The sequence below is a fragment of the Carnimonas nigrificans ATCC BAA-78 genome (genome assembly GCF_000526695.1).
Taxonomy (GTDB): domain Bacteria; phylum Pseudomonadota; class Gammaproteobacteria; order Pseudomonadales; family Halomonadaceae; genus Carnimonas; species Carnimonas nigrificans.
The window spans coordinates 346029-403699 of record NZ_JAGO01000011.1 but is presented as its reverse complement, the minus strand read 5'-3'; the positions used below and the strand labels follow the sequence as shown (position 1 = coordinate 403699).

At 57.0% G+C, this 57671-nt stretch carries 45 protein-coding genes and 4 tRNA genes (2 of these 49 cut by a window edge); 30 read left to right on the top strand and 19 right to left on the bottom strand.

Going from position 1 to position 57671, the window contains the following annotated elements; translation table 11 throughout:
- The 7 genes from L881_RS0105535 to eutB form a co-directional block, all read left to right on the top strand.
- On the top strand, positions 1-866 hold the 3' portion of the coding sequence (locus L881_RS0105535; RefSeq protein ID WP_025732710.1) for a metallophosphoesterase family protein. Its footprint begins 259 nt before the window's first position; the window shows 866 of its 1125 coding nt (coding positions 260-1125); its start codon lies beyond the left edge, outside the window; the stop codon is at positions 864-866.
- On the top strand, positions 863-3520 hold the full coding sequence (locus L881_RS0105530) for an AAA family ATPase (protein ID WP_025732709.1): 2658 nt from the start codon (positions 863-865) through the stop codon (positions 3518-3520). The genes L881_RS0105535 and L881_RS0105530 overlap by 4 nt, the downstream gene beginning before the upstream one ends.
- 420 nt (positions 3521-3940) lie before the next feature.
- Positions 3941-5293: an ethanolamine permease gene (eat, locus tag L881_RS12880; protein ID WP_034578639.1), complete on the top strand. Its 1353-nt coding sequence runs from the start codon at positions 3941-3943 to the stop codon at positions 5291-5293.
- An 82-nt stretch (positions 5294-5375) separates the two neighbouring features.
- A complete protein-coding gene (locus tag L881_RS0105520; RefSeq protein ID WP_025732708.1) occupies positions 5376-6785 on the top strand; it encodes an ethanolamine ammonia-lyase subunit EutB in 1410 nt (469 codons plus the stop codon).
- Between the two features lie 94 nt (positions 6786-6879).
- Complete coding sequence (gene eutC / locus L881_RS0105515; protein ID WP_025732707.1) at positions 6880-7695, top strand: ethanolamine ammonia-lyase subunit EutC; 816 nt, start codon at positions 6880-6882, stop codon at positions 7693-7695.
- 274 nt (positions 7696-7969) lie between these two features.
- Positions 7970-8746 (top strand): acid phosphatase, encoded by a 777-nt coding sequence (locus L881_RS0105510; RefSeq protein WP_211238893.1) that lies wholly within the window; start codon positions 7970-7972, stop codon positions 8744-8746.
- A 103-nt stretch (positions 8747-8849) separates the two neighbouring features.
- Positions 8850-9005, top strand: a complete 156-nt coding sequence (gene eutB / locus L881_RS14105) for an ethanolamine ammonia-lyase subunit EutB (RefSeq protein WP_156926508.1) — start codon at positions 8850-8852, stop codon at positions 9003-9005.
- Positions 9006-9179: 174 nt separating this feature from the next.
- Here the strand turns inward: eutB and L881_RS0105505 are convergent.
- Both L881_RS0105505 and L881_RS0105500 read right to left on the bottom strand, forming a co-directional pair.
- A tRNA-Gly gene (locus L881_RS0105505) sits at positions 9180-9254 on the bottom strand.
- A gap of 13 nt (positions 9255-9267) precedes the next feature.
- Positions 9268-9343, bottom strand: a tRNA-Glu gene (locus L881_RS0105500).
- A 363-nt stretch (positions 9344-9706) separates the two neighbouring features.
- Between L881_RS0105500 and L881_RS0105495 the strand changes: the two genes are divergently transcribed.
- The 5 genes from L881_RS0105495 to L881_RS0105475 all read left to right on the top strand — a co-directional run bounded on the left by L881_RS0105495 (position 9707) and on the right by L881_RS0105475 (position 15849).
- The gene (locus L881_RS0105495; protein ID WP_025732705.1) at positions 9707-11026 is read left to right on the top strand and encodes an ABC transporter substrate-binding protein; all 1320 of its coding nucleotides are present in this window, start codon (positions 9707-9709) and stop codon (positions 11024-11026) included.
- A 283-nt stretch (positions 11027-11309) separates the two neighbouring features.
- The gene (locus L881_RS0105490; protein ID WP_245587936.1) at positions 11310-12155 is read left to right on the top strand and encodes a carbohydrate ABC transporter permease; all 846 of its coding nucleotides are present in this window, start codon (positions 11310-11312) and stop codon (positions 12153-12155) included.
- Positions 12152-13000: a carbohydrate ABC transporter permease gene (locus tag L881_RS0105485; RefSeq protein WP_025732703.1), complete on the top strand. Its 849-nt coding sequence runs from the start codon at positions 12152-12154 to the stop codon at positions 12998-13000. The genes L881_RS0105490 and L881_RS0105485 overlap by 4 nt, the downstream gene beginning before the upstream one ends.
- 59 nt (positions 13001-13059) lie before the next feature.
- Positions 13060-14196, top strand: a complete 1137-nt coding sequence (locus tag L881_RS0105480) for an ABC transporter ATP-binding protein (RefSeq protein ID WP_025732702.1) — start codon at positions 13060-13062, stop codon at positions 14194-14196.
- A gap of 135 nt (positions 14197-14331) precedes the next feature.
- Positions 14332-15849 carry a mannitol dehydrogenase family protein gene (locus tag L881_RS0105475; RefSeq protein ID WP_051464799.1) on the top strand — a complete coding sequence of 506 codons (1518 nt, stop codon included), beginning with the start codon at positions 14332-14334 and terminating at the stop codon, positions 15847-15849.
- A 183-nt stretch (positions 15850-16032) separates the two neighbouring features.
- Here the strand turns inward: L881_RS0105475 and L881_RS0105470 are convergent, their stop codons facing one another.
- From L881_RS0105470 to L881_RS0105460, 3 genes are all read right to left on the bottom strand, one after another.
- On the bottom strand, positions 16033-16908 hold the full coding sequence (locus L881_RS0105470; protein WP_025732700.1) for an arginase family protein: 876 nt from the start codon (positions 16906-16908) through the stop codon (positions 16033-16035).
- 194 nt (positions 16909-17102) lie between these two features.
- Positions 17103-17405, bottom strand: a complete 303-nt coding sequence (locus L881_RS0105465) for an AzlD family protein (protein WP_025732699.1) — start codon at positions 17403-17405, stop codon at positions 17103-17105.
- Positions 17398-18153, bottom strand: coding sequence for an AzlC family ABC transporter permease (locus tag L881_RS0105460; protein WP_025732698.1), 756 nt, complete (start codon positions 18151-18153; stop codon positions 17398-17400). Before L881_RS0105460 ends, L881_RS0105465 begins: the two co-directional genes overlap by 8 nt.
- A gap of 117 nt (positions 18154-18270) precedes the next feature.
- On the opposite strand from L881_RS0105460, the gene L881_RS12875 reads away from it, so the two are divergent.
- Positions 18271-18684 (top strand): Lrp/AsnC family transcriptional regulator, encoded by a 414-nt coding sequence (locus L881_RS12875; RefSeq protein ID WP_245587929.1) that lies wholly within the window; start codon positions 18271-18273, stop codon positions 18682-18684.
- Between the two features lie 212 nt (positions 18685-18896).
- Here the strand turns inward: L881_RS12875 and L881_RS0105450 are convergent.
- A tRNA-Gly gene (locus L881_RS0105450) sits at positions 18897-18971 on the bottom strand.
- Positions 18972-19001: 30 nt separating this feature from the next.
- Positions 19002-19077, bottom strand: a tRNA-Glu gene (locus L881_RS0105445).
- A 429-nt stretch (positions 19078-19506) separates the two neighbouring features.
- Between L881_RS0105445 and msrB the strand changes: the two genes are divergently transcribed.
- Entirely contained in the window at positions 19507-19932 is a 426-nt protein-coding gene (gene msrB / locus L881_RS0105440; protein ID WP_025732697.1) for a peptide-methionine (R)-S-oxide reductase MsrB, read from the top strand.
- 72 nt (positions 19933-20004) lie between these two features.
- Positions 20005-21015 carry a ribosome biogenesis GTPase YlqF gene (gene ylqF, locus L881_RS0105435; protein ID WP_025732696.1) on the top strand — a complete coding sequence of 337 codons (1011 nt, stop codon included), beginning with the start codon at positions 20005-20007 and terminating at the stop codon, positions 21013-21015.
- A 40-nt stretch (positions 21016-21055) separates the two neighbouring features.
- On the opposite strand, the gene L881_RS0105430 is transcribed toward ylqF, so the two are convergent.
- Positions 21056-22225, bottom strand: a complete 1170-nt coding sequence (locus tag L881_RS0105430) for an anhydro-N-acetylmuramic acid kinase (protein WP_025732695.1) — start codon at positions 22223-22225, stop codon at positions 21056-21058.
- 146 nt (positions 22226-22371) lie between these two features.
- Between L881_RS0105430 and L881_RS0105425 the strand changes: the two genes are divergently transcribed.
- The 3 genes from L881_RS0105425 to L881_RS0105415 all read left to right on the top strand — a co-directional run bounded on the left by L881_RS0105425 (position 22372) and on the right by L881_RS0105415 (position 25194).
- On the top strand, positions 22372-23583 hold the full coding sequence (locus L881_RS0105425) for a pyridoxal phosphate-dependent aminotransferase (RefSeq protein WP_034578637.1): 1212 nt from the start codon (positions 22372-22374) through the stop codon (positions 23581-23583).
- Between the two features lie 234 nt (positions 23584-23817).
- A complete protein-coding gene (htpX, locus tag L881_RS0105420) occupies positions 23818-24729 on the top strand; it encodes a protease HtpX (RefSeq protein ID WP_025732693.1) in 912 nt (303 codons plus the stop codon).
- A gap of 183 nt (positions 24730-24912) precedes the next feature.
- Positions 24913-25194, top strand: coding sequence for a hypothetical protein (locus L881_RS0105415; RefSeq protein WP_025732692.1), 282 nt, complete (start codon positions 24913-24915; stop codon positions 25192-25194).
- Positions 25195-25397: 203 nt separating this feature from the next.
- Here the strand turns inward: L881_RS0105415 and rlmKL are convergent, their stop codons facing one another.
- Positions 25398-27581 carry a bifunctional 23S rRNA (guanine(2069)-N(7))-methyltransferase RlmK/23S rRNA (guanine(2445)-N(2))-methyltransferase RlmL gene (gene rlmKL, locus L881_RS0105410; protein WP_025732691.1) on the bottom strand — a complete coding sequence of 728 codons (2184 nt, stop codon included), beginning with the start codon at positions 27579-27581 and terminating at the stop codon, positions 25398-25400.
- Positions 27582-28045: 464 nt separating this feature from the next.
- On the opposite strand from rlmKL, the gene rmf reads away from it, so the two are divergent.
- The gene (rmf, locus tag L881_RS0105405) at positions 28046-28270 is read left to right on the top strand and encodes a ribosome modulation factor (RefSeq protein ID WP_025732690.1); all 225 of its coding nucleotides are present in this window, start codon (positions 28046-28048) and stop codon (positions 28268-28270) included.
- A 583-nt stretch (positions 28271-28853) separates the two neighbouring features.
- Here the strand turns inward: rmf and L881_RS0105400 are convergent.
- From L881_RS0105400 to L881_RS0105365, 7 genes are all read right to left on the bottom strand, one after another.
- Positions 28854-29852, bottom strand: coding sequence for a quinone-dependent dihydroorotate dehydrogenase (locus L881_RS0105400; RefSeq protein WP_025732688.1), 999 nt, complete (start codon positions 29850-29852; stop codon positions 28854-28856).
- 84 nt (positions 29853-29936) lie between these two features.
- Positions 29937-30845 carry an MOSC domain-containing protein gene (locus tag L881_RS0105395; RefSeq protein ID WP_025732687.1) on the bottom strand — a complete coding sequence of 303 codons (909 nt, stop codon included), beginning with the start codon at positions 30843-30845 and terminating at the stop codon, positions 29937-29939.
- A gap of 12 nt (positions 30846-30857) precedes the next feature.
- Complete coding sequence (trmA, locus tag L881_RS0105390; protein ID WP_025732686.1) at positions 30858-31976, bottom strand: tRNA (uridine(54)-C5)-methyltransferase TrmA; 1119 nt, start codon at positions 31974-31976, stop codon at positions 30858-30860.
- 312 nt (positions 31977-32288) lie between these two features.
- Positions 32289-33128: a glutamate racemase gene (gene murI / locus L881_RS0105385; protein ID WP_051464798.1), complete on the bottom strand. Its 840-nt coding sequence runs from the start codon at positions 33126-33128 to the stop codon at positions 32289-32291.
- A gap of 147 nt (positions 33129-33275) precedes the next feature.
- On the bottom strand, positions 33276-34613 hold the full coding sequence (locus tag L881_RS0105380) for a replication-associated recombination protein A (protein ID WP_025732684.1): 1338 nt from the start codon (positions 34611-34613) through the stop codon (positions 33276-33278).
- Between the two features lie 69 nt (positions 34614-34682).
- Positions 34683-35318, bottom strand: coding sequence for an outer membrane lipoprotein periplasmic chaperone LolA (lolA, locus tag L881_RS0105375; RefSeq protein ID WP_245587928.1), 636 nt, complete (start codon positions 35316-35318; stop codon positions 34683-34685).
- 359 nt (positions 35319-35677) lie between these two features.
- On the bottom strand, positions 35678-39304 hold the full coding sequence (locus L881_RS0105365; RefSeq protein WP_084055401.1) for a DNA translocase FtsK: 3627 nt from the start codon (positions 39302-39304) through the stop codon (positions 35678-35680).
- A gap of 513 nt (positions 39305-39817) precedes the next feature.
- On the opposite strand from L881_RS0105365, the gene aat reads away from it, so the two are divergent.
- The 3 genes from aat (at position 39818) to infA (ending at position 41791) form a co-directional block, all read left to right on the top strand.
- Entirely contained in the window at positions 39818-40537 is a 720-nt protein-coding gene (aat, locus tag L881_RS0105360; RefSeq protein WP_025732680.1) for a leucyl/phenylalanyl-tRNA--protein transferase, read from the top strand.
- Between the two features lie 63 nt (positions 40538-40600).
- The gene (locus L881_RS0105355; RefSeq protein WP_025732679.1) at positions 40601-41323 is read left to right on the top strand and encodes an arginyltransferase; all 723 of its coding nucleotides are present in this window, start codon (positions 40601-40603) and stop codon (positions 41321-41323) included.
- A 249-nt stretch (positions 41324-41572) separates the two neighbouring features.
- Positions 41573-41791: a translation initiation factor IF-1 gene (gene infA / locus L881_RS0105350; protein WP_025732678.1), complete on the top strand. Its 219-nt coding sequence runs from the start codon at positions 41573-41575 to the stop codon at positions 41789-41791.
- 199 nt (positions 41792-41990) lie between these two features.
- On the opposite strand, the gene clpA is transcribed toward infA, so the two are convergent.
- The 3 genes from clpA to L881_RS0105335 all read right to left on the bottom strand — a co-directional run bounded on the left by clpA (position 41991) and on the right by L881_RS0105335 (position 47428).
- Positions 41991-44270: an ATP-dependent Clp protease ATP-binding subunit ClpA gene (clpA, locus tag L881_RS0105345; protein ID WP_025732677.1), complete on the bottom strand. Its 2280-nt coding sequence runs from the start codon at positions 44268-44270 to the stop codon at positions 41991-41993.
- Positions 44271-44299: 29 nt separating this feature from the next.
- Positions 44300-44698, bottom strand: a complete 399-nt coding sequence (gene clpS / locus L881_RS0105340; RefSeq protein ID WP_025732676.1) for an ATP-dependent Clp protease adapter ClpS — start codon at positions 44696-44698, stop codon at positions 44300-44302.
- Between the two features lie 495 nt (positions 44699-45193).
- A complete protein-coding gene (locus L881_RS0105335; protein ID WP_025732675.1) occupies positions 45194-47428 on the bottom strand; it encodes an NADP-dependent isocitrate dehydrogenase in 2235 nt (744 codons plus the stop codon).
- 401 nt (positions 47429-47829) lie between these two features.
- Here L881_RS0105335 and L881_RS0105330 point away from each other — a divergent pair, with 401 nt between their 5' ends.
- The 8 genes from L881_RS0105330 to ydiJ form a co-directional block, all read left to right on the top strand.
- Entirely contained in the window at positions 47830-48438 is a 609-nt protein-coding gene (locus tag L881_RS0105330) for a pseudouridine synthase (RefSeq protein ID WP_025732674.1), read from the top strand.
- 220 nt (positions 48439-48658) lie between these two features.
- Entirely contained in the window at positions 48659-49822 is a 1164-nt protein-coding gene (gene mnmA / locus L881_RS0105320) for a tRNA 2-thiouridine(34) synthase MnmA (protein ID WP_025732673.1), read from the top strand.
- Positions 49819-50439, top strand: a complete 621-nt coding sequence (gene hflD, locus L881_RS0105315) for a high frequency lysogenization protein HflD (RefSeq protein ID WP_025732672.1) — start codon at positions 49819-49821, stop codon at positions 50437-50439. The genes mnmA and hflD overlap by 4 nt, the downstream gene beginning before the upstream one ends.
- A 187-nt stretch (positions 50440-50626) precedes the next feature.
- A complete protein-coding gene (purB, locus tag L881_RS0105305) occupies positions 50627-52012 on the top strand; it encodes an adenylosuccinate lyase (RefSeq protein ID WP_025732671.1) in 1386 nt (461 codons plus the stop codon).
- Entirely contained in the window at positions 52012-53184 is a 1173-nt protein-coding gene (locus L881_RS0105300; protein WP_025732670.1) for a cupin domain-containing protein, read from the top strand. Before purB ends, L881_RS0105300 begins: the two co-directional genes overlap by 1 nt.
- Before the next feature lie 133 nt (positions 53185-53317).
- Positions 53318-53782 carry an outer membrane lipoprotein gene (locus tag L881_RS0105295; protein ID WP_025732668.1) on the top strand — a complete coding sequence of 155 codons (465 nt, stop codon included), beginning with the start codon at positions 53318-53320 and terminating at the stop codon, positions 53780-53782.
- Positions 53783-54387: 605 nt separating this feature from the next.
- Positions 54388-54966, top strand: coding sequence for an OmpW/AlkL family protein (locus L881_RS0105290; RefSeq protein WP_025732667.1), 579 nt, complete (start codon positions 54388-54390; stop codon positions 54964-54966).
- 221 nt (positions 54967-55187) lie between these two features.
- Positions 55188-57671 carry the 5' portion of a D-2-hydroxyglutarate dehydrogenase YdiJ gene (gene ydiJ, locus L881_RS0105280; RefSeq protein ID WP_025732666.1) on the top strand. 648 nt of this gene lie beyond the right edge of the window, so 2484 of the gene's 3132 nt are visible here — the first part of the coding sequence; the start codon lies at positions 55188-55190; the stop codon falls past the right edge of the window.

Here is a 57671-nt window from a genome sequence, read left to right as displayed (position 1 = left end):
ATCACGATGCAGCGCTGGCAGAATCGGTATGGAGTCGCGCGGAACGGCTCGGCGCTGTTCCTGACAACGTTGCGCTGTGTCTGACACCGCAGCCACTTGTTCTCGACGCGCTCAAACTCACCCTGCTGCCCGCCCCGCTCACCCAGCGTCATACCTATCAGGATCTGACCGCCTGGTTCGATCACGCCGACTCCCCCGCCCAGCACTACCGTATTGGCCTTGCCCACGGCAGTGTGCAGGGCGTGCTGGACGATAGCATTGATTCAGCCAACCCCATTGCGTCCGAGCGCGTCAGTAGTGCACACCTCGACTATCTCGCGCTGGGTGACTGGCACGGTGTGAAGGAGATCAATCCGCGCTGCTGGTATGCCGGCACCCCCGAGCCTGACCGCTTTCGCAGCAATGATTCAGGCCACGCGCTGTTGGTCAGCCTTGAGGCACCACAGGCGACTCCCAGCGTGGAGATAGTCGATACGGGCAGCTACCGCTGGCACCAGCAGCATTACGCACTACGTGTCGATTCTGACGTGGATGCCCTGGAGCAGTGGCTCGCCTCACTGAACGATCACGATGTGGTGGAATTAAGTCTGGAAGGTACTCTCGACCTTGCGCTGCACCATCGCCTTGAGCGCTCGCTGAATCAGGCGCAAGGCCGAGTGCGCTCGCTACGGTTGGAGCTGCACCGGCTCAGGATAGCGCCTAGCGAGGAGGATCTTGCCCAACTCGCTGCCGATGGCTATGTCGGTGAGGTGATCGACGAGCTGAAGAATGAGCAGCACGGCGAACATGGCGATACCGCTCGCGACGCGCTGATTCTGCTGGCGGATCTGCTTGGTCAACGCCGCGATGAGGAGGCCAGCCAATGAAATTGCTATCGTTGCGCGTCACCGAATTCAGGAAATTTAGCGAGCCGGTGCTCATCGAGCACTTCGACGCTGGCATCAACCTCTTCACCGGCCCCAATGAGGCAGGCAAAAGCACCCTGGCCGATGCCATTCGCACTGCCTTCTTCGAACGCCATCGCGCCAGCCTGCCGCAGCTTTGCCCCTGGAGCGATAGCAGTGCGGCTCCTGAAATTCAGCTTGAGTTCGAACACCACGGCCATCACTACCGCCTTGCCAAGCGTTTTCTCAAGCGCAAGCGCTGTGACTTGAGCATTGATCACCAGCGTTTTGAAGGCGAGGAAGCTGAACAGCAGCTCAAGCAGTTGATGGGCTTCCAGCACTCTTCGCGTGGTGCCAGCGACGAGCGCGACTGGGGCATTCCCGGGCTTTTATGGATCGAGCAGGGCAGCGCGCAGCGTATTGCCGATCCTGTTAGCCACGCTGCCGGACGCTTGCAGGAAGTGCTTGAGCGTATGGTGGGCGAACTTGCCACCGGCACAGGCAGTGACACCCTGATCGCGGAGCTAAAACAGCAGCGTTATCAACTGCTGACCGAACGTACCGGCAAACCGCGCGGCGATTACGACAAGGCCCTCAACCGCTGCCAGGCGCTTGAGCAGCAGTTGGCCGAGCTTGACCAGGCAATCACTCACTATCAGGCGCGAGTGGACGAATTGGCGCGTCTGAAACAGGAACAGCAGGATGAAGAGCAGCAAGGCGCGCTGATCCAGATCGCGCAACAGTTGGAAGCCGCTCGCACTGCCCTCACCGAGTGGCAAGCCAAACAGCAGCAGCTCAGTAGTGAGCAGCACGCTATCGCCACGCTGGATCGTCAGTTGGCACTGCTTAAGCAAAGCCTCGATGACTTCACGCGCCAGCAGCAACAGCATGAAAGCTACCGCGCGGCACTGTCTACCAGTCAACAAACGCTTGATGAAGTGAAGTCGCGCCTGACTCACGCCCACACCCGCAGTACTGCTGCCGGTGAGCAGCGCCGCCAGCACCAGCGGCTGCTTGACCAGGCACGCCTGCGCGTCGATGGCTTCCAGCGCCAGCAACAACTGACGCAGCTTGAGCAGCAGCACCGTACCAGTGAACAGCAGCTCACTCGCGCCAGGCAGTTGGCCCACGATATTCAGGAGATCAGGCAGCGCAAGCGTGAACTCAGCCTCGACCGCGCGGCGGTGACTGCTCTTCATGAGCAGCAGGCAGCGCTCAATGATATCGAGATCGAGCAACGGGTAGCGGCCACTCACCTGCACTACCAGCTTGATGCCGACCAGCAGCTTCACCTTGGCGAGCATGTCCTGAGCGGCACGGGCGATACCCAGCTTATCGACATAACGCGGCTTGTCATTCCCGAGGTGGGCATCCTCACCATCACGCCGGGCGGTGCCGGGCTGGCGCAGCTTAGCGAGCGCGCCGAGGCCATTGCCCAGCATATTCGGCAACAGCTCACGCAACTGGGCGTAACGTCGCTCCATGAAGCGGATCAGCGGCTTGCCAAACTCGCCCAGCTCGACAATGAACTACAGCTGGCTGAGGCGCGCTATAGCGATAGCGCACCGCAAGGCATCGACGCATTGCAGCAGCAGCTTGCCGCTCTGGAGAGTGATATTGCCCAGCAGCGCAAGGCGCTTGAGCATGGCCCAGCCCAGGATAGCAACGCCCCCCTGCCTGATCTTGACGCTCTGATACAGCATCAGCACGAACTTGCACAGCACAGCGAGCAGGCTGAGCAGCAGTGGCATCAGCTCCAGCTCGATGCAGGCCGTGCCGAGGTGGAGCATCAGCGCAACAGCGAACAGCTCAGCCGCCTGGTTACCGCTCTCGAAGCGCCGGAACGCAAGCAGCGCCTGGCAACACTGCGCAATGAATACAACGAACTTGAACATGCTCGTCAACAGCACCAACAGCGCCACGCTACCTTGCAAGAGAGCCTGGCATCAGCACCGTTGACACTGCTTGAGCAGGATGTCGAGCGGCTCTCCCGCAGTCTCGACAAAAGCCGCCAGCGCGAAACCCAGCGGCGCGACAGCATCACTCGTCTGGAAGGCGAGCTTTCCAGTCAGGGCGCCCAGGGGTTTGAGGAGCAGCGCGCCGAACTGGCCTCCGAACATGCCCGACAGCAGCAGCGCGTCAGCGAATTTTCACGGCGCGCCAAGGCGCTGCAACTGCTGCTCGAACGGCTGGAAAGCAAGCGCCAGCGGTTGGTGCAAAAGCTTCAAGCACCGCTTCAGGAAAAGCTCAACCACTATCTGGGGATTCTCTTCCAGGGTGCATCGCTGACGCTTAATGAGCAGCTTGTACCTACCTTGCTGGAACGTCGCAGCGCTACGGGTACTCACAGTGAGCAGAATGAACTGGAAGCGCTCAGTTTCGGGGCACGCGAACAGCTCGGTGTGGTATGCCGCCTGGCCTACGCCGATCTGTTAAAAGAGAATGGCCACCCCACTCTGATTATGCTCGACGATGCGCTCGTGCACAGCGACACCGAACGCCTTGGGCGCATGAAGCGCGTACTGTTCGACGCCGCCACCCGCCATCAACTGCTGATTTTCAGCTGTCACCCCGACGCCTGGCGCGACCTCGGCGTTGATGAACAGCGAATTGATACGCTGATTCAAGGTAAATAAGGTAAATAAAGCCGTGTTATGAAGGATAATGCGCAGCCCTGGTGAACTACTGGGGCCGTACCTTGTTTACGCTCTCTCTAGTAATCAGAGAATAGCGAGCACTACCACGGTGCTTCCCATGCACCGTTTCGATACATTGGCACAGTCCAGCTTCGTCCCCTGAAAGCCCCGCCTGTTCACCTTCATTTATATCCCTTTGATTTTACGCCAATTTATTTACCTGGCACGCCGCCTGCTTTAAGCGTTCCCTAATCCATTGAACATGGTAGTGCAATGATAGAGGGAGCTGCCTTCCTATTGGGCACAGCATTCAGGTGATCCAAGGACGTGCTTCTGCATTCCTCTTCCTGTGCACCTCAGCCCCATGCGGCTCTGGATAACGTTCAACCGTTAACAACAACAATCGTGAGACTCTTCTGCATGCCAAGCACCCACGCGACGCCTCGCTTAACGCCCACCCTCGGCACCTTGCAGCTCTGGGGTATCGCCGTCGGGCTAGTCATTTCAGGGGAATATTTCGGCTGGAGCTACGGTTGGGGTGTGGCAGGCACGCTCGGCTTTTTGGTTACAACGCTCTTTATCTCCGTGATGTATAGCTGCTTCATTTTCAGCTATACCGAACTGACGACCGCGATACCTCATGCTGGCGGGCCTTTTGCCTATACCCGCCGCGCGTTCGGTGAAATGGGCGGGCTGATCGCCGGTATCGCCACCCTGATCGAGTTCGTGTTTGCTCCGCCTGCCATCGCGATGGCAATTGGCGCTTATCTGAACGTTCAGTTCCCCGAACTTAACCCCAAATACGCGGCCATCGGTGCCTACGTCATCTTCATGACGCTGAACATCATTGGCGTGCGCATTGCCGCTACCTTCGAGCTGATCGTGACCATTTTGGCTGTTATCGAACTGCTGATCTTTATGGGCGTGGTATCGCCGGGCGTCAGCCTCAGCAATTTTGTGGCCCACGGCTGGGCGGGGCAGCACACCTTCTCACCAGCAGCGCTGTCAGGCATGTTCGCAGCCATCCCCTTCGCCATCTGGTTTTTTCTGGCTATCGAAGGTGCCGCCATGGCCGCCGAAGAGGTCAAAAACCCGCGTACCACCATTCCTCGCGCCTATATCTCCGGCATTTTGACCTTAATGGCCCTGGGGTTGGGCGTCATGTTTTTCGCTGGCAGTGTCGGCGATTGGCGCACTCTTTCAAATATCAACGATCCGCTTCCCGCTGCCATGCACATGGTAATCGGCGATCATTCCATCTGGATGCATATGCTGGTGTGGATCGGGCTGTTCGGTCTGATAGCCAGCTTTCACGGCATTATTCTGGGCTATTCACGTCAGTTCTTCGCACTGGCGCGCGCTGGCTACCTTCCTGCCAGTCTAGCCAGGCTATCACGCTTCAACACACCTCATCGCGCTACCCTGCTGGGCGGGGTTATTGGCATGGCGGCCATTCTGTGCGATGGCCTGATTGATGGCATCAACCTGACCGCCACCATGATTACTCTGGCAGTATTTGGTGCCATCGTGATGTACCTATGTAGCATGTTGAGCCTGTTCAAGCTGCGCAAAAATGCGCCCATGCTGGAGCGCCACTACAAGGCACCGGGTTACCCCGTAGTGCCCGCGATTGCCGTGGCCTGCTCGATCATCAGCCTGCTGGCCATGATCTGGTTCAACCCCGCCATTACCGTGGTCTTCATCGTATTGATGGCTATGGGCTACGGCTATTTCAGAGTGTCAGGAAGACGCGGTAATACCCTTGATGTGTAAATGGCAGCTATTCTGTCAATAAAGCCATCAATGCAGCAGACAGCACAGTCATCAATACGCTTCGCCTGAATATGGAGATCGCATGGCCAGCTACTACTACGATACCGGCTCAACGCGCTATCGCTTTGCCAATCTGGCAGAGCTGATGGCGAAGGCATCTCCTGCACGCTCCGGCGATGAACTGGCGGGCCTTGCCGCTCATAGTGCCGCCCAGCGCGTGGCTGCACAATTGGCGCTGGCTGAGGTGCCGCTGGCGACCTTTCTCGAAGATCTGCTGATTCCCTATGAAGCCGATGAAGTCACCCGGCTGATCGTTGATCGCCATGATCGCGCTGCCTTCGCGCCGGTCGCCTCCATGACAGTGGGAGAGTTTCGCAACTGGCTGCTGTCGCCCCATGCCAATGAGGTAAGCCTGGCAGCCCTCGCCCCAGGGCTAACCCCCGAGATGGTGGCGGCGGTCTCCAAGCTGATGCGCATTCAGGATCTGGTGCTGGTAGCACGCAAGTGCCGGGTCGTGACCCGCTTTCGCAATACGCTGGGCTTGAAGGGCCGGCTGGCGACCCGTCTACAGCCCAACCACCCTACCGATGACCCAACCGGTATTGCCGCCAGCATGCTCGATGGGCTGCTGTACGGCAGCGGCGATGCCGTTATTGGCATCAATCCCGCAACCGACAACACCACTGCGGTGGTCACCTTGCTCAAGATGCTGGACGAGATTATCGAGCGTTACCAGATTCCCACCCAGAGCTGCGTACTGACCCATGTGACCACCGCCATCGAAGCCATCGAACGAGGCGCGCCCACCGACCTGGTATTTCAATCCATTGCCGGCACCGAGGCTGCCAACAAAGGATTCGGTATTAACCTTGAGCTGCTACGCCAAGGGCAGCAAGCGGCGCTCTCCCTTGAGCGTGGCACGGTGGGCGATCAGGTCATGTACTTTGAAACCGGTCAGGGCAGTGCGCTGTCGGCCAACGCGCATCATGGAATCGACCAGCAGACCCTTGAAGCGCGCGCCCACGGCGTAGCCCGAGAATTCAGCCCGCTACTGGTGAACACGGTGGTGGGCTTTATCGGGCCTGAATATCTCTATGACGGCAAACAGATTATTCGGGCGGGGCTGGAAGATCATTTCTGCGGCAAGCTATTAGGCGTTCCGATGGGCTGTGATATCTGTTACACCAACCATGCGGAAGCCGATCAAAACGATATGGATATGCTGCTCACGCTGCTGGGGGCGGCGGGCTGTACCTACATCATGGGCATTCCCGGTGCCGATGACATCATGCTGAATTACCAGACAACCTCCTTCCATGATGCGCTTTATCTAAGAGAAGTACTGGATTTGCGCCCTGCTCCCGAATTTGAACAGTGGCTGTCAGAGAGCGGTATCTATGTACATGGCGAAGGTATCAAGGTAGCCGAGCAGCTACCGCCACGTTTTCGCAATGTCATCGAGGAAGCCCGCAAGTTTGCGCTGCCCGGTTAAAACAATGAATGCGGCACACCGCCTACAGCGACCTTCTTCCCACAGCATCCAAGCATGATATTGCTGACATCCCCTGATCCATGGAGCGCAGCAAATGGCGAATACACCTTCCCCTGCCGATCACTCTCCCGCCGAACATGACCACTCAGTGGTCACCAACAGTTGGCGTAGTCTGCGTAACCATACTGATGCACGCATCGGACTGGGGCGCAGTGGTAACAGTCTACCCACACAGGCGATGCTGGCCTTTCAGTTGGATCATGCTCAGGCCAGAGATGCGGTACATCTGGCACTAGATACCGAGATGTTGATGGCTGGCCTTGAACAACGCTTCCCGCTGGCACTGCGCCTGCATAGCCAGGCACAGGATCGCAGCGAATATCTGCGGCGCCCCGACCTTGGCCGCCTGCTCGATATTCCATCCACCCAGCAGCTCGCTGCACTGGAGACTCAACACTGCGATATATCCATCAGTATCGTGGATGGACTATCGGCGCGCGCGATTCATGAGCAGGCGCTGCCTTTTCTGGACGCGCTATTGCCCCACCTTCATCGCGCAGAGATGACCCTTGGCCCGGTAGCGCTCGTGGAACAAGGGCGCGTCGCCATTGGCGATCCAATTGGTGAAGCCTTAAATGCCCGCATGAGCATTGTGTTGATTGGAGAGCGCCCGGGGCTTAGCTCTCCTGATAGCCTGGGTATCTACTTTACATGGAAACCGCGCAGCGGCTGCCTCGATAGCGCCCGCAACTGCATCTCCAACGTGCGCCCCCGAGGACAAAGTTTTGCCAGCGCCGCCCAACGGCTGGCCTACCTGATCAAGGGCGCGCTTGAAATAGAGGCATCGGGCATCGCCCTCAAGGACAACAGCGACGCCACCTTGGAGATTAGTGATGGTCAGTATAGGTAAGACCATCGAAAGATTCCCCACGCTTCCTGCTGGCCGCACTGGCTCTAAAGCTGCACCAATATGTGCTGCTCCACATCATGTGGGTTTGTGCGCTGTGACGAAGACCAACGTTTCTACCCTGATGGCCCAGAGGCGGCATTTGATTCCTTTCTTGCCTTCCGACTAAAAGAGGAGAGACTGCACGGGCCAATCTGTTTTATACAGGGAAGTTGTTAACCTTATGACTGATAGGGTTATTTGGCGCGTTTTATTCGACAGTTTCAGGTAAGAAAATATGAATAACTCTTCTCTCACGACTATGACGAAGTATGCCCTGCCGTTCTGTGCTCTTTTGCTGTCATCCTCAGCCATGGCACTGCAAAAGGAGCCCAGCGAAGATGTCAGCCAGTCCGCCTCTACCATTTACCACACTGCGGATCAGGCGGTGAGCAGCCAGGCATATTTACCGCCACCTCCAAAGGAAGACAGCGCCGAGTTTGCTGCCGACAAGGCAGCCTACCAGCAGGGATATAAGCTGAAAGGCACAGAGCGCTGGAAACAGGCTGCTACCGATGCCGATCTTCACCCCGCCAATATCGCCCAGATATTCTCAGTGCCGATGGGCATTACCATCTCGCCCCAGACAACGCCCACACTGTACAAGATGTTAGGCAATATACTCGTTGCCTCAGGTGATTACGCCACCAAGTCGGCCAAAGAACATTACATGCGTAAGCGCCCCTTCATGTATTTTAATCGCCACATGTGTCAGCCCCTCGCCGAAGAAAACGAGCTACGCAAGAATGGCTCCTATCCTTCCGGGCACACCGCTTACGGTTGGACGCTTGCATTAATGCTTGCTGAAATCGACCCGGCACATGCATCGGATATTTTCAAACGTGGCTACGAGTTCGGCCAGAGTCGAGTGATCTGTGGGGCGCACTGGCAGAGCGATGTACATGCAGGCAGAGTAGTTGGCGCAGCAGAATATTCTTATCTGCATACCATTCCCCAGTTCCAGGCAGATTTACGCAAGGCGGCTACAGAAGTGCAACAGCAGTTGAAAAAGTAAGCCCATCTCTCGTCGGAATAAGCCAGGATAGAAGCGCGTTAGACGATGTTTAGCATCGTTATCTGATACTTCCCGACATGCACCCGTGGCATAAAGCCCACTCCTGACGAATACAGTGGTGGGCTTTATTGGTATCGAATATTTCTATAATGGCGCATACATCATTCAGGCAAGGCTGGGCGATCACTCTTATAGCAAAGGGGGCTACAGCAGGCTGACGTTATCATCATCCGAAAGCCTTGCAACACGAGCAGGATAGTCTGATCGGAAAGAATGAGACGGCGATTGTGCAATTCACAATGCAGGAGTTGTCAGAGACCGCTCCGATGGGAAGACAGGGAGCAAAACATTGGGAAGCGAGAAATAAAAAAAGGGCCGCAAGGCCCTTTTTTCAACGATTTAGAGATCTCAACGAAATCTATAAATCACAAATTGGAGCGGGAAAGGAGATTCGAACTCCCGACCCTCGCCTTGGCAAGGCGATGCTCTACCACTGAGCTATTCCCGCACTATCAAGAAGTTGGCGTCCCATAGGGGGTTCGAACCCCTGTTACCGCCGTGAAAGGGCGGTGTCCTGGACCACTAGACGAATGGGACGTAGCCGGTTGACTTTAAAACGTTGCTAACCGCTTGGTTATACAGTGTTTTTCTTGTCGACCTCTTCAAGACGGACAGAATTATGGACCAACTCTTCGCGCATGGCAAGAGGAAAAATAGAATTTTTGTCTCGCATAACCTTTCCCCTCTCCTACCGCGCCAAACCTAGGTGCAGAAAAGGCACGCAAGCGCCCTCCTTCGCAGCGCAATCAGTAGCCCTGCGTTATCTTCGAAGCCCTTCTGCTCGATGCGTTATACAAATGTCGATGATACCAATGAGCAGAGGCAATCCCTCCCCTAATCGGTAATTATCCGAGGGTGCTGTTATTTAAAAACGTTCTGTTCACTGGTGAGGAACAACCGATGCGACGATCCTGGCAATGGTATAGCGGGTTACTCTTATTAGCGGGCAGTAGCGCAGCGTTGGCTCAACAGCAAACGCAAATTACGATAGCAAGCGTTAATAATCCTGACATGGTGACCATGCAGGGGCTTACCCGTGAGTTCGAAAAAAGCCACCCCGGCATTAAGGTCAACTGGGTCATGCTCCCTGAAAACGAGGTGCGTCAGCGCATTACCACTGATGTCGCCAGCGGTGCGGGGCAATATGACGTTATCACCATCAGCAATTTCGAAGCCCCCATGTGGGCCAAGAACGAATGGATAGTCCCGTTTGATAATCTGCCTGAAGATTATGACACCGCTGACCTGCTGAAAAATCCGAAGGAAGGTGTCAGCTATCAGAACAAGCTGTATGCCCTTCCCTTCTATGGCGAATCTTCCGTCACCTATTACCGCAAGGATCTGTTCAAGAAAGCGGGGCTGGAAATGCCCGAGCGCCCCACCTGGGAGCAGATGGATCAGTTTGCGGCCAAGCTTAACGATTCCAAAAACAACGTCTACGGCATCTGCCTGCGCGGGCTGCCAGGCTGGGGTGAAAACATGTCGGTCTTCTCGACCATGGTCAATGCCTATGGCGGCCGCTGGTTCGATGAGAGCTGGGAGCCTCAGCTTACCTCGCCCGAGTGGAAAACCGCTGCCAATGCCTATGTCAAACTGCTGAAAGACTACGGCCCTCCCGGTGCAACTTCCAACGGCTTTACTGAAACTGCCACCCTGTTCTCGGGCGGCCACTGCGCCATGTGGGTCGATGCAACCGTGGCGGCCAGCGTGCTCTCTGACCCCAAAACCTCCAAGGTGTCCGATAGCGTCGGTATTGCTCAGGCACCGAAGCAGGTAACGGATCACGGTGCCAACTGGCTCTATACCTGGGCACTGGCGGTACCCAAGAACTCAAAGAACCAGGAAGCAGCGCAAACCTTCGCCGAGTGGGCAACCTCCAAGGGATATATCGACCTTGTCGGTCAGAACAAGGGCTGGATCAACGTACCTCCCGGTACACGTCAATCCACCTACGACAATCCTGAGTACAAGAAAGCGGCCAGTTTCTCGCCCATGGTGCTACAGGCCATTGAATCCGCTGATCCCAACCATCCCACGCTAAAACCAGTGCCCTATACAGGCATCCAGATGGTGGTGATTCCCCAGTTCCAGGCCATCGGCACGCGGGTCGGTCAAATCATGGCAGGCGCGCTCTCCGGCCAGAGCACTGTGGATCAGGGCTTGCAGCAGGCGCAGGCATTTACCCAGCGTTTGATGAAGCAAGGTGGTTATACCAAGTAAGGAAAACCAAGTAAGGCAACAGGTGGGCCTGATCGCTATATAGCTGATGAATGTATGGCGATCCTTTAGCTCACCGCTTTTCTATCCCATGTCACGACTGCCCCCGCAGTCACTTGTTCGCGGTGTTCCAGCATCCCTGGCTACCGCGAATATCCGACATAGTGAATGCCCCTTAAGCGGTTACCAAAGGAGCAAGGCCATGGAATCGAACTCTGCCCCGACTGGCCAACGCCACAAGGAAAGAGGCTCACAGCAGCCCCATCGGACCACGGTACGCTGGCTTATGTTGCCTTCCGTGCTATTTCTGCTGGTATGGATGATTGTGCCTCTGGTAATGACGCTCTATTACTCCTTCCAGAACTATAATCTGATGATGCCAATGGACCGCAGCTTCGCTGGCATCATGAACTATTCTCTGATGTTCACGGACCCCACCTTCTGGGATTCTCTGATCAATACGCTGGTGCTTGTATTTTCCTGCCTGATACTCACGCTGGTATTGGGCCTTGCGTTCGCGCTGCTGTATAACCGCGTTTTTCCGCTGCGCGGTGTCGCCAGAACCCTGGCCGTCGCCCCCTTCTTTGTCATGCCGGTCGTGGCAGGACTGATTTGGAAAAACATGCTGATGCACCCGGTGTATGGCCTGTTTTCGTGGATGCTGAGAAGTGTCGGGCTGGAACCTATCGACTGGTTCGGCAATTACCCCATGATCTCGGTAATCATCATGATTACCTGGATATGGACGCCCTTTGCACTGCTGGTCTTGCTGACAGGGCTTCAATCCCTGCCGGAAGATCAGCTTGAAGCCGTACGTCTGGATGGGGCCAACCGCTGGCAGGAGTTCCGCCATATCGTCTTGCCGCATCTGGGGCAGGTGATCTACGTGGTACTGATGCTTGAAAGCATCTTTTTCCTGACCTCATTTGCCGAGATCTACACCACCACCAGCGGCGGCCCCGGTACGGCGACCACCAACCTGCCCTACTACATCTATCTAAATGCCTTCTTCCAGTACGACATCGGCTTTTCATCTGCCAGCGCTATTGCTGCCGTTATTCTGGCCAATATTTTCGCGATCTTCCTGATCCGCTTTGTGGCAGGCAATCTGAAAGCAGGAGCACGGTCATGAGTCAGTCAACAAAACCTTCTGCCTCACGCATCACCCTGGGCGGCACCCTGCTCACGCTGCTCGCCTACCTGGTCGCAATTGTCATGTTCTTCCCACTGCTGTGGATGATCCTGACGGCCTTCAAGACCGAACAGCAAGCGATGAGTATCGTGCCTCAGTTCATCTTCACGCCGACATGGCAGAGTTTTCACGATGCCATCTTTCAGGGCAGCGCCTATACCCACTATGCGTGGAACTCGCTGATTACTGCGGTAGGGTCAACCTTCCTCGGGCTGCTGCTCACCATTCCAGCGGCCTACGCCATGGCGTTCTATCCCAGCAAGCGCACTGACTTCACACTGGTGTGGATGGTATCGACCAAGTTCATTCCTGCGGTGGGTGTGCTGATTCCCATATTCCTGGTCTTTCGCTCCTCTGGGCTACTGGATACCAGGTTCGGGCTGCTGATGCTCTATACCTCGATGAACATGCCGATCATGATCTGGATGATCTACTCCTATTTCAAGGAAGTACCCAAAGAGATCATCGAGGCCGCGGATATTGATGGCGCTGGCACACTTCAAACCATGCTACGGGTGATTCTGCCGCTGGCACTGCCAGGGCTAACCTCCACGGCGCTGCTGGTCACGATCCTTGCGTGGAACGAGTCGTTCTGGAGCATCATGATCACCAACCACAACGCCGCCACACTGGCGACCTATATCGCCTCCTTCCGCAGTGCAGAGGGCCTCTATTGGGCCAAGCTGTCGGCAGGCTCCGTGCTCGCCTCGGCGCCAATCATTGTGCTTGGCTGGTGCGCACAGCGGCAGATGGTGCGCGGACTTACCTTTGGTGCGGTGAAGTGATTCCGCCGAACAGAACCCCCTGCTATTGATGCTTTCATTTTCAAACGGAGTCTGTGTTCATGGCCATTGTCGAACTCAATAATGTCAGCAAGCACTATGGGGACAAGGGGCCAGGTGCCGTAGAGGATTTCAACCTCCGCACCAGGGATGGTGAATTCATCGTGCTGGTCGGCCCGTCAGGATGTGGAAAAACTACGACCATGCGCATGATCGCAGGGCTTGAGCAGAATACCGGAGGCGACATTCTGTTTAATGAGCAGGAGATGAGCGGTGTGCCTGCCAAGCACCGGGATATTGCCATGGTGTTCCAGTCCTATGCGCTATATCCGCACATGAGTGTCCATGACAACATGGCGTTCAGCCTCAAGCTCAAGAAGATCGACAAGACCGAGATCAAGCAGCGTGTAGAGGCTGCTGCCAAAATTCTAGGTATTGAGCACCTACTGGATCGCAAGCCACGCGCGTTATCCGGCGGCCAGCGTCAGCGTGTGGCTCTAGGGCGCGCCATCGTGCGGGAGCCTCAGGTATTTCTGATGGATGAGCCGCTCTCTAACCTTGATGCGCGGCTCAGGGTCGAGATGCGGGCTGAAATCGTCAAGCTTCATCGTCGCCTCAAGGTCACTACCTTCTATGTGACCCACGATCAGGTCGAGGCCATGACCATGGGAGAGCGCATCGTGGTCATGAACGCCGGGCACATTCAGCAGGTGGGTACGCCGGATGAGCTTTATGACTCACCTGACAACATGTTCGTTGCCGGTTTTATCGGTACTCCTTCCATGAACTTCATCAAGATGCGCCGCCATGGGGAGCAGCTTCAGGGCACCGACGCCTCTCTCGCGCTGGAGCCGTGGCTCAAAGATAAAGTGCCAGAAGGTGAAGAGCTGTGGGTAGGCATTCGCCCTGAGCACCTCCGCACCGTGGATGATTCCCGCCATACCCGGGAAGGAATTCGTCTGCGCGGCAAAATCGAGGTCATCGAGCCGTTGGGCGCGGTGAGTCTGATACAGCTAAAGACAGGCGAGCATCGCATCACGACCCAGCTGGAAGGCCGCCCCAGATTAGCGCTGGATCAAGAGCTGGAGTTGGTCAGTGACATGAGCAGGCTGCACTACTTCGGGCTGGATGAACGCAATCTCACCGTCAATGCGCCAGCCGCAGAGGAAGCAGCGTCATTGCAAGGCCATCAGGAGTAAACAAGGGGCAGATCGCTGGGCAGGGAGGGTATTCGCCATCTTCATGGATGCAAACCGTGATACACCTGTTCAGTAACTGCATTTCTCAACACCGCGTATCGTGATCGCAGAGGCGAAGCCGCAGAGGAGAATAGGATGATCAAGCTGAACAATGAGGCATTGGCCGATCTCGCCACACGGGATGACGTGGATATCCCTGCCTACCCACGGGATCAGGCAAGTTGTGGCGTTGTGCATTTTGGCGTGGGAGGTTTCCACCGCGCCCATCAGGCCATGTATCTCGATACGTTGATGGCACAAAGCAGTGATGCCTATTCATGGGGCATTTGCGGCGTTGGGCTGATGGAAGGCGATAAGCGCATGCGTGATGTGCTTCACGCCCAGGATGGCCTCTACACCCTGGTGCTGAAGTATCCTGATGGCGTCCACAGGGCGCGTATTATCGGCTCGATCATTGATTATCTTTATGCGCCGGATGACCCCCAGGCGGTTATCGACAAAATGGCCGATGACAGTGTGAAAATCGTCTCCCTCACGGTCACGGAAGGCGGCTATAACTTCGACGCCAGCACCGGTGAATTCGACTTTGAAGACCCTGGCGTCATCAATGATCTCTCGGATTCAGCACCGCGCACCATCTTCGGCTTGATCTGTGCCGCGCTGGAGATACGACGCCTCGCCGGCAAGAAACCGTTCACGCTGGTCTCCTGCGATAATATCCAAAGTAATGGCGCGATGGCGCGCAAATCCTTCCTCGCCTTCGCGCAGCGAAAATCCCCTGAGCTGGCAGCGTGGATGGCGCAGGAAGTACGCTTTCCCAACTCCATGGTGGACCGCATCACCCCCTCTACCACCGATGAGGATCGCCAACTGGTACGTGAACGCTTCAGTATCGAAGATGGCTGGCCCGTCGTCTGCGAGCCTTTCACCCAGTGGGTGCTGGAAGACAGTTTCAGCCTCGGCCATCCCGACTATGAAGCCGTTGGCGTACAGCTGGTCAAGGACGTTGAACCCTATGAGCGCATGAAGTTGCGCCTGCTCAACGCCAGCCACCAGTCACTCTGCTATCTGGGCTATTTGTGTGGTTACCGCTACGCACATGAGGTGTGTCAGGATTCACTGTTCGTGCGTTTCCTGATGCGCTATATGGTCGAAGAAGGCACCCCGACCCTCGGCCCCGTGCCCGGCGTTGACCTTGAGGCTTACCGCAACGAGCTGATTGAACGCTTCGCCAACCCTGAAGTGCGCGACACTCTGATCCGCCTTGCCACCGATGGCGCCGACCGTATTTCCAAATGGGTGATACCGGTCATTCGTGATCGCCTTGTTCAAAATGAGTCGATCACACTATTGGCTACCGTAGTGGCTGCGTGGGCGCGCTTTATGGAAGCCAGCGATGAACAGGGCAACCCTATTCCCCTGATTGATCGCCTCAAGGAGCGTCTGGTGCCCATGGCGGCACACAATCGGGAAGATCCTTTGGCCCTGATCCGTATTAGGTCACTTTTTGGTTCACTGGCAGAAGAGCCACGCTTTACCGAGCCTTATCTATGGGCGCTGGATTCACTGCATCGCCAAGGAGCCAGAGCGACACTGGAAGCGGTCATGAAAGAGAAAGAAGGAATAACGAAAGCAAGCGACATAGCGAAGTGAACGAGCCGCTTATCCCGGGCAACGATGACATACGCCACGCGCGCGCCTTGTCAGCAGGAAAGAAGCGCTTCTTATCCACAATAACAATGACCGGGCCTGCTTCCCGGTCACCTGTCGCAGTTTGACTGCTTCATGTTCTACCGGCGCTCTTTGAAGCGCCATTTTTTTAGCCCCACCGCGTGGTTACTTTCCCGACCCAAGCAGCGGCAGACTTTCCAGCATGTTCTTCAGATGAAGGGCATCCCAGGGAAGGTGTTCTGCAAGAGTGAGGCCGACCGGCTTCGCCTTGTCAGTCGCCAAGCGCACCAGCGCAAGCACCTCGGCCATGGTAAGCTCCCCTTCCGCCACGCCTCCGAAATCGTTTTTGCCGCGCCCCGGTTGTGCGAAGAGAACAGAACGAAAATGCTGAGGATCGAGCACATCCAGATCGAAGTGAATGGCCAGAAACTCAATACCCTGCCTTTCCATCCATTTCGTGACCTCATCGGCCCCTTGCCTGACGCTTTCAGGCGAGCAGGTCGCAATTCCCTTCTCCGCGAGAAATTCAGCTTCATGCGGCAAAGGATCATGAATTCCCGCAATCATGACATTTTCAGCCGCTATCGGATGCTGTACCGACGCCGTGAGATCAGGGTCTCCGTATCCGAGCAGTGCCCCCAGAACATGGGCATGAGCATTGCTGAATTGCTCAGGAGTTTGAATATCCGGATGAGAGTCGATCCATAGCACGCCGAGCTTATCGCCGTACTTTTCACTCAGCCAAGCAAAAGGTGCAAGAGACACAAGGCAATCACCGCCGAGTGTCACGATGCTATCGGGCTGCTGCTCGTGAATAATCTTCCAGGCATCCGTCAGGTGCTGATTGATCTCACTGCGTCCGGTAATTCCCTCTTCAACAGAAAGTGGCTCGCCAGGCGCTTTCACCGGCACATGAAACACGGGAGCATCCGTCGCCGGTGCCAGCCACTCAAGCAAATTGGCACCCAGTGCATAAACCGGATTGTTGCCACCCTGCCACAGCGGGAAGACAAGTCGAATGGTTTTATCCTGTGTACTCATGACCACTCCATGAATGTGATGTGCTCAGGTAATGAGGAAACTGGCATCGTCTGTCGCAACGACGGTAAATGCTGAGTGACGCTGAAAGCAAGGAATCGCACGTCTCGACAGCACTCCATCAGGCATGGCAACGAGAATTATAGAGGCTTCCTCGGGAGCGTCGTCACACTCGATGCCGTTGGCGAAGACACCACTCACGCGCCAAAAAGATAGCGAAGCATTCCCGTCGCAACGATACCAATCAGCACCGTTGGCAGGATGGAAAAGCGGCAGGCTGCGGCAACAGTAATCGCCAAAGCGATCAAATCGGCAGGCCGATCGGACACAAAAGCGGGAGCAATCACCGAAATCAGCACGCAGCCAGGCACACTTTCCAGAATATAGAGCGTCCGTGGGCTTAATGAACGGTTGCGCAGCGCCAAATACCCCAGAATACGCGTCAGATAGGTGCCCGATGCCATTAGCACGATGGTGGCCAGCGTGGCGCCATTAATCATGCGCGGCTCCCCTCTTCGGCGCAGTAAACGCTGCACACACCAGGCCCGCCAGAGCACCCGCCGCGACATACCAGGCGCCATCAGGTACCAGCCGATAGGTCAGTGCCGCAACCACCAGACTGGCAAGCCAGGGCCGACTGGCTCGCACTCCCCGCCACATACCGCGCAGCAGCACCAAAAATACGGCCGTGAACGCCATGTCGAATCCATAGCGCTCCATATCTCCTATCACTGGCGCCAGCACCACCCCCAGGGTAGTAAATGTCACCCAGCATAGGTACAGGCCCGCCGATACACCAAGGTAATAGCTCATGCTAATCCTGTTGAGCATACGCCGCCTCGCATCAGCCAGAGTCAGCGCCCAGCTTTCATCACACATGAAAAACAGTGCCGCCAATGCCTTGCGCCGAGGCACATCCCGCAGGAAAGGCGCCAGTGCTGCTCCCATGAGCAAGTGGCGGCTATTTACCAAAAATGACATGGCCGCGATCAGCAGCAGATGCGGTGGCGATGTCCACAACCGTATGGCGGTAAATTCTGAGCCGCCCGCGAAATTAAGCCCCGCCATCAAAGGCATTTCCACCGAACTAAGCCCTTTTTGGGCGGCTTGCGCCCCCAGCACCAATGCAAAGGGAATGACCCCAAACAGTACCGGTAGCGAAGCCCGTAACCCCCGACGGACTTCCTGTGAGGCTGAACGAGGGGCAGGGTCACTGGCGGTCTCAGTGGCCTGGTGTGCGGCTGACATACAATTATCTCCCTGAATGAAGGTAGATAATTATGCTCTATAATCGGTAAAACCGGGTTGCGTTATTGCGCAGTTGAAACTAAAAACTGGCACCCATTAAGTGAATCGAGAATTTTAATGGAATTTGATGCTATTGATCGTCGAATCCTGAATGCGTTACAGCGTGACGGACGTTTGCAGAATATTGAGCTGGCGAAGGAAGTCGGGCTATCCCCCTCACCCTGCCTGAGACGTGTGCGCCTATTAGAAGAAGCCGGAGTAATTGAGCGCTATGTTGCTGTGCTCAACCCCAGCAAGGTTGGCAAGGGGCTATCGGTGTTCGCACGCGTCTGGCTCAATGGGCAAGATATGGCTACGGTGGATAGCTTCACGAGCGCCATTGAGCAGTTGCCGGAAGTCGTGGAGTGCCATCTAATGGCCGGCGATTGTGATTTCCTGCTGCGCGTAGTGGCTGCCGATCTGGAGGACTATCGGCAATTCCAGATCAAGCATTTGACCCGGATACCCTTGCGTACAAAACATAAAGACTGACGTGCCAATGCAGAAGATCAAGCAAACTTCAGCATTACCTATTTAACCCTGTAGCGAATACACAGGTGCCGCAACAAGCGACTTCAGAGGCTGAGCTATCCAGAGGATGGTGAATTGTGAGGATGCTCGTGAAGTTTTCTGAAATAAAAAAGGGCCTTTCGGCCCTTTTTTCAACGACTTATAGAGATCAACAAAATCTATAAATCACAAATTGGAGCGGGAAAGGAGATTCGAACTCCCGACCCTCGCCTTGGCAAGGCGATGCTCTACCACTGAGCTATTCCCGCTTGTAGGTCATACCTGAACAGCTTTTCAAGTGGCGTCCCGTAAGGGGTTCGAACCCTTGTTACCGCCGTGAAAGGGCGGTGTCCTAGGCCACTAGACGAACGGGACACTTGCTGCGTGATCTGCTGTCTCGATCAGGTGGCGCGCATATTACCGGCAGAGATCGTTAGTGTCAACAGCGTATTGATATAAATCGGTTTTCAGCACAGCAGCAGGTTAACCTTCCTCTCTATTCAGTGCTTCCGGCCATTCACGGCAGGTAATCCAGAGTAGCGCCAGCCCTTCCCTTCCAAACAGCCGCCCCGCTCGTCTATCCTTGTGCGAGTGCTATTCACCGCGTATCAGCATTAATCTCAGCCTGATGCGACATGAAAGGCCGCCTCAATGTCGTGATCTTTTACCAACCATGAGGCGCCCCCACTATCTAGTGACGTACACTGGCAAATCACTTTGCCAAGTAGCGAATATGCTGGAATAGCGCACTGATTAGCCGAAATAAACGCCTCAGAGCGTGGCTTCTATATAAGGAGAGAGCAGATGACCGATGACAGCAACGATAAAGTACGTTTAAGCGATGCCGAGTGGCGCGAGCGGCTAACGCCAGAGCAGTATCACGTTACCCGTGAAGCGGGGACCGAGCCTCCCTTTAGTGGCGACTATGAGGTCGCTCCGGTTCGCGGCACCTTCCGCTGCATCGGGTGCGATGCGCCGCTGTTTCGCAATGATGACAAGTTTGCCTCGCACTGTGGCTGGCCCAGCTTTGATCGTCCCTTGGAAGACGCTGCGGTAGAGGAACATTTCGATACCAGCCATGGCATGCGCAGGGTCGAAGTGACCTGCCGTCGCTGCGACGCACATTTGGGCCATGTGTTCCCCGATGGCCCCGCGGAGACCACCGGTTTACGCTATTGCATCAACTCGGTGGCACTGCGCTTTGTGCCTGACGAGCACACTACTGCCTGACGGCAGGCCCGTGAGCCGCTACAATCCTCGCTTCTGCATTCATTTGACGCTCTTCCCAGGACAGGTAACGCGATGCTCGGTTGGTTTCCAGGACACATGAACAAAGCGCGGCGCGAGATTCAAAAGGCGCTGCCGTCCATCGACGTAGTGATCGAAGTGCTTGATGCACGCCTGCCTTACTCAAGCGCCAACCCCATGCTGGCGGGGCTGACGCGCCATAAGCCGGTGCTCAAGATTCTTTCGCGGGAAGATCTGGCCGATCCGCTGGTGACTCAGCAGTGGCGTGACTACTTCGATGCCCAGCCGAACACTCGCGCGCTACCAATGGTCACCAGCGATAAAAAGGCACTGAAGCAGATTCCTGCGCTGTGCCGCGAACTGGCCGGCCATATTCGTGCCGACCGCGACGTTAGGGTCATGGTGATGGGCATTCCCAATGTGGGCAAATCCACCCTGATCAATCATCTGGCGGGGCGTAGCATCGCCAAGGTAGGCAACGAACCGGCCGTGACCAAGCGCCAGCAGATTGTGCGTTTGGACAGCGGCATCGCCCTGACTGATACCCCTGGCGTGCTGTGGCCCAAAATCGAGGATCAGGCCAGCGCCTACCGTCTGGCGGCAAGCGGAGCCATTCGTGATACCGCGCTGGAATACAGTGATGTTGGCGCGATCGCTGCGGCTGAACTCGCCAAACGCTATCCCGACGCACTCAAGGCCCGCTACAAGCTTAAGGAGCTGCCGGAATACAGCGGCTCAGAGGCTCCCACCGAGATCGACGCCGACGGCCCGGCCTATGTAGATCTGCTGGCGCGGGCTGGCTTCGATGGCGACGCTATCGTGACCGCCATCGCACGCAAGCGCGGCGGTTTGAAAAGCGGTGGCGTGGTCGATGTGCATCGTGGTGCCGAAGTGCTGCTGCATGAATTGCGCGACGGCACTCTCGGCAGGCTAAGCCTCGAAACGCCGGATGATATTCCTGAACAGGAGGAGTTGGCGCCGGATATTTCCCTTCATTCAGAAGAGAACGCGGCCTCTCCCTCAGAAGAGATCACAGCGCCAGATACGCCAAACCGCGATCACTGAGGCGTCCTTCGCTCCCTTCTTCCATTCACACGGCTTTTCTTCACACGATCCTGAGCGCCAAGGCTCCTTGCGTCTGATAAGGCTCCGGCAGCCTGAGGGGATCAGCACCAGGGGTGAAGGCGCCCAGCACCCGCGCCCCGCTGGCCCCCGTACAGCTAGGCACCGTGCCCGGCAAGCCATGCCAGCTCAGAAAGCCGAGCAGTGCGAAGGCACAGGCTTCCTTGGCCTGAGCCGGCAGCCCCAGCTCTTCCGAGGGAGTAATGGTGACGCCCGGCAGTGCTTCCGCCAGCATCTTCATCAAGACAGGATTGCGCGTACCGCCTCCCGCTATTACCAGCTCCTCAATGGCAAACGGCTTGAGGGCCGCGGCGATACTGTGCGCCGTGAGTGCCGTCAGGGTCGCGATCGCATCACGCGGATCAATATCCGGCCGCTGTGCCAAAGCGCGATGCAGATAAAGCGCGTTGAATAACTCCTTGCCGGTGGTTTTGGGCGCAGGCTCGGCAAAGTAAGGTTCACTCAATAAAAGTGCCAGCCACTGTTGATCGACCTGCCCCTGCGCGGCCCATTCACCATTGCGGTCATAGCTGGCAACGCCTTCACTGAAATGAAGCATCGCAGCATCCATCAGCGCATTGGCAGGCCCGGTATCGAACGCCACAGGCGCCTGGCCTTCAGCCACCACCGTGACGTTGGCAATCCCCCCGAGATTGAGCGCCGCCGAACGCTCAGCACGACCGCGCAGCCACATCACATCCAGCGCGCTGACCAGCGGCGCGCCCTGCCCTCCGGCCGCTACATCACGGACGCGGAAGTCGGCCACTACCGGCTTGCCGGTCTGCTCCGCAATCCAGGCGGGCTGCCCTATTTGCAATGTGCCGTGCACGCGGCCCTGCTCCACCCAGTGAAAAACCGTCTGTCCGTGGGCAGCCACTAACGCCGCTTCGCCCCCGCACAATTCACGATCTGCGCGTACAGCCAGTTTCGCAAAAGCCTGACCAATTTCGGTATCCAGACGACACTGGGCGGCCATATCGAGGCTGCCCGGCGGCAAGGCCCGATTCAACGTGGTGATGGTCTCCTCGCTGTAGTGGCTGCTGATCATTCCCAGCAGGTGCATCGTGATGATGTCGTGCTCAAGGGTGATCTCTACAGCGGCAGCGTCTATCGCGTCGAAAGAAGTGCCTGACATCATGCCGATGATTTTCATGCGTAAAGCTCCGTGCGTAGTTGCTGGCAGCGTGGACATTGGGGCCAAAGCCTAACGGTAAGGCAAAGCCATGGCTACCGCTGGCGCAGTAGAGTATGCTGAGGTTTTCACATCCCCCGCCAGCGAACTCGCAAAGTGGCTAGACAATGACTCCCATTCGTAAGTCCAAAAAGCTTGAGCACGTTTCCTACGATCTACGCGGTGCCGTGCTTGACCACGCCAAGCGCCTCGAAAGCGAAGGCCAGCGCATTCTGAAACTGAATATCGGCAACCCCGCCCCGTTCGGTTTTGAAGCGCCCGAGGAAATTCTTCAGGACATGATGCGTAACCTGCCTACGGCGCAGGGTTACAGCGATTCGAAAGGGATCTACTCAGCGCGCAAGGCGGTGCAGCACGAAACCCAGCGTCTGGGCATTGAAGGCGTTGATATCGAAGACATCATCATCGGTAACGGCGTCTCCGAACTAATTCAGATGTCGCTACTGGCGTTGTTGAACAACGGCGATGAGGTGTTGATTCCCGCGCCCGATTATCCGCTGTGGACCGCTGCTACCAATCTGGCGGGCGGCACTGCGGTGCACTATCTGTGCGATGAAGAGAATGACTGGCAGCCCGACGCCGAGGATATTCGCGCCAAGATCACGCCGAAAACGCGGGCGCTGGTGATCATTAACCCCAACAACCCCACCGGCGCCGTCTATTCACCGGAGAAGATCAAAGAGCTGCTGGCAATTGCCCGTGAGCACGATCTGGTGGTGTTCTCCGATGAAATTTACGACAAGATCCTCTACGACGACGCTACCCACACCAGCACCGCAGCGCTCTCGACCGACGTGCTGACGCTGACCATGAACGGTCTGTCGAAGAATTACCGCTGCGCAGGCTTCAGGGCTTCATGGCTGATTATCTCCGGCGATCAGAGCAATGCCGGTGACTTCGTGCAGGGCCTCAACATGCTGGCCTCCATGCGCATGTGTGCCAACGTCCCCTCCCAGCACGCGATCCAGACCGCCCTGGGGGGCTATCAGTCGATCAACGACCTAGTGATGCCCACGGGGCGACTGTGCGCCCAGCGTGATGTGGCATGGCAAAAGCTCAATGAAATTCCCGGGGTCAGCTGCGTGAAGCCAAAGGGAGCCCTTTATATGTTCCCGCGCCTCGACCCGGAAGTTTATGACGTTAAAAACGATGAGCAGCTAATGGTCGATCTGCTGCTGGAGGAGAAAATCCTGCTGGTACAAGGCACCGCCTTCAACTGGCCGCGCCCTGACCATCTGCGCATTGTCACCCTGCCACAGGCAGATGTGCTCAGTGAGGCCATTGACCGTCTTGGCCGCTTCCTCGCACGACGCCGCTAGCCAGCCCCTCTCCGGTGCTCACGCTTCTGCCAAACTCCTTTGCAGACGAGCGCCGGAACTTGAACATTTCCATTTTTTCCCCATCTAATCACTTTGACAAAGGCACTGGGTCAGCCGCTGGCACCAAACGCTGCTCACCGCCTTCCATAACAGTTGGGCCACGGTTTCTCGTCCCTGCACGATGGCCGCTCAACGCATAATAACGCTGTACTCTTTTACTTGGAGAAATCGCACATGATGAGGATTGTTCTGTTCCTCGCTACCAACCTGGCTGTGGTACTGGTGGCCAGCATTACCCTGAGACTACTGGGCATCGAGCCTTACCTGTATCGCGCAACCGGCATGAACCTCCAGAGTCTTCTGGTGATGTGCTTCGTGTTCGGCATGGTAGGCTCGATAATCTCCCTGCTAATGTCGAAAACCATGGCCAAGATGGGAGCAGGTGTCCAGATCATTGATCAGCCGCAAAATGCGCAGCAGCAGTGGCTGCTTGAGACCGTGGGTGAGCTGGCCCGCGATGCTGGCATCAAAATGCCGGAAGTGGGTATCTTTCCTGCCTCGCAGGCCAACGCCTTCGCCACAGGCTGGAACAAGAATGATTCTCTGGTCGCAGTCTCTGCGGGGCTGATGCAGTCGATGCGACCGGAAGAAGTTCGCGCGGTACTGGGACATGAAATTGGTCACATCGCCAACGGCGATATGGTTACGCTGGCGCTGATTCAGGGCGTGGTGAATACCTTCGTGATGTTTTTTGCCCGTGTTGTTGCCCAACTGCTCAGCAGCTTTTTGGCACGCGGCAACGACAACCAGAGCGGCGGTCTCGGTTTTATGGGCTACTTCATTGTCGTGACGGTGCTCGAACTGGTCTTCGGTATCGCTGCCAGCGCTATCGTCGCGTGGTTCTCGCGCTGGCGTGAATACCGCGCCGATGCTGCCGGAGCACGTCTGGCGGGCAGTGGCGCCATGATCAATGCACTTATGGCGCTAAAGCGTGAAAGCGAACTGCCCGACCAGATGCCAGAGTCAATGACCGCCATGGCCATTACCCAGGGGCGCACCCAGCAACTCATGCAGCAGTTGCTCGCCAGCCACCCCCCGCTGGATGATCGTATTCGCGCCTTGAAGGAGGCCGCATACCGGCAGTAGCCGCCCTTCATCATCCAATCAAAAGCCCGCTAACGCGGGCTTTTTCATGCCACATTGACCACCTTCTTTATCCGCAACGCTCTCGGCACTGGAAGAGCAGGCGCTCCCGTCCTACACAGTATTCGCCGCTGCCCGTGATCGTCGTTATAATCGTCGCTCAATATGGTTCGCGGGAGTAGCAAGGTGATTATTCGCTGGGAGCACGAGCACGACTATCTGCTGGTTCATCTGCATCAGGATATGCTGGGTGACTGGGTGCTAAGCCGTGCCTGGGGCCAGAAAGGCACGCGCTTCGGCGGGCTACGCCATGATGTGGCAGAAAACCGCGAACAGGCGCTGACCTGGATCAATGATCTCGACCATATTCAGCGTTCACGGGGGTTTCATAAGGTGCTGGAAACCTCTGAGGAGAGCAGCGAAGGACAGCAGGCGCTGAAGCTGATAGAGGATCTGGAAGGCGCTTAACCGGCGCTCACGGCTCATTCATGTACGAGCAATCTATGTTTCAGGCTGCGCGCTCGTCAGAACATCAGCGTCTGAGTTCGCCCTGGCAGCGCTAATCCCCTCCTGACGCCGCAACGTCAAGGCACGCAGCCTTTAATTACGCCCCCTGACGGCCTCTCAACCGCACTACCGCCCCACACTACAGGGCGGTAATCGCGGCATCGCTAGTCCTGCTTTTTGTTGATTAAAAACACATGGTGAATACCGGGACGACGCTCGAAATCGGGGTCGATGGTATCGCGGCTGATATCTTCCACAGCAAAGCGCTCGGCAAGTTGAGGATCGAGCTTGAACTTGCGCTGATTATTGGAAAATACCAGGGTGCCCGCAGGCGCAAGGCGTGCCATGCACAGCTCCACCAGACGTACATGATCGCGCTGGATATCAAGCGTCGATGACATCTTGCTCGAATTGGAGAACGTGGGGGGATCGAGGAAGATCAGATCGAAGTAGCTGCGTTCGCGCTTCAACCACTCAAAGCAATCCTCACGTACCACCGTGTGTTTGCCCTGATGCAAACGGTTCAGCGCAAAGTTATCGGCTGCCCACTCCAGGTAGGTATTCGACATGTCCACGCTGATGCTTTCACGCGCCCCACCCAAAGCCGCCTGCACAGTGGCAGTACCGGTATAGCAGAACAGGTTGAGGAAGCGCTTGCCCTGCGCCATTTGCCTTAGCTTGCGACGCACCGGACGATGGTCGAGAAACAGGCCGGTATCAAGATAGTCACGCAGGTTCACCCACAGCTTCGCCCCCTCTTCTTCTACCTGAAAGCGCTGTTGTGAAGAGGAGTGGCGCTGATATTGCGCCTTGCCGCTCTGGCGCTGACGGGTTTTCAAGAAGATTCGGTCGGAAGCGACCTCCAGCACCTCGGGCAGCACCCCAAGCGCTTCATGCAAGCGCCGCTCAGCGCTGCGTGCATCTATCGAGCGCGGCGGCGCATATTCCTGAACGTGTACCCAACTGCCGTAAATATCTACTGCCAACGCATATTCCGGCATATCGGCGTCATAAAGGCGGTAGCAATGGGTTTCACTACGCTTCAACCACTTGGCGAGACGCTTCTTGTTCTTGCGCAGGCGATTGGCAAACATCTGCGCGCCTTCACTATGGCTGATACCAGCATCCGCACCAGTTGTTTCTACATCACTGCCGCCACGGGCGACACGTTCATCGCGACCATAAACGTCAATCAGCAACAGCTTGCAGTCGATGGCGCCATTGCGCAGGGCATACTGCTTGTGCGCCTTCAGCCCGGTACGATGCCCAAGTTCGGGATTACCGGTAAACAGCGCCAGCCGCCAGCCAGAAAATTCACTGCGCATCCGCTCGCCCAGCGACTGATATAGCGGAATCAGCGCAGGTACATCGCCGATACGCTCACCGTAGGGCGGATTGGTGATTACCAGACCGCGCTGCTCATGAGCCGGAGCCTTCAATCTCGCCAGCTCGCCACGGGACAGCGTCAGCCACTGATCGACACCGGCACGGCGAGCATTGGCCCCCGCGGCTTCCAGTGCCAACGCATCGGCATCCTGACCGACGAAGGAGGCCGTCAGTGCGCTTTTGCCTCGCGTAGCCCGCTCACGCGCTTGGCCCAGCACCTGCTGCCACAGGGTTTCCTGATGCTGCTTCCAGCCATGAAAACCAAAGCGCCGCCGCCATAGGTTAGGCGCAATATCCGCGGCCATCAGCGCCGCCTCGATCAGCAGCGTGCCGGACCCGCACATCGGATCGACCAGCACTTCGCCCTGCGCTGCACGTTCAGGCCAGCCAGCACGAATCAGCAGCGCAGCCGCAAGGTTCTCTTTCAATGGTGCCTTGCCCCCTTCCAGACGATAACCGCGCATATGCAGGCTATCCCCGGAAAGATCGAGGCCGATCATCAAGCGCTCACGGTGCAGGTGGGCATAGATACGCACGTCCGGCGCTTGCAACTCGACGCGTGGGCGCTCTTTGGAGGCACGCTGTAGGCTATCAACGATGCCGTCCTTGATAACCTGGGCACCAAAGCGTGTATGCCGAATGGCATCGGACTGGCCGTGAAAATCAACGCGCAGCGTCGTGCCACCGTTGAGGTGCTGCGGCCAATCAATGGCAATGGCGGCCTTGTAGAGCGCATCGGCATCACTGATCTGTTCAGCCTCGCCCAGCGTCATGATGATGCGGTTCGCCAGTCGTGAATGCAGGCAGCTCGCGTACAGCACCTCAAGCGATGCGTACCCGCTTACCCCCGCTATGGTGGTGCCATCGACAGTGGCGCCAAGCGCGGTAAGTTCGGAGGCCAACAGTTGCTCTATGCCGCGAGGGCAGGTCGCAAAAAACGCGAGGGAATTGGAGGAAGTCATAACACCTGCAAGGGTCAGAAGCCGTTCGGCATTGCGCTATTCTTAACACATTAGGCCGTGCGATCTCTGCCACCGTTCACAATAAAAGAAAATTCGCCCAAAGAAGTATCGGAAAAGCATCGACAGGGCAATCAAAATGTCATACAACAGGTAATTCAGTTGTTGCAGAAAACTCCGCAAGGAGCGAGCGCTGCACCAACGCATGAAGCCACAAGCTTCAGCTCGGCGCCTTTGCGCCAGTAAGGGGAAGTATTATCGCATACTGTTGGCGGCGTGCCTCTACCTACAGTGCACTGTGACCGCACCAGCCCCTTGCAACATCCACTGACGTTTATCAGTAACGTCAATCGCAGCAAGGTATTTTCGCAGAACCACGGGGAGTACTCCCCTAAACATCGCTACTTCGAGGAAGAACAGGCACTTTTGCCGCTTTCTCTCTACGCACAAGCAATGTGAGGTGTTCCATGAAAAAACATAAGCGCGATCCATCCCAGCAAGCCTTTTCTCGCGGCTACAAGGCCGGCATCAGCGGCCGCTCCCGCGATCTCTGCACCACTCAGCTTATTAACCTGCGCGCCGCCTGGCTTAACGGTTGGCGCGAAGGTCGAAGTGACCAATGGGAGGGCATGACTGGCGTTTCGGGAATTCACAAGAATCCCACCGTGCACACCACGATGGCTAGCGCCTAGGCACGTCCCTTGATCACCAGGCCCTGCTGCCTTCAGTAAGGCTTTTGACGAGATAGTCACTTCCGTCACCGCACCCTGTGGAGCATCTTTCCATAGGGTGTTTTCATTTGTGGAAAGCTACCATCATGAAGAATGTCGCCGCATGGGAAAATATCGACCTGACACGCTCGGTTTCTAGCTGAACGGTCAGGCAGCGAACCATTCGAGGAACGCTTCACTCCCCTAACCATCAGCTCGCTTCTTCATGGTCTGGACTGCGAGTCTTCCTCTATCTGCTGGAAACTCACCGGAATGATTTTCCTGGCTGATGCCGTTTTTTCTCTCACTTCCCAGCAAGAAAAGATGTTCTCACTGCCCGTGCGATCTTGAAGCTGGCTACCGCCCTTCTATCCAAGGTGTGGCGCCCTTTATGAAAAGCCAGCAGTTGCTCGCTGTTTTGATTCCATGTACGAATCACTGGCAAGAAAGTGCGCCAGGGCCATCGAGCGTAGCTCCGGCAACAAACACGTTTAGTATTTGTTACGTTTAGGCACTTCCTCAAGGACGACAACCTGCCCTCTTTGCCGTGCGGCTACCGGCGCGACTACGCGAGCAGCCTAGCGCACTGCTTGATCAGCGCGGGGCCGCGATATACAAGACCTGAATAAAGCTGCACGAGATCAGCCCCCAGAGCGCGCTTCTCCACTGCGTCCTGTGCATGAAGAATCCCACCCACGCCAATAATCGGCATCTCGGGCAGCTCGGCGCGCAGGCGTGCAATCACCCGGTTGGAAGGCGCGGCACAGGGCTTGCCGGATACTCCCCCGGCTTCGTCGCAGTGAGGCACGCCTTGAATCGCGCTTCTATCCAGACTGGTGTTGGTAGCAATCACAGCGTCGATGCCGTTGTTGTGCAGCGAGGTCGCGATCAAACCGATTTCCTCATCGCTGAGATCAGGAGCGATCTTGACCACCAGCGGCAGCGGCGTATCACGCTCGCGATCAAGCAGCGCGCTCTCTTCCTTCAAAGCAGAGAGCAGGTTGTCGAGCATTTCACCAAACTGAAGATTACGTAGCCCCGGGGTATTGGGCGAAGAGAGATTGACCGTCACGTAGTGCGCCACACCATGTACCTTGCGCAGGCAGGCAAGATAATCATCGACGGCCTTTTCGACCGGCGTAGTAAGGTTCTTGCCGATATTGATGCCAATCACGCCATCAAAAGTAGCGCGTTTTACCTGCTCAACCAGATGATCAACGCCCTTGTTATTGAACCCCATGCGATTGATGATCGCTTCACGCTCAGGCAGCCTGAACAGACGCGGCTGCGGATTACCCGCCTGCGCCAGCGGCGTTACCGTTCCCACTTCGACAAAGCCGAACCCCAGCGCCCCCAGCGCATCCAGACAATCGGCATTTTTATCAAGCCCTGCGGCCAACCCTACCCGATTGGGGAAGTCTAGCCCCATCAGCGTTACCGGGGAGGTGACCGGACTATCGGGCAGCAAGCCCAGACGATGCGCCTTCTCAAGCGATGTCAGCGTGAGATTGTGCGCTTTCTCAGCGTCGAGCTTGAAAAGCCAGGGGCGAATCAGCGAGTACATGAAAAAATCCACTGTTGTCAGTCAATCGAAGATCAAGGCCCCACCTGATGGCGAGCGCTTGCAAGCATGGCAGTTTAAGACGCATCAGCACCAACGAATAGCCGCTGAAGCGCCGACGGTCAGTCTTTGCCCGTGCCCTGCCAGCACGATGGCATTCACCCCAAAGATCGCAGTGCCCGGAAAGCGCCCGATCTGCTTCAATACCTCAAGCGGCTCGCTGGCGTGCACGACCTCACCGCTGGATTGATCGACACGGGTAACGGGGCAACGTTCGCACGGCTTGCACGCCCATAGCGCCAGCGCCCCTTCATTGAAACCCAGTGTGTCGATATCGTGCTCGGCAAAGGCTGGCACGCCTTGCAGCACCACATTCGGGCGGAAGCGGCTCATCTCAACGCCCTGCTCCCCTTTGGCAGCGAGCGCCTGATTGACCGCCGTCAAACTGGCACGGGATGTCACCAGCAGCGGATAGCCATCGGCGAAACCTGTGGTCGCTTTTCGTTCAGGATAGCCCAGGTTAGCAAAGCGCTGTTCGCCCACATGACGCAGCAACGTCTCATCATGGATTGAATCGTGAGCGAAGCGCAGAAGCCGCAAGCCGTGACGCCAGTGCTCGCGGCATACGCTTTCCAGCCAGGCAGCGACTTCATCGCCTTCATCAATCCCATGGCACGGAGCGCCATGCACCCGGGTTTCTACCCGCTCGCCCTGTGGCGGCGTTAACGGCACGTAGCAGCGGCGACCATCGGGCGCCTTCAGGCAGAGCTGGTAGCGCTCAAGGCTCACCTGAATGGCGGCCATTGCCGGTAGCTGTCGCTGAGTCACGAAGCGTCCAGCACTATCCACCACCATCCAGCGGCGATCCCACTCAAGCCCTTCGATTCCCACCACTGAATGGAGCAGCGATACCGCGCCCAGCCCCTTCACCGGATAACAGTAAAGTGCTGCCACGCGCGGCTGGAGAGCCTCTGCCGGAAGAGTATGGCTGGTCAACTCAAGCAACTCCTAAGCACTGCGTCGCACCAGTAGCACGCCACATTCACAGTGATGGGTATAGGGAAACTGATCAAAAAGCGCCAACCGCTTGATCTCGTGTGTAGCACTCAGCCGCTCGATATCGCGTTCAAGCGTGGCTGGGTTGCAGGAGATATAAACGATGCGTGCATAGCGCGAAAGCTGGGCACAGCTATCGTCATCAAGCCCTGCACGCGGCGGATCAACCAGCGCTGTAGTGAAATTGTACTCATCAAGCGCCAGTGCCGTGGCACGCCGGCCACGATGCTCACCCGACAGCGCCTGCGAGAACTCTTCGGCGGACATGCGTGCAATCACGGCGTTGTCGATAGCATTCAGCGCGAGGTTGTGCTGCGCTGAGGCCACCGATGTGCGTGAAATTTCGGTGCCCAGCACTCGCCTGAAATTATCGGCCAGCGCTACCGAAAAGTGGCCATTGCCGCAGTAGAACTCGACCAGATCATCCTTATCGGCATCCGCGTCGGGCTGCGTCACTTCCCGCGACCAACTGAGCATGGTCGCCGCAATCGCGGCATTGGGCTGGGTAAAGCTGTTTTCGACCTGCTGGTAAGCGAAGGTAGTGCCATCCACCTCAAGGTGCTCGGTCACATAGTCGCGGGTCAGCACGATCCGCTGTTTGCGCGAACGCCCGATAATGGCAATCCCCAGCCGCTTCTCAAGCGCTCTTGCCTCTTGTTCCCAGGCGTCATCCAGAGGGCGATGATAAATCAGAGTCACCAGCGCTTCACCGGCCAGAGTGGTCAAAAATTCTACCTGAAAGAGCCGCCGACGCAGCGTGGTGCTGTGTAAAAAAGCGTCGCGCAGTGCAGGCATCAGTTCATTGATACGCTGACTGGCAACATCATACTGCTCAAGACGAATCACTGTTTTGTTTTTGGGATCGTCAGCCGCCACCTCAAACATGGCGTAGAAGAGATCATCCCCTTCGTGCCAGATTCGAAATTCGGCACGCATACGATAGTGCGCGGCGGGCGATGCAAATACTTCCAGCGGCGGCGCATCAAAACGGGCGAACTGCTGGGCAATGCGCTGCTGCTTGGCAGAAAGCTGCTCAGCGTAGCGCGCGGGGTCAACGACAGGGACGCTCAAACGGACAACCTCACTAGGCTCTGTCTTGGACATGGCAAATGATGGCAAGGCGAGCCATATCGCCTCACCTGCATGACTTGCAAGGAGTTAACGGACATTTCAAGGCGTTACTCGATTGAGCGCCGCCACATCCATGCAGAACTCTTGGCAAGAAAGCAAGGCGCATAGTGTACCCGAAAGTCGCGCCGTGAGCAGGAGGCTCAGACAAATGGCGTGTTGTTAACGCCCCCTCTTCAGCGCAGTGTGCTAACCATACTGCGCGCGACAATCGCTATGCGAGATCCGCTGACTGCCTTCCCCTTCACCGGGCTTCTACTGGGGCTGTTCGCTATTGAGCAGCTCGCTTTGAAGCTCTTCACTTCTGAGCGGCTCAATTCCCTGCGGGGCGGAAAATTCATAACGCTTGAGCGCATGGATCATGCCCGGCTCAGCGGGAGCGGTCGCAAAGCTCGCATCAGATCCTTCCGTGATCATGCGGCCCTGTGGCGCGACCGTCACCGTGCGGCGAGCGATAGCGGCACCGGAATCAATCCACTGCATAGGGCGCGGGGCCAGCGTTTCGAAGAAAGGTCGCAGCAGCGGAAAGTGGGTACAGCCCAATACCACTGTATCGAGCTCGGCATCGGCGAACAGCGGCTCCAGCGACCGTTCGATCACATAAGGATCAGTCGGGCTACCCGCCAGCCACTGTTCAGCCTGCCTGACCAGCGCATCGGCGGCCACTCGCACCACTCGCTGCTCGGCAGCGAAACGGGCGATCAGACGGTCAGTATAGCGACGCCTGACCGTGCCCGATGTCGCCAGCAGCCCAATCACGCCATTGCGACTCATGGCCGCAGCGGGCTTGATGGCAGGCACGGTACCCACTACCGGAATCGGCAGCGCGGCGCGCAAGGCGTCCAGCGCCAGAGTGCTCGCCGTATTGCACGCCACCACCAGCACTCCGGCACCACTGGCGCGAGCACCTGCGCAGCAGACCGACACTATCCGCTCGATCAACCACGTATCCTCCTTGGTGCCGTAGGGGAGCGCTGCGTTATCGCACAGGAAAGTCAAGGAACGCCCGGGCATCACCGCACGCAAATGAGCAACCACCGAAAGCCCACCAACCCCCGAATCAAATACCAGTATCGGTCCCTGCAAGTTGCTCATCCCACTCTTCCTGATAGGCGGCCCGGATACCTAGCGCCGCAGTCAATGCCAAGAATATTCATGAAAAAGCTCCACCCAAAGGACATCGGCACTTGCAGGGCCAACGCTACCGAATGGCTGGAGTTACCGTTTACCAGATCAACGCCGTCAGCCTGGGCCACCGGCCTTGCGGTCAAGTTCGGCCAGCCACACCAGCTTGTCGGCAATCTTGCTTTCAAGCCCTCGCGGCACCGGCTGATACCAGCCCGGCTCCTCTAGCTCATCCGGCATATAGGTCTCGCCCGCTGCATAGGCATGCGGTTCGTTGTGGGCATAGCGGTAGTCATGCCCATAGCCAAGCTCTTCCATCAGTTTGGTAGGAGCATTACGCAGATGAATGGGGACTTCACTGGTGCCAACGTCCTTCGCCACGAAGGCACATGCCTGATGATAGGCGTTGTAGCCGGCATTGCTTTTGGCAGCCACTGCCAGATAGATGACTGCCTGCCCCAGCGCCAGCTCCCCTTCGGGGCTGCCCAGGCGCTCGTAGGTAGTGGCGGCATCATTGGCTATCTGCATGGCGCGCGGATCGGCAAGGCCGATATCCTCCCACGCCATACGCACGATGCGGCGTGCCAGATAGCGGGGATCAGCTCCGCCATCGAGCATTCGGCACAGCCAATAAAGCGCTGCATCCGGATGCGATCCGCGTACCGATTTATGCAGCGCCGAAATTTGGTCGTAGAAATACTCGCCGCCCTGATCGAAGCGGCGCGTGCTCTCGCCCAGCGCTTCTTCAACCACCGCACGGTTGAGCAAAGGGCGCTCACCGCCAGTGGCCGAGGCCAGATCAGCGCCAATTTCCAGCAGGTTAAGCGCTCGTCGTGCATCACCATCTGCGGCACGTGCCAGCAGCTCGCGCACCTCCTCCGGCACGTCCAGTGGCATATTGCCAAGACCTGAGGGGCTGGTAAGCGCGCGGTCAATCACCAAGCGCAGTTCCTGCTGCGACAGCGACTTGAGCACATGCACGCGTGCCCGTGACAGCAAGGCATTATTCAGCTCGAAAGAGGGATTCTCGGTGGTGGCGCCCACAAAGATAAACACGCCCTCTTCCACCCACGGCAGGAAGGCATCCTGCTGCGCCTTGTTGAAGCGGTGCACCTCATCAACAAACAGCAGAGTCCGCGTGCCGTTAGTCGCCCGCATCTGCGCCTGCTCAGCCGCCTGACGAATATCCTTGACCCCGGCTGAGACCGCCGAGAGCGTATCGAAATAGGCATCGGTATGGGCCGCCAGTAGCCGTGCCAGGGTGGTTTTTCCTACCCCGGGCGGCCCCCAGAAAATCATTGAGTAGAGCTGGTCGCGCTCTACCGCCTGACGCAGTGGTTTGCCTTCGCCCAGCAGATGGGTTTGACCGATATACTGATCGAGGGATGATGGACGCAAACGCGCCGCCAACGGTTGTCCGGGCGGCGCATCGGGAGCAAACAGATCGTCGTTCACACTATCCTTCCTGTTAATCTGCTCCAGGACAGAGACGCCCGCATCACACAGGCGTCCCGTAGCATTGACTTACTGCTCGACAACATCCGCCCCTTTAGGCGTATTGAAGACAAAGCGAGAGCTGTCGATGGAGCCGTTCTGTTCGATATTGGAGAACGACACGCGAGTTTGCTGGCCGGAAGGATCTTCCATGCTCAGACTGGTCAAACGGTTACCATAGAAGGTCATTTGCAGCGACTGGAACAGGCTGCCCTTATCACGTGGCGTCAGGCTAAACACCTTGGCATCGCCGTTGCTTCGCTCGGTAACGCTGTAATCACGGGTAATCTGACCGGCACTGCCTGATAGCAGTAGCGCAGGCGTCGAGGTTACCTGCGGGTCAAGATCACGCACCGACACCTGATTAAGATCGGGATCATAGAGATAGACCTTCTGACCGTTGGAGACAACCGTTTGCGAATAAGGAGCATTCACCTGCCAGTTGAATTTGCCGGGGCGCGCCAGCCACATATGACCGCTGGCCTGCTGGGCGGCCTGCCCATTGTCACCTGCTACCACCTGTTTGAAATCGCCCGAATAGGAGTGCAGCGGCTCAAGCAACTGGGTCAGTTGCTCAGCGGGATTGGCCTGCGCATAAACGCCAGAGGAGGCGAGCAGTGCAGCGCCACAGAACATACCGGTCAGCGTGCGGCCAGGTTGCATCATTGAGATTCCTTTATTGGTAGCCATGTCGGAAAGATTGGGACATTGACGGCTAAAACAAGAGGAAAGTTCCCCTTTACAGTTTTTGAGCAAGATCGTGAAGCAGCCTCCTTTTACGCTCTTTCTCAATAAAAGGATCACTCTGCTGGATATATTCTATATCCGAAAAGTCATCGCCACGCTTTCTGTTTTGTCTAGGCTCGATGGATTCAATCAACACAGCCTCCATCGCTCGAATCAAGGCTTCGGGATCTACATCTACCCGTGTGTCAGATAGGCGCCCGTCGGCCGATACAGGGTAAAGCCCATCGAGAGATAAACCCAAAAAGGGGCCGAAGCCCCTTTATCACCTTTCTCAACGACTATGCCCGTGGTGCGGGCCGGGCCAGCACTTCGCGGCCGCCGTTGGCGCCCATTTCAGAGACCACTCCCGCTTTTTCCATCGCTTCAACCAAACGCGATGCACGGTTATAGCCAATCTTGAAGCTGCGCTGTACCGAGGAGACAGAAACCTTCTGCTTCTCGGTAACAAAAGCCACCGCTTCATCGTAGAGCGCGTCCTGTTCGGCATCGTTGCTGTCGCTGTCGGCCTCAAGCCCAGCCAGCGCCTCGGCACTGACATCACCCGACAGAATCTCTTCAACGTAATCGGGCGTGCCACGCAGCTTCCAGTCCTCTACCACTCGGTGAACTTCATTATCGTCAACGAAGGCACCATGCACGCGCACTGGCGTTCCAGCGCCTACCGAAAGATAGAGCATGTCGCCGTGGCCCAGCAGACTTTCAGCTCCGCCCTGATCGAGGATGGTCCGCGAATCGGTTTTCGAGGAGACCTGGAAGGCGATACGTGACGGAATATTGGCCTTGATCAAACCGGTTACCACATCCACCGAAGGCCGCTGGGTTGCCAGCACCAGGTGAATACCCGCGGCACGCGCTTTCTGGGCAAGGCGTGCAATCAGCTCTTCCACTTTCTTGCCCACCACCATGAACATGTCGGCAAATTCGTCGATGACCACGACGATGTAAGGCAGCTTTTCAAGGGTAGGGTGCGGCTCAGAAGCCTGCCAGGGTTCAGGGTCCCACAGCGGATCGGCAATTTGTCCGCCCTTCGCATGCACATCGTCGAGCGTGGCATTAAAGCCAGCGATATTGCGCACGCCCATTTTCGACATCAGCTTGTAACGACGCTCCATCTCGGCCACACACCAGCGCAGCGAGTTGGCTGCTTCCTTCATATCGGTAACGACCGGCGTCAGCAGGTGCGGAATGTCGTCGTAGACCGACAGTTCAAGCATTTTCGGGTCAATCAGAATCAGGCGAACTTCTTCCGGTGTCGATTTCAGCAGCATCGAAATCAACATGGCATTCACGCCAACCGATTTACCCGAGCCGGTCGTTCCTGCCACCAGCACATGGGGCATCTTGCCCAGATCGGCAACCACCGACTGACCACTGATACTCTGCCCCAATGCTACGGTGACAGGTGACGCTGCATCACGATAGACCGCGGACTCCAGTACCTGCCGCAGGCGAATCATTTCGCGCTTGGGATTGGGAATCTCGATCCCTACGGTGGAACGACCCTGAATCACTTCAATGACGCGCACGCTCTTGACCCGCAGAGAACGCGCCAGATCGGTTGACAGGTTGCTGATCTTTGAGCTTTTAACCCCCGCTGCCGGTTCGATCTCAAACCGCGTAATCACAGGCCCCGGCGAGACATCGACCACTTCCGCCTTGACGCCGTACTCCTTGAGACGGGTTTCGAGCATTTCTCCCATGCTGTCCAGCTCTTCCTGCGTGTAGGAAGGCTTGGCAGTATCCGCAGGCGTCAGCAGTTCGGTGGAAGGCATCTTGCCCACCGGCTCGCTCAGTTCGTAGGAACTTCCTTGATTCTGCAACTGCTCGATCGTCCACACGCGCGGCCCCTGGGAGGCAGGCGCAGGCGTTTCAGCCACAGGTGTTTCAGCCACTACGTCAGCAGGCGCTGCGGGGGCAGGAGCCGGTGCAGGCTCATTGACGGTTGGCGCAACAGGCTGTACAGCCGCCAGCTCGTCGTCATCGTCACTGACCGGCGCACCAAACAACGCAGTGCTGTTGCTCTCCTGTTCAGGCTGAACGTCATCATGGACCGAAACAGGCGCTTCCATTACCGGTTCTCTACGCGGTTCATCTTCCAGCGCCGATAAATGCTCCATCGCCGCAGGTGCTTCTTCTTCCCGAGAAGGAAGCTCAACAGGTTCAGGCGGGGCGAAGGAATCAACGCTGCTTTCGTCATAGGATGGCGCAGTGTTGTCATTCGGCTGACGGCTGTCAGAGACCTGATGCGCGTCTTCATATGGCCGCTGAATAGGCTGCTCGACCGACGGCTCGGCAGCAGCGCTGGTGTCAGGCGCCATGTCTGAATCCTGAGCAGCGGGGGTAAAGGCAGCCGCGGCCACCTCTTCACCGGCAACGGCCGTACCAGCAGCGGCAGGCGCATTCTCACGCTGGCCATCGTTTTGGTAGCGCTCCCCTGCCCCCACGCGAATGCGCGGTTTGACAGGTGCTGGCTGGGCATTCTGCTCAACGTCTTTATGCGGCTCTGATGCACTGACGGTTGTTTCAGGCGCACGGCGACGCGGAGCATCGTGCTCAGGCTGCGCAGGCACTATGGGTTCTGCACGCTCTGGTACATGTTGCGTGACCGCTTCACTGACAGGCTCGGGAGCGCGAGCCTCGTCGGCCGCCGGATGCTCCAGAGGGACAGTCTCACTGTGCGGCAGTATGGGGCGCTCATCCACGGCACTTTTCGGTGAAGCGTAAACATCATCACGCTCACGCGGCGCCTCATCACGCGCATAGGAAGGCTGCGACGGCGCTTTGTCACGCTCATCCAGTTCGGCACGCGTACGTCGGGAAGGTGTTTCTTCCACTTCACGCCACGGCAGTTCGCTGGTCTCGGCTAAAGGCTCTTGCTCTTCATAGGGGTAGCGGTCACGATCGCCATAAAAGTTATCGTCGTAAAGCTCACTGCTGCGACTGTTCTCCAGCCCCGCCGAAAACGGCGTGCCCTTGAGCTTGCTGACCATCCGCGAGAACAGCGACGGCCCCTTGGCCTTCGCCGCGGGTGGCTCTTCAACTTCAACGCTATCGCTGATGGCAGCATCACGGTTGGCACGGCGGTTATCCAGCGCATTACGTGACGCTGAGAACTTCCCTGCCACCCAACCGAACAGGGACGCACCGGCCTTGCCCAGCTTGTCCATAATGGTTAGCCAGGAGGCATTCAGCAGCATCGGGATACCGCCCAACAGCAGCGCCAGCGCCACCAGCGTAGTGCCGCTGATACTGATACCGTCATTCAGCAGTTCAGCCAGCCCCTGCCCGATAACGCCACCATTGCCGTTGGGCAGATCGCCACCGCCACTGGTGTGCAATTCGGAAATCAGACAAGTGCCTACCAGCACCATCATCAACCCTATCAGGCGTACCGCCAGCGCAGTGGGGTTCCATTCGTAGTGCGCGACCCGCAAACGGATCAAGCGCCAGCCACCGAAGCCGAGAATCGCGGGCAGCCACAGGGCAGCATCACCCAACAGCGCAAACAGCACATCGGCGAGCCAGGCCCCCCACTGCCCCATCCAGTTGCTGACCTGCTGTTCAGGGCCGCTGCTGAACCAACCGGGATCGGTATTTGAATAGCTGAAGAAGGCCAGCAGCAGGAAGGCGCATACCGCGAGCATTCCTACCGCGACACCATCCTTGGCGGCTCCCTGCAAATTGGCCGAGAAGCGCTGTGACGCTTCAGACATATGGCGCGTTTTAGCGTGCGCTCGCGCCTGCTGTTTTTTATCCCGCGGTACAGATTTATTACGGGCAGGGGCCGGCTTGGCCCCCTGCCGGGAGCGACTGTTACGCACATTCCTGGGCGTGCTTTTCTGAACCGGTTTACGTTTGCGGTTGGGAGTGGCTTGTGATCGTTTCTTGACACTCAATGTTGACATCCCCTACGCGCCAAAAAGGCACTATTAACAATCACGACGACGGCTCGGCCACTGAACGCCGAGCCGTAAAAACATGGTAAAGGCGTTATGCAAGGAAGAAGGAAGATTGCTTCAGTCGCATGTCGTTGACGCAAGGCCTATTGGCCTGAATGACGCTGGCGGCTCGATAATAAAAAATGATAAACACCAGCGCCGAGGCCGACCTTACCACCCTGAATCGCCCTGGCAAACAGGGCCGCGATAAATAACAGGCGGCACTGTAACGCAACGCAGTGTTCACAGTGCTGATCGCCAGCACAGCCTTCCACAAGAGCCTGGCCCTCGGGCCGTATTCTAGCACAGCCCGCCCTTATGTAACGGCATCAGCAGGCTATTGAAAATCCAGACTATTTGCGCGGGTGGCAGGTACGATATGATGCTGCTCAAGGTACCGGTGCCGACCTCTGAAGCATCACCAGTCGTCGGAGTTTCCGCTTCAGCGCATTTTTGGCACGACGTGAAAGGCTCCTTCCCATGGCAGAACAACCGTCACTTACCTGGCTCGGCAACACGCTCTCCCCCTGGTTTCCTGATGTTGAAACCGCGTTAACCTCCCCCGAAGGGTTGTTGGCGGCGGGCGGGCAGCTCTCTCCCGAATGGTTGCTGGAAGGCTATCGGCGCGGCATTTTTCCGTGGTTCAGCGATGGCGAGCCGATTCTGTGGTGGAGCCCAGATCCGCGCATGGTGCTGTTTCCCCATGAATTAAAGGTACGCCGCAGCCTCGCCAAGCGAATTCGCAACGGCGGCTTTCGGGTAACCCTTGACCATGCCTTCAGTGAAGTGATCGAGTGCTGCTCAACGCTGCATGAAGGTGACACCTGGATCACCGATGACATGAGAGATGCCTACCAGACGCTGCACCAACTGGGGTATGGTCATTCGGTTGAAGTATGGCGCGAGCAGACACTGGTGGGTGGACTCTACGGCGTAGCGATAGGCAAGGTATTCTTTGGCGAGTCGATGTTTTCACGCGAAAACGATAGCTCGAAAGTGGCGCTGGCACTGCTGGTGGAGTTTCTGAAGGCACGCGGCTTCACGCTGATCGACTGCCAGATGCATACCTCTCACCTGGAGCGGCTGGGAGCACGCCTCATATCACGTCGCGATTTTGTGGCGCTACTCGATGGTGCGATTGATAATGATCCGATTGGTATCTCCGGCCAATGGCACACTACATTAATGTCGCCCGCCTGAAGACATGAACCTGATGCTTTTGCCAGTTCACCCTACCCTACCTTCCCTATCGGGAGATTCCCCATGACCAGTGCCACCGAGAGCCACATCAAGCTCTTCGTGACACCGCCTCACCCGTGCAGCTATCTGACGGGGCAGCAGGCCACCACCCTGTTTATCGACCCGGCGCTCGAAGTGACGGTGCCTCTCTATACCGCGCTCACTCACGCCGGCTTCAGACGCAGCGGTGCCAATCTATACCGCCCTCATTGTGACAAGTGCAGCGCATGTCAATCGGCACGGGTGCTGGTGGCGGATTTCACTCCTGACCGCAGCCAGCGCAAGGTATCTCAGCGTAATCAGGATTTGCAGGCGACCAGTGTGCCAGCGCACTTTTCCGATGAGCACTACGCGCTTTACTGCCGTTATATCAATGCCCGTCACCGCGATGGTGCCATGTACCCTCCCGATGAAGCGCAGTACCGTTCGTTTCTCACCAGCGAGCAGCACTTCTCAGGGCTGGTTGAATTTCGTTTGCATGAAGAGCTGTTGGCCGTAGCCGCCGTCGATCATCTGAATGATGGGCTCTCTGCCATTTACACCTTTTATGCTCCGGAAGCGGAACATGCGCGTCGATCCCTGGGAAGTTATGCGGTGTTGTGGCAAATCGAGCGCGCCCGTGAGCTGGGATTACCCTATGTTTATTTAGGCTACTGGATCGCTGACAGCCCCAAAATGCGCTACAAGACCCGCTTTCGCCCCCTGGAGCTGCTCACTCAGACCGGCTGGCAACAAGTGAATGCGTGAAGCCTTATCTGAGGGCTACGCAAAATTGTCGCCGGCCACCAATGCTCCCTCATCGCGGTTGTTCAACGTTTTTTGCCTGAAAACGCGGCATGTGGCATAATCCGCCGCAATCTTGCCACGCCATTCGCGATCTTCCGCCCAACTCCCGCGGACTCAGCGTATTCGCTTACGGCTACCGAGAGATTGATCCTGCCGCAGCGACCACCTGCACCGCTTGCTCAGACGTTATTTTTTGGAGGAAAGGCCTATATGGCACGTGAAGACCATATTGAAATGGAAGGTGTAGTCGTCGACACCCTTCCCAACACCATGTTCCGAGTTGAACTCGAAAACGGTCACATTGTAACTGCACACATCTCCGGCAAAATGCGCAAAAACTACATCCGCATTCTGACTGGTGACAAGGTCAAGGTCGAGTTGACTCCCTACGACCTGTCCAAAGGACGTATCGTTTACCGTTCTCGCTAGTCTCCGGTCACGCTGCTACACGCACATCGACCGAAGGTCAGCATTCGATGGGTAACCCTCAGTAGCCTCAATACTCAGCACTCATCGTACACACGAAAAAGCGCCTCCCCTCTCAGGGAAGGCGCTTTTTGCATTATTGGCTGAAATGAATCGCAATAGCCGCCCTACCGAACAGCCATTGCGCTACCACTGCCCGTTATTACTCGGCTTCCGGTGCCAGTGCCGCTTCCGTCTCAAGACGCAACTGGTTGTTCTCGACACTCACGTGCACGATCCCCCCCTTCTCAGCCAGCTCACCGAACAGAATCTTCTCGGCCAACGGTTTCTTGACCTGATCCTGAATCAAGCGAGTCATTGGCCGCGCCCCCATCTCGGGGTCATAGCCGTGCTCTGCAAGCCAGCTACGTGCCTCGTCATCCACATCAAGCTGCACGCGTTTTTCATCAAGCTGTGCCTGAAGCTCAACCAGGAACTTATCGACAACATTCCGCACAATCTGCGAATCAAGACGCTGGAACTGAATGATGCCATCGAGGCGGTTACGGAACTCCGGCGTGAAGGTCTTGCGAATTACCTCCATGGCATCGGTCGAGTGATCCTGATGCTGGAAGCCAATCGAGCGGCGCGATGCCTGCTCAGCACCAGCGTTGGAGGTCATGATCACAATCACGTTGCGGAAGTCGGCTTCACGTCCATTGTTATCCGTCAGCCTACCGTGATCCATTACTTGCAATAGCAGGTTGAAGACCTCGGGGTGCGCCTTCTCGATCTCATCGAGCAGCAGCACACAGTGGGGCTGTTTGGTCACGGCCTCGGTCAATAACCCGCCCTGATCGTACCCTACGTAGCCAGGCGGCGCGCCAATCAATCGCGACACAGTGTGACGCTCCATGTATTCGGACATATCAAAGCGTACCAGCTCGATGCCCATGATCTGCGCCAACTGACGAGCCACCTCGGTTTTACCCACCCCGGTAGGGCCGGCGAACAGGAAGCTGCCCACCGGTTTTTCCGGCGAGTTAAGCCCGGCGCGTGACAGCTTGATGGCAGCCGACAGGCTCTCGATCGCTTCATTCTGCCCAAATACCAGCATTTTCAGATCGCGCTCAAGATTCGCCAGACGCTGCCGGTCGGAGCTGGAGACACTCTTCGGCGGAATACGCGCAATCGACGCCACAATCGACTCGATCTGCTCCACATCAATGGTGGAAGCGCGCGCCTCTTCCGGCAGCAGGTGCTGATGAGCGCCCGCTTCATCAATCACGTCGATGGCCTTGTCGGGCAAGTGGCGGTCGTTGATATAACGATCCGACAGCTGCACCGCTGCCTCCATGGCACCGTCGGTATACTTGAGCTGATGGTGCTCTTCGAAACGCCCGCGCAGCCCTTTGAGGATACGAATGGTATCTTCGACCGACGGTTCGGGCACATCGACCTTCTGGAAACGCCGCGCCAGCGCACGATCCTTCTCGAAGATGCCCCGGAACTCCTGGAAGGTGGTAGAACCGATGCAGCGCAGTTCCCCCGAGGAGAGCAGCGGCTTGAGCAGATTGGATGCGTCCATCACGCCACCGGAGGCAGCACCTGCCCCAATCACGGTGTGAATTTCATCAATGAAAAGCACCGAATTCGGCTCTTTTTTCAACTCGCCCAGCAGCGCCTTCAGCCGCTTTTCGAAATCGCCCCGATACTTGGTGCCCGCCAGCAGCGCGCCCATATCGAGGGAATAGACGATGGCATCCTTGATGACATCAGGTACATTTTCTTCGACGATACGCTTCGCCAGACCCTCAGCAATGGCGGTTTTACCCACCCCGGCCTCGCCCACCAGCAGCGGGTTGTTCTTGCGCCTGCGGGCGAGAATCTGGATAACGCGTTCAAGCTCGTGATCGCGCCCGATCAATGGGTCAATACGACCAATCCGTGCCTGCTCGTTCAGGTTGGTGGCATAGCCCGTCAGCGGGTGCGATGAAGCATCGCCCGTGCCCTCTTCGGCCTCTTCAGCGTCTCGGTTGGGCGACTGCTGCGCCTGACCGTGCCCTGTCACCTTGGAAATACCGTGAGCGATATAGTTGACGGCATCCACACGGGCAACGTTCTGCTGCTTCAGGAAGTAAACCGCCTGGCTCTCCTGTTCGGAGAAGATCGCTACCAGTACATTGGCACCGTTAACTTCATTTTTACCGGACGACTGCACATGGAAGACCGCACGCTGTAGCACCCGCTGGAAGCCCAGCGTAGGTTGCGTTTCACGGTCGGACTGTCCTTCCGGAATCAGTGGTGTGGTTGCGCTAATGAATTCCTGCAAATCGGCACGGAGCTTGTCGAGATTGGCTCCGCACGCCCGCAGCACGTCGGCTGCCGAAGCGTTTTCCAGCAGGGCAAGAAGAAGGTGTTCGACGGTCATAAACTCGTGGCGCTTGGAGCGTGCCACGGTAAAGGCCGTGTTCAGGGTAAGCTCGAGTTCTTTGCTTAGCATGACAATCCCCTATTGGCCACCAAAATGGATCACTCGACCCGGTCGATATCGCACAGCAGCGGTTGCTGACTTTGCCGTGAATGTTCGTTCACCAGATGCGCCTTGGTCTCGGCAACATCGCGGGTAAATACGCCGCAGGTTGCCTTGCCCTGAGTATGGACAGTCAGCATAACCTGTACCGCCTGCTCGCTGTCCATCCCGAAAAACGCTTGCAACACCTCGACCACAAAATCCATGGGGGTGTAGTCGTCGTTGAGCAGCACCACCTTGTACATGGGCGGCTCGGCAAGCTCAGGATCAAGAGCCTGCTCGGCGACATCATCGTTGAATCCCTCGTCTGGATCGCCTAAATGAGCGTAAACCGCCCCCCGCCTGGAGGTGTCGAGCGAAAGAGGCGCCTTTTCGAGATTTCCCGTTACTTCGAACATAAGTGGCTAAACCGGTGAACACAAGTGGAAAGTGCAACATCAACGACATTTACGCCCTGGCGGGCACAATAATGTCAGCAACGCACAGAGTTGCTGTAATTCATGCCATGCCGCGATGCCACAATGCAACCCGCCAATACTGAGCCTTGGCGAGCGGTGTGAATGACTGATACCCACAACATGGTGTCACTTGCTGACCGTTGCAAGGGAAATCTGAACGCTTGAGTCATATAAACACTCGCCCTGAAGCCTTTGAAGACAACAATGACTTCTCAAAACCCAGTGACTCAGCAACACAGTCGCTCAGGAACAAGGTCTCTCTGGAGCAATCCTCTCTGCTGAAGCAGCTTTCCCACGACTGACATATGGAAAAGGAAAAGCGCCCTGCGACAATGTCGTCAGGACGCTTCAATACTCAGGCAGTCGCACTTATCGAAGGTGGATCAACGCTCGACAAGAAGCACCGCCATATGGCTTAACAGTTCAGCGCTTCGCTCAAGCTTTTTCTTTCAAAAGCTCCAGCGTCGCGTTCAACGTCGCAGAGGGGCGCATAACGCCGCTCGCCTTGTCGCCATCTACATGATAGTAGCCGCCAATATCGGCCGACTGCCCCTGTACTTTGGCCAGTTCATCGACGATCTGCTGCTCGTGCTCCGCGAGGCTGGCGGCAATCTCCTTGAACAGCCCGCCCAGCTCGGTATCACTGGTCTGTTCCGCCAGCGCCTTCGCCCAGTAGAGCGCCAGATAAAAATGGCTGCCGCGGTTATCCAGCTTACCTACCTTGCGATCAGGAGATTTGCCATTATCCAGCACCTGTCCAGTGGCTTTGTCCAGCGCATCGGCCAGCACCTGCGCACGCGGCACCTTGTAGCTGCGTCCCAGATGCTCCAGCGAAGCAGCAAGGGCCAGAAATTCGCCCAGCGAGTCCCAGCGTAGGTGGTTTTCTTCAAGAAGCTGCTGCACATGCTTGGGCGCTGAACCACCAGCACCGGTTTCAAACAGTCCACCGCCCGCCATCAGCGGCACAATCGACAGCATCTTGGCGCTGGTGCCAAGCTCCATGATCGGGAACAGGTCGGTCAGGTAGTCACGCAGCACGTTGCCGGTCACCGAAATGGTGTCTTCACCCTTGCGAATGCGCTCCAGCGATACCTGCATGGCCTGCTCAGGCGGAAGGATGCGAATATCGAGACCGCTGGTGTCCTGCTCGCCGAGGTACTGCTCCACCTTGGTAATCAACTGGGCATCATGTGCGCGCTCAGAGTTGAGCCAGAAGATCGCAGGCGTTTCGCTCAGACGCGCGCGCTCCACGGCCAAACGCACCCAGTCACGAACCGGGGCATCCTTGGTTTGACACATGCGCCAGATGTCACCTTTCTCGACCCTGTGCTCAAACAGCACACTGCCGTCGCCTTTGGTCACCTTGACTGTTCCAGCAGCAGGCATCTCAAACGTTTTATCGTGAGAGCCGTACTCTTCCGCTTTCTTCGCCATCAACCCCACATTAGGCACACTGCCCATGGTAGCCGGGTCGAAAGCGCCGTTGACTTTGCAGTCTTCAATCCCGGTCGCGTAGATGCCAGCATAGCTGCGATCGGGAATGACAGCCTTGGCGTCCTGACGCGCATCATCGGCGTTCCACATCTTGCCGGAATCGCGAATCATGGCCGGCATCGACGCATCAATGATGATGTCACTGGGCACATGCAGGCTGGTAATACCCTTGTTCGAGTTCACCATTGCAAGCGCTGGTCGCTCGGCATATTCCGCCGCAATATCGGCTTCAATGGCACTGCGCTCAGCGTCAGAGAGCTGGTCAAAGCGTGAATAAAGATCGCCAATGCCATTATTGGGATTGAAGCCGATGCGGTTCAGCGTATCGGCGTGCTTGTGCAGCACATCCTTATAGAACTGCGACACCACCCCGCCAAACATGATCGGGTCGGAGACCTTCATCATGGTGGCCTTGAGGTGAACAGAGAACAGCACGCCCTGCTGTTTGGCATCTTCGATTTCGCGCTCAATGAAATCAGACAATGCAGCACGGCTAAGGAAGGTGGCATCCACAACCTCGCCCGCTTCTACCTTCACCGGATCGCGCAGCTGCGTGACACTGCCGTCGCTCTGCTCAAGCGAGATGGTCAAGGCATCGGCCTGCTCCAGCGTTGCCGACTGCTCATTGCCAAAATAGTCACCGCTCTCCATATGCGCGACATGCGTTTTTGAATCACTTGCCCACTCGCCCATACGGTGCGGATACTTGCGCGCAAAGCTCTTGACCGAGGCGGGCGCACGACGATCAGAGTTACCTTCACGCAGCACCGGATTCACGGCACTGCCTTTCACCTTGTCATAACGCGCCTTGATATCGCGCTGCTCATCCGACTGAGGATCATCAGGGTAATCAGGCAAAGGATAACCCTGCTGCTGCAGCTCCTTGATCGCCGCACGTAGCTGCGGCATCGACGCGCTGATATTGGGCAGCTTGATAATATTGGCTTCAGGCGTAAGGGCCAGTTGCCCCAGCTCAGCCAGATCATCAGCGACAGCACGCTCCCCCAGCAGATCAGAAAATTGCGCCAGCACGCGCGCGGCCAGCGAAATATCGCGGGTTTCGATACCGATACCTGCGGTGGCTGAAAACGCCTTGATAACAGGCAACAGTGACTGGGTTGCTAGAAACGGGGCTTCATCGGTGAGGGTGTAAATGATCGTGGGTGATTCGGACATATCAAGCCTCTGCTGGTCGTGATAAGCCACCGATCCCAAGGCCGGTGGCGCGCTAAAAACGCTCTGCATGAATGGTAGTGCCGCCCCTGTGTGCAAACAGCACATGCGGCGAAGGTCTTCATACTAATGGAGTAACATGCCAAGGGGGTGTGTCGCTATCCCCCATTAGCCTAGCGAAGGGTCGCAGTGTGGGTATAAAGTGCGCGCCACACAGCTCTGTGAATGCGTATTGCCCTCTCTTCCGTGCAGTTGAGGTAGTATTGATGGTGAGATCAGTGCCGGAGCGCGCACTACCTGAATTCCCCAGGTTGCACACTTGGCCCACATAAGCCGACGGTAGCCGGCGACCTTTTCATCACATTCTCTTTTCATCACACTTTCAGTGACGCCCCTCATTACCCATGAGCTTGATTTATCTTCTGCATAAACCTTACCTGATGCTGTCGCAATTTACCGATAATTCACCGCCCGCGCGCGGCAAGCGGCACACGCTGGCTGAGGTTATTGATATCCCCGACATTTACCCCGCCGGGCGACTTGATTACGACAGTGAAGGACTGCTGTTGCTGACCGCTGACGGCGCATTGGCCCATCGCATTACGGCGCCGGATCAGAAGCAGCCCAAAACCTACTGGGTGCAGGTGGAAGGGGTTCCTGAGCCGAGGGCGCTGGAGCAGTTGCGTCGTGGCGTAACGCTGAAGGATGGCCCCACCAGACCCGCCAGAGTCAGCATGATTGCGCCGCCAGCCCTTGATGAACGTGATCCGCCGGTACGCTTTCGTGCCGATATTCCCACTCAGTGGCTGGAGATCACCATCAGCGAGGGGCGCAACCGTCAGGTGCGCCGCATGACGGCCCATATCGGGCACCCCACGCTCCGCCTGGTCAGAGCAGCCATCGGCCCCTGGACACTGGACGAAATGCCGCCCGGCACATGGCGCACCACCAGCATCAATATGCCAGCCCGCACTGCATGTCGCAGTCCCAGACGGCAAGGCCGCCGACGTTAGCTGTTCAGGCAAAGAAAAAACCAACGCTGCACGGCCAACGATGGCTGCCCAGCTCAGTGCCCTACCCCTTGCGCACATCCTGGCCGCGCTTTCCGCGATTCAGCTATTAAGCGAATCTGTGCGATCAGGTACAATGGCGTCATCCATCCGTCGCGGCTGAGGGGCAACATGCGCGCCATTACACTGCTTCAGCCATTTTTCACCCCAGTGAGTATTACCCATGAGTAACGCCAGCCTCTCTACCTCAAACGTCAGTACGCCCAAACGGGTGATTGTCGGCATGTCCGGTGGCGTCGACTCCTCGGTCACTGCCGCGCTACTGCTTGAGCAGGGCTATGCGGTCGAGGGCTTGTTCATGAAAAACTGGGATGAAGACGACGGCACCGAATATTGCACCGCCAAAACCGATCTGGCCGATGCTCAGGCAGTCAGCGATCGTCTAGGCATCAAGCTGCATACCGCCAATTTCGCAGCGGAATACTGGGATAATGTCTTCGAGCATTTTCTTGCCGAGTACCGCGCGGGACGCACGCCCAATCCTGACATCCTGTGTAACCGTGAAATCAAGTTCAAGGTCTTTCTTGACTACGCCAAAATGCTCGGCGCCGATCTGATTGCCACAGGGCACTACGTGCGTGGCGATCAACAGGGACGGCTCTACAAGGGGCTTGATGCCAACAAGGATCAAAGCTACTTCCTGCATGCCGTTCCACATCAGGCGCTGGCAAAAAGCCTGTTCCCGCTGGGCGAGATGGAGAAAAGCGAGGTTCGTGCCATTGCCGAGCGCCTTGATCTTGCCACCGCACGCAAAAAGGATTCCACCGGCATCTGTTTTATTGGTGAGCGCCGTTTTGGTGACTTCCTGAAGCAATATCTGCCCGCCCGTCCGGGTGCCATTGAGACACCGGAAGGTGAACGCATTGGCGAACACGTTGGACTGATGTACTACACGTTGGGGCAGCGTCAGGGGCTAGGCATTGGTGGTCTTCCCCATCATCCTGAGCAGCCCTGGTACGTGGCGGCCAAGGACCTTGAGCGCAACGTGCTGATTGCCGTGCAGGGCAAGCACCATCCGCTGCTCTACTCGGATTCACTGCAAAGTGAAGCCATCGAATGGATCGCCGGAGAGCCGCCCCACGGCCTCGACGAGGGGCTGAGGCTGAACGCCAAGGTGCGCTACCGGCAGCAGGATCAGCTCTGCACAGTGCAGGCAAGCTCCGACGGCAGCGTTACGGTAACCTTCGACCATCCGCAGCGCGCCGTCACTCCTGGGCAATCGCTGGTGCTGTATCGCGGCGACGAGTGTTTGGGAGGCGGCATTATTCGCGCCACGGCTGCCAGCGATCAGTGTCATCTACAGGTAAGCGAGGAATGTGCTGAATGAATCGCGATCAGCGTCAGGCAATTGCGCTCGCGGGCGTATTCCAGGCAGCCGTAGTGGTGGACGAACTGGCGCGCACTGGCCGCTACGATAGCCGCGCCTGGGAAACATTAATCAAGGCAACGGTTGACCCTCACCCCGAGCAGTTTGCCGATATTTATGGCAACAACCTCGCCAACCTTGCCGTTGGCATCGACAGCGCGCGCCAGCTGCTTGAGCAACCGCCCGCTGGCTCGCAGGTGATGCGCTACATGCTGTCGATCCAGCTGCTTGCCAATCGCGCCAGCAAGGATTCAGCCTTGATGAATCAACTCGCTGAGCGCCTTGACCGAATTCAGCAGCAGGCCCACCACCTCGGCCCCACTCACGATAACGTGGTGCTGGCACTGGGTGAACTTTACTCCGATACCTTATCAACGCTGCGCTATCGCATCGTGGTCAAGGGCGATCCCGAACTTCTCAAAACACCTCACATGGCAGAGCGCGTTAGAGCCGTGCTCTTGAGCGGCGTGCGCTTCTCGCTCTTATGGCGACAGCAAGGCGGGCATCGCTGGCAGATTCTGTTAACACGAAAACGGATTCAACAAACGCTGAGTGAACTGCGCCCTCGGATCAGCTAAGTGCCCATAGGAATGCGGAAGTCAAACATAACCACGGCATCTGCCAGCAGCATTGAACCGTCAGCAGAACGAGACACCTCCATGCGCTTACTCAGGCATTGAGTACGGCCCAGCGCTTCACGGGCCATCGCCCCACTTTGACGTCACAGCTTTTACTTCAACAACGAACGCTTACAACGGACTCTTCATGGAACTCTCAACGCTTACCGCTATCTCTCCCATTGATGGGCGCTATGCCAGCAAGGTGGACGCCCTGCGCCCCTGGTTCAGCGAATTTGGATTGATGCACGCACGTTTGAAGGTCGAGCTGAGCTGGCTTGAGCGTCTTGCTGATCATCCGGGCATTGAAGAACTCAACCCGCTCTCCGATGAAGCGCGTGATTTTATCCATCGCATGATCGCCGACTTCACCCCTGAGCAGGCGGCGCGCATCAAGGAGATCGAGCGCACCACCAACCACGACGTGAAGGCGATCGAGTACTTCATCAAAGAGCGTATCGAGACTTTTCCTGAACTCGCCGCCAAGAGCGAGTTCGTCCACTTCGCCTGCACCAGTGAAGATATCAATAACCTTTCCCACGCACTGATGCTGCGCGGCGGTCTTGATAACGCGGTACTGCCCGCCATGCGCGACGTGGTGAACGCCATTGAAGGGCTAGCGGCGACCCACGCCGAACAGCCAATGCTATCGCGCACTCATGGTCAGACGGCCAGCCCCACAACACTGGGCAAGGAGATGGCCAACGTTGCCTACCGCTTGAAACGTCAGCTTAAACAGGTGGAAAGCGTTGAATTACTGGGCAAGATCAACGGTGCCGTGGGCAACTACAATGCGCATCTGTCGGCCTATCCTGATATCGACTGGGACGCCAACGCCCGCCAGTTCATCGAAGCGCTGGGCCTTGCCTTCAACCCTTACACTACCCAGATCGAGCCGCACGATTACATCGCCGAGCTGTTTGATGCAGTAACGCGCTTCAACACTATCCTGATCGACTTCAATCGCGATATCTGGGGCTACATTTCGCTGGGCTACTTCAAGCAGCGCACGGTAGAGGGCGAAATTGGCTCCTCGACCATGCCGCACAAGGTCAACCCGATTGATTTTGAAAATGGCGAAGGCAACTTCGGCGTCAGTAATGCACTGCTCGCGCATCTGGCGCAGAAACTGCCGATTTCACGCTGGCAGCGCGACCTGACCGACTCCACCGTGCTGCGCTCGCTGGGCACCGGCCTGGCCCACGCGCTGATCGGCTACGCCTCCACCCTCAAGGGCATCAGCAAGCTTGAAGCCAACCCCGAGCGACTGGCGCAGGATCTTGACCACAGCTGGGAAGTATTGGCAGAACCGATTCAAACCGTGATGCGTCGCTACGGCATCGAAAAACCCTACGAGAAGCTCAAGGAGCTTACCCGTGGCAAGACCATCGACCAGCAGGGCTTTGCTGCCTTTATTGATACGCTGGAGCTGCCGGAATCAGTCAAGCAGGAGCTGAAAGCGCTCACACCCGCGACCTATACCGGCAACGCAGTCACACAGGCCAACGCACTCAATACTCGTGGAGCGGTGTAATGACCGGCATTCTTGGAGAATTAACGCCCGAGCGCTTTCTGGCGGAATATTGGCAGAAAAAGCCGCTGCTGATTCGTCAGGCCATCCCTGGCTTCGAATCTCCCCTCAGCGCAGAAGAGCTGGCTGGGCTGGCGTGCGAAGAGGAAGTGGAGTCGCGTCTGGTCGAGAGCGTTGGTGCGGACGGCAAGCCCTGGCAGGTAACCCACGGCCCCATGGACGAAGAGATCTTCGCCCGCCTGCCTGAGCGCGACTGGACACTACTGGTACAGGCGGTGGATCACTACGTACCCGAAGTGGCAGAGCTGCTGGAGCAGTTTTCGTTCATCCCGCGCTGGCGTCTGGATGACATCATGATCAGCTACGCACCGCCAGGAGGCAACGTTGGTCCTCATGTCGATAACTACGATGTGTTCCTGCTACAGGGCGCGGGGCAGCGTCGCTGGCAACTAGGCGGCTTCCAGGGTGAAGATGCCGCTATCGTCGATGGCATCAGCCTGCGCATTTTGAAGGAATTCTCCATCAGCAATGATGAAGAGTGGGTGCTCGAACCCGGCGATATGCTCTACCTACCACCACGCTACGCCCATCACGGTATCAGCGAATCCAGTGACTGCATGACCTGGTCAATTGGCTTTCGCGCCCCCTCCGCCGATGAAGCAGTCACTTCATGGGCCGATTATCGAGGCGAGCAGCTCAGCGATGCCGTGCGTTATGCCGACCCTGACCTAGGTGAACAGGATTCGGCACTGCTCGACGACGCTGCCATTGAGCGTGTTCGTGCCTTGATTCTCAACTCACTCGATGACAGAGAGCAGATGAGTGAGTGGTTCGGGCGCTACATGACCCAGACCAAATACCCCGATCAATTGATCGCGCTGGAACCTTCTCTTGATCTGGCCACTCTAAGGAGCGCGCTGGCGGAGGGAGAACAGCTGGTGCGCGGTCAAGGGTCGCGTTTTGCCTACCGGCCAGCGCCTGATGGCGATGCCGACAGGGCTACCCTGTTTGTTGACGGTGACGGCATCCCCTGCTCCCTCGCGCTTGCCCAACAGGTAGCACAAGGCAATCAACCGCTGCCCATCGAACTGCTTGATGATCACGGTGCAGCCGAGCTGCTACTCGCCCTGACCAATCGCGGCAGCCTGGTGCTGGAAGAGAGCAGCGAAGCGTAACCGGATAGCCTTGCGGTGCATGCCAACACCACTCAAGTTGGCATGCGCCGCTGGCATCGCTAGAATGAATCGAGAAAACATCGTTTTATATCACCACAGCCCAGATTAAAGGCGCTGGCTAAGGGAGACTAGAATGAAAACAGCTTTGAAGATCTTTGGTGTGGCTGCCATGAGCGCACTTTCCCTCGCGGGCTGTGCTAACAACGCCTATAACGGCAATACCTACAGCGGCAGTGAAGCCATGAGCGGCCAGAGCGTCAGCTATGGCACCATCACCAGCATCCGTGCCGTACAGATTCAGGATGACACCTCCGGCTTCGGCGGTCTGGGCGGTGGCGTTCTGGGTGGCTTCCTCGGTAATGCGCTGGGCGGTGGCTCAGGCAGAAGCATTCTGACCGCAGCAGGCGCAGTTGGCGGCGCTGTCGCGGGTAACAGCATTGAGCGCAGTGCTCAAAACACCAACGCGATGGAAGTTCAGGTAGAGCGCGACGACGGTAAAAACGTCGTAGTCGTACAGGCCGCGGATAACAGCTTCTCCAAAGGGCAGCGTGTGCGTCTGGTCGGCTCTGGCTCCAAACTGCGTGTTGTTCACTACTAGAAAACTGCCAGCGAGGGCGCAAAATAGCTCTTGCGCCCTCGGTGAGTAGATGAGAAGCGCTGCCTTGTATTTGTATAGGCAGCGCTTTTTTGACTGCAAGGTTACTCGCCTACGAACATCTTCCCGCCCCACGAGCCACATCCGAGCTGCTCAATCTCCCCTCTTTCGCGCGGTTAACACTAAAAAACGGTTCCTTTTACTTGCTTTCGGTAGCGCAAAAAGCATTAGAAATCAGACTCACCGATGTAATAGTTATTTTCAATCAAAAAAAGAGGAACTTTTACCTATTTTGCGCATGACAAGTCGAACAGTGTTTTCTATAGTAGGCGCTACGTTCGACCTCAGTCACCAAACAAGAAGGTTGAACCCCTTGGATTTACCCAGAAATGATTCGCTTTTGGCCTGCTCATTTCTCATCTCGTTATAGGGTAACAAATACCCTGTTTCAAACGTGATCAGGGTAAATCTTGTACAGGTTACACTGATCGCAGTTGATGGTATGTCAACCGAATTGATCTATCATTCGTGAGGGAGTAGCAAGGCTCGCACACTACCCACCGCACCAATGAAAGTATCGTTCAAGGGATTAAAAGGACACACTCACCATGAAAACCGTAAAAATTCTAACAGCAGCACTTATTGCTAGTGGTACTGTTCTGGGTGCTTCCCAGGCAATGGCCTACGGCACGCTGGGCGACTTCTATGTTCGTGCAGACGCTACCCGTACGGAAGCTGCCAGCAACGGCAAAACCGACCGCGGCTTCGCTGGTGCGCTGGGCTGGAAATTCACCGATAACTTCGGTGTTGAATTCAACGCTCCTACCAGCAAAACCGACTACAAAAGCACCTCTAACGGTATCAAGGCCAACGCCAAGTACATGCAGTACAGCCTGCTGGGTCAATACTACCCACTCGGTGGCGAACCCTCTCAGGTTCAGCCTTACGTAGGTCTGGGGGCGAGCTACACCAAATTCACTGATCGTGGCATGGGCGCTCCCAACGGCAAGCTTGAATCCGATAGCTGGGACCCGACCGCACAGCTTGGTCTTGATTACTACCTGACCAGCTGGCTGGCTGCCAACGTCAACGTTCAGTACACCCACATGAAAGTCAAGGGTGACAGCGGTTTCGACAGCAAATATAACCCGATTCGCGTTGGTGCTGGTCTGACCTTCCGTTTCTAAGAGCTGCTTTTCTCGCTCTTGCCAAAACGCCCCGCCTTGCGGGGCGTTTTTTGTGCTCTATAAAAAACCTGTACAACGTTGAGCTTACGCATCGAGAGGGTCAGAATAACAGGCACCACTACGTCAGCTTGATAATGGCCGCAGCACCGAGCCTGGTTATTGCCTCCGTCTTTGCGACACGGCAAACGTGCTCGTGCGCAGCCGCTACCGGATGAAGCCGCATGAACGTCGCCCCCTCTTCCCGCTCCGATGCCTCCTTGCCCACCCTTTATCGCCAGTTTGCCGAACAGCTACGTCAACAGGGCTTCAACGGAGAGATCGAGCACAGCGATGCGACACTCACGGTGCTATCGACCGACAACTCCATCTATCAGCGCGTACCGCAGATTGCTCTCTTCCCACGCCATCGCGACGATGTAGCTCTAGTGACGCGGCTTGCCGGCGAGCCAGACTTCACCCGGATTGTGCTTGGCCCGCGCGGCGGCGGTACTGGCACCAATGGTCAATCGCTTACCGATGGTGTTGTGGTTGATGTGAGCCGCCATATGAATGCCATTATTGATATTGACGTTGAACAACGGCAGGTTCGAGTGCAGCCCGGCGTGGTGAAGGATCAGCTAAACGCAGCACTCAAGCCTCACGGACTGTTTTTCGCCCCCGAGCTTTCGACCTCCAATCGCGCCACTATCGGCGGAATGATCAATACCGATGCCAGCGGTCAGGGGAGCTGCGAATATGGCAAGACCCGCGATCACGTCATCAGTGTCGACGCACTGCTGATCGGTGGCGAAAGTCTTCATGCTGGTCATCTCAAGGATAGCGACGTTGAGCAGCTGATTGCGGCCGGTGGTCGCGTGGGGGATCTGGTCGCTACTGCACGCGCAGTTATTGATGATCACGGCGCGGCAATCGCCGAGCGCTTTCCACCACTCAATCGCTGCCTGACCGGTTATGATCTGGCCCATTTGCGCGATGAGCAGCAGCGCCTCGATATGCGCAGCCTGTTTTGTGGCAGTGAAGGCTCCCTCGGATTGATCGTCGAAGCGACGCTTAACGTGCTGCCACTCCCCCGCTACTCCGCTCTGGTCAACATACGCTACGCGGGCTTCATGGATGCCCTGCGCGATGCCTCTGCCCTCATGCACGGAGCAACGCGTCCCACCTCCATCGAAACCGTCGATAGCAAGGTGCTCGGGCTGGCGATGGACGACATGGTCTGGGATCAGGTGGCGGAATATTTTCCTGCCGGAAGTACGCCTACCGCCGGTATCAATTTGGTGGAGTTCAACGCTGACAGCAACGCAGCGTTGCAGCAAAAGATTGCTGACTTCACTCAGCATCTTGCCAGCGATACCGCCGTCGAACGACTGGGCCATACGATTGCGTGGGGGCGTGCCGAGATGACCGCCATCTACGCCATGCGTAAACGCTCAGTCGGTTTGCTCGGTAATGTAGAAGGTGAACAGCGCCCCATTCCCTTCGTCGAAGATACCGCCGTACCGCCGGAGCGTCTGGCTGACTACATCGCTGAATTTCGCGCACTGCTGGACAGCCACGGCCTTGCCTACGGCATGTTTGGGCATGTGGATGCTGGCGTGCTGCATGTGCGTCCGGCCATCGACATGAAAGATCCCGCTCAGGCAGCGCTGATCCGCACTATCAGCGACGGGGTCGCTGAGTTGACGCAGCGCTATGGCGGCCTGCTGTGGGGCGAACACGGCAAGGGTGTGCGCTCCGAATATTCGCCCGCCTTCTTCGGCCCGCTTTATCCCCTGCTACAGCGCATCAAAGGCGCCTGTGATCCCCATAACCAGCTTAACCCCGGCAAGATCGCTACACCGCCAGACGATAGTGGCGCTTCATCATCCACCTCGGCGTGGCAGCTACTAAAAATTGATGAAGTGCCCACACGCGGCGAGCGCGACCGTCTGCTGGATAGCGCGGTATGGCAACACTATGGCGCAGCGATGCACTGCAACGGCAATGGCGCTTGCTATAACTACGATCCCAACGACGCCATGTGCCCTTCATGGAAGGGAACCCGTGATCGGATTCACTCCCCGAAAGGCCGCGCGACATTATTCAAGGAGTGGCTGCTGCGCGAACAGCAGTCGGGAGCTGACACCACCGCCGCTGGGCTAAGCCGCTGGCAGCCATTGACCCAGTTTCCAAAACGAGCGCTGGCTACCTGGCAAGCGCGTCGCCAGGGTGATGATTTCTCGCATCAGGTCTATTCCGCCATGGCGGGGTGTCTGGCGTGTAAATCCTGCGCAGGACAGTGTCCCGTGAAGGTAAACGTGCCCGACTTCCGCAGTGAATTTCTTACGCTCTATCACAGCCGCTACCTACGCGCCCCCCGCGACCATCTCGTGGCCTCGCTGGAGCGGGCGATGCCGCTGGTAGCACCGCTGGCTCTGGCCTACAACAGCCTCTCTCAGTGGCGTCCTGTGGCTCGCTTCAGCGAGCGCTATATCGGACTGGTGGATATGCCGCGTCTGACACGAGCGCCTCTAGCAAAGCAACTGCGTAGCTGGGGTATAGAATACGCCTCTCGCGAACGCCTGAGCGTATTGAATGAAGAGCAAAAGGCCCGCAGCGTGGTGATTGTGCAGGATACCTTCACCACCTTTTTCGATACCGCCGTCGTTCGCGACATCATTGAATTGCTGCAACGCCTGGGAGTCACCGTCTTCGTCGCGCCCTAT

Excerpts from the sequence above, each read along its gene's own strand:
- L881_RS0105530 (WP_025732709.1), top strand. The coding sequence starts at position 863 with ATGAAATTGCTATCGTTGCGCGTCACCGAATTCAGGAAATTTAGCGAG.
- eat (WP_034578639.1), top strand. The coding sequence starts at position 3,941 with ATGCCAAGCACCCACGCGACGCCTCGCTTAACGCCCACCCTCGGCACC.
- L881_RS0105520 (WP_025732708.1), top strand. The coding sequence starts at position 5,376 with ATGGCCAGCTACTACTACGATACCGGCTCAACGCGCTATCGCTTTGCC.
- eutC (WP_025732707.1), top strand. The coding sequence starts at position 6,880 with ATGGCGAATACACCTTCCCCTGCCGATCACTCTCCCGCCGAACATGAC.
- L881_RS0105510 (WP_211238893.1), top strand. The coding sequence starts at position 7,970 with ATGAATAACTCTTCTCTCACGACTATGACGAAGTATGCCCTGCCGTTC.
- L881_RS0105495 (WP_025732705.1), top strand. The coding sequence starts at position 9,707 with ATGCGACGATCCTGGCAATGGTATAGCGGGTTACTCTTATTAGCGGGC.
- L881_RS0105490 (WP_245587936.1), top strand. The coding sequence starts at position 11,310 with ATGTTGCCTTCCGTGCTATTTCTGCTGGTATGGATGATTGTGCCTCTG.
- L881_RS0105485 (WP_025732703.1), top strand. The coding sequence starts at position 12,152 with ATGAGTCAGTCAACAAAACCTTCTGCCTCACGCATCACCCTGGGCGGC.
- L881_RS0105480 (WP_025732702.1), top strand. The coding sequence starts at position 13,060 with ATGGCCATTGTCGAACTCAATAATGTCAGCAAGCACTATGGGGACAAG.
- L881_RS0105475 (WP_051464799.1), top strand. The coding sequence starts at position 14,332 with ATGATCAAGCTGAACAATGAGGCATTGGCCGATCTCGCCACACGGGAT.
- L881_RS0105470 (WP_025732700.1), bottom strand. The coding sequence starts at position 16,908 with ATGAGTACACAGGATAAAACCATTCGACTTGTCTTCCCGCTGTGGCAG.
- L881_RS0105465 (WP_025732699.1), bottom strand. The coding sequence starts at position 17,405 with ATGATTAATGGCGCCACGCTGGCCACCATCGTGCTAATGGCATCGGGC.
- L881_RS0105460 (WP_025732698.1), bottom strand. The coding sequence starts at position 18,153 with ATGTCAGCCGCACACCAGGCCACTGAGACCGCCAGTGACCCTGCCCCT.
- L881_RS12875 (WP_245587929.1), top strand. The coding sequence starts at position 18,271 with ATGGAATTTGATGCTATTGATCGTCGAATCCTGAATGCGTTACAGCGT.
- msrB (WP_025732697.1), top strand. The coding sequence starts at position 19,507 with ATGACCGATGACAGCAACGATAAAGTACGTTTAAGCGATGCCGAGTGG.
- ylqF (WP_025732696.1), top strand. The coding sequence starts at position 20,005 with ATGCTCGGTTGGTTTCCAGGACACATGAACAAAGCGCGGCGCGAGATT.
- L881_RS0105430 (WP_025732695.1), bottom strand. The coding sequence starts at position 22,225 with ATGAAAATCATCGGCATGATGTCAGGCACTTCTTTCGACGCGATAGAC.
- L881_RS0105425 (WP_034578637.1), top strand. The coding sequence starts at position 22,372 with ATGACTCCCATTCGTAAGTCCAAAAAGCTTGAGCACGTTTCCTACGAT.
- htpX (WP_025732693.1), top strand. The coding sequence starts at position 23,818 with ATGATGAGGATTGTTCTGTTCCTCGCTACCAACCTGGCTGTGGTACTG.
- rlmKL (WP_025732691.1), bottom strand. The coding sequence starts at position 27,581 with ATGACTTCCTCCAATTCCCTCGCGTTTTTTGCGACCTGCCCTCGCGGC.
- rmf (WP_025732690.1), top strand. The coding sequence starts at position 28,046 with ATGAAAAAACATAAGCGCGATCCATCCCAGCAAGCCTTTTCTCGCGGC.
- L881_RS0105400 (WP_025732688.1), bottom strand. The coding sequence starts at position 29,852 with ATGTACTCGCTGATTCGCCCCTGGCTTTTCAAGCTCGACGCTGAGAAA.
- murI (WP_051464798.1), bottom strand. The coding sequence starts at position 33,128 with ATGAGCAACTTGCAGGGACCGATACTGGTATTTGATTCGGGGGTTGGT.
- lolA (WP_245587928.1), bottom strand. The coding sequence starts at position 35,318 with ATGATGCAACCTGGCCGCACGCTGACCGGTATGTTCTGTGGCGCTGCA.
- L881_RS0105365 (WP_084055401.1), bottom strand. The coding sequence starts at position 39,304 with ATGTCAACATTGAGTGTCAAGAAACGATCACAAGCCACTCCCAACCGC.
- aat (WP_025732680.1), top strand. The coding sequence starts at position 39,818 with ATGGCAGAACAACCGTCACTTACCTGGCTCGGCAACACGCTCTCCCCC.
- L881_RS0105355 (WP_025732679.1), top strand. The coding sequence starts at position 40,601 with ATGACCAGTGCCACCGAGAGCCACATCAAGCTCTTCGTGACACCGCCT.
- infA (WP_025732678.1), top strand. The coding sequence starts at position 41,573 with ATGGCACGTGAAGACCATATTGAAATGGAAGGTGTAGTCGTCGACACC.
- clpA (WP_025732677.1), bottom strand. The coding sequence starts at position 44,270 with ATGCTAAGCAAAGAACTCGAGCTTACCCTGAACACGGCCTTTACCGTG.
- clpS (WP_025732676.1), bottom strand. The coding sequence starts at position 44,698 with ATGTTCGAAGTAACGGGAAATCTCGAAAAGGCGCCTCTTTCGCTCGAC.
- L881_RS0105335 (WP_025732675.1), bottom strand. The coding sequence starts at position 47,428 with ATGTCCGAATCACCCACGATCATTTACACCCTCACCGATGAAGCCCCG.
- L881_RS0105330 (WP_025732674.1), top strand. The coding sequence starts at position 47,830 with ATGAGCTTGATTTATCTTCTGCATAAACCTTACCTGATGCTGTCGCAA.
- mnmA (WP_025732673.1), top strand. The coding sequence starts at position 48,659 with ATGAGTAACGCCAGCCTCTCTACCTCAAACGTCAGTACGCCCAAACGG.
- hflD (WP_025732672.1), top strand. The coding sequence starts at position 49,819 with ATGAATCGCGATCAGCGTCAGGCAATTGCGCTCGCGGGCGTATTCCAG.
- purB (WP_025732671.1), top strand. The coding sequence starts at position 50,627 with ATGGAACTCTCAACGCTTACCGCTATCTCTCCCATTGATGGGCGCTAT.
- L881_RS0105300 (WP_025732670.1), top strand. The coding sequence starts at position 52,012 with ATGACCGGCATTCTTGGAGAATTAACGCCCGAGCGCTTTCTGGCGGAA.
- L881_RS0105295 (WP_025732668.1), top strand. The coding sequence starts at position 53,318 with ATGAAAACAGCTTTGAAGATCTTTGGTGTGGCTGCCATGAGCGCACTT.
- L881_RS0105290 (WP_025732667.1), top strand. The coding sequence starts at position 54,388 with ATGAAAACCGTAAAAATTCTAACAGCAGCACTTATTGCTAGTGGTACT.